Source organism: Pseudomonas sp. 3A(2025) (assembly GCF_054589175.1).
The window spans coordinates 779,594-824,275 of the sequence record NZ_BAAILM010000113.1; the positions used below are offsets into that span (position 1 = coordinate 779,594).

Sequence of the window (44,682 nt, forward strand, 5' to 3'; positions counted from 1 at the left end):
GTTTGAGCAAGCGCAGGCTGTCGATGTGCGGACGCGGGTCGACCATCAGCCCGCTGTAGCGCCGGGCAAACTGGTATTCCCAAGGCAGATAACGGTGCCCCTCGGACGGCAGCACACAGGCCAGCCCGCCAAAACCATGCTCGGCGCGTACTGCAGCGCACAGGTAGCGAATCCAGTCATCGTAGGTACGCAGCCCGTCGGGCTCGCTCAGGTATGACAAAGGCAACACCATTTTCAGGCAGGACAGGTCGTCCTCGGCCTGCGCGCGGGTCGTGGCCATGACGAACAGACTGCATTCGGCCACTTGCTCGGCGCCGCTGCTGGACAATGACCACAGCAGCGGCCGGTCCTGCGCCATTTCACGCACCCGTCGGCGACAAGCGGCGAAACCGGAAGCACTGAGTGTGCGTCGGTGTTGAAAAAACTGGCATTCAAGCCCGGATTTGAACGCTTGATAAAAGCGGATGAAACAGGCCTCAAGACGCTCGCGCACCGCTGGTGTATGGCCGTTCTTGAAATACAGCGTAGTGATCAGCCCCAAGCGGACGATGGGCAGGCCGCGAGCATTATTGATAGCCATAGACTGTGCCTGATGCATCAGCCTTGCCAGTGAACGCTCCGATTCCGGTGTTGCTTGCCACATGTCTGCCGTCCTGCCTGCACTGTCGAGGGCCGAAGAGTGCAGACAGATGCGCAGGCGGGCAATATGGCTAGAGAAGTTTAGGAAATGAGCTACACGTATCTGGAAATGTCTGACTTTCGGTCTGTCAGACGCGACATTTTCCTACTTTCAATCGCGATAAATACACCGTGGTGGCGCATCATTTCGGACATGGCACTAAAATCGCTAATGCTCTTCATGACGCCATGCGCAGCGCCGGGCTGAGTTTCAACATATCCAGGCACGTGTCGATCAGTGGCTCGGCCTGCTCGTGCAGGCAAAAACTGTCCGGCACCAGCAACCACTGCCCAAGAATGCCATCGATGTAGGCATGCATACACACCGAGGCTCGGGAGATGTCCAGCGTGGCCGGCAATTGTCCCTTGCGCACGGCATTGCTTAATGCAAGGCCGATCCGTTCGTTACAAAACAGGGTATTGGCCCGTCGTTGACGGCGAAAATCGCACATTTCATCAGTGAACTCGCATTTGTGAAAAAGGATCTCATTGATGCGTCGGGTTTTCGGGTCCTTGGAAACTTGATGAAACAAATGAATGAGCAGTTTTTTTATGCAGCCCAAAGGGTCGACTTCGGCCTCGTTGTGGCTGGCCAGGGACATTTCTTCAAGGGGCTCATGCAGGCTGTCGAGCATCGCCTGCACCAGCTCGGCCTTGTTGGTGAAGTGCCAATAAATGGCACCCCGGGTCACGCCTGCAAGCGTCGCGATGTCGGCGAGCGTGGTCCGCGCGACGCCGCGCTCATAGAACGCCTGCTCGGCAGCTTCCAGAATCTGGCTACGGGTGGCTTGAGCTTCCTCTTTGGTGCGACGAACCATGGCAGTAAAACCTCAATAAAAATGCTCCAGCCTGTCTGCTTCGGGCATGGAGTCGTGATCGGGCGAGCGCTTTTTTGCGCCGTCCCGATCCGCTGTCTGCGGCCTTTGGCCCCATAGCGCGCTGTTTACAAACAGCCGTGAATGTAAGTATATTAGTTAGCATGCTACGCATCTAGCAACAAAGTTTTTACAAATCTCTAAATTCTTGAGCAATCAAGGCTTCCGACCCCGAGGATCTTCATGCAATTCAAGCCAGCTGTTCCCGTTCTGGTCACTGCCATCGCCCTGGCAACACTGCTCAGCGGTTGTAGCAAGAAGGAAGAAGCGGCTCCGCCCGCTCAGACTCCTCAGGTCGGCGTGGTGACCCTCAAAGCCCAGCCTTATACCCTGACCACCGAACTCCCGGGCCGGACCACCGCCTTCCGGGTTGCCGAGGTCAGGCCACAGGTCGACGGCATCATTCTCAAGCGCCTGTTCACCGAAGGCGGCGACGTCAAGGCCGGTCAGCAGCTCTACCAGATCGACCCCGCGCTGTACGAGGCCACTGCCAACAGTGCCAAGGCCACGCTGCAATCGGCCAAGTCGCTGGCTGACCGCTACAAGCAGCTGGTCAGCGAGCAAGCCGTCAGCCGCCAGGAATACGACCAGGCCCTGGCCACCAGCCTTGAAGCTCAAGCCGCATTGCAGACCGCGCAGATCAACCTGCGCTACACCAAGGTGCTGGCGCCGATTTCCGGACGTATCGGTCGCTCGGTGGTGACGGAAGGCGCGCTGGTCACCAGCGGCCAGACCAGCGCCCTGGCCACCATCCAGCAGCTCGACCCGATCTATGTCGACGTGGTGCAGTCCTCGGCCGAGATGCTCAAGCTGCGTGCCGACCTTGAAAGCGGCAAATTGCAGAAAACCGGCGACAACAGCGCCAAGGTCAAGCTGACCCTGGAAGACAACAGCGCCTATCCGCAAGAAGGCACGCTGGAGTTTTCCGAAGTCACCGTCGACCAGACCAGCGGCTCGGTCACCCTGCGCGCCGTGTTCCCCAACCCCGAGCATCGTTTGCTGCCAGGCATGTTCGTGCATGCGCAACTGCAGTCGGGTGTGAACGCCAAGGCGATCCTGGCCCCGCAACAAGGCGTGACCCGTGACCAGAAAGGCACCCCGACTGCGCTGGTGGTCACTGCCGACAACAAGGTCGAGCAGCGCACGCTGGTGGCCGACCGTACCGTGGGCGACAAGTGGCTGGTCGAAAAAGGCCTGAACGATGGCGATCGCATCATCACCGAAGGCCTGCAATACGTAAAACCGGGCGCTGAAGTCAAAGCCAGCGAAGCGAGCAACGTCAAAGGCGCCAACCCGGCACCTGCTGCGGCCACCAATAAAGCCGCCGGCAGCCAAGGGGAGTAACCCATGTCGAAATTTTTTATTGACCGTCCCATCTTCGCCTGGGTAATTGCCCTGGTGATCATGCTGGTCGGCGGCTTGTCGATTCTCAAGCTGCCGATCAACCAGTACCCGAGCATCGCCCCGCCGGCCATCGACATCCAGGTAAGCTACCCGGGCGCCTCGGCGCAGACCGTGCAAGACACCGTGGTTCAGGTCATCGAGCAACAGCTCAACGGTATCGACCGCTTGCGTTATGTCGGCTCGGAAAGTAACTCTGACGGCAGCATGACCATCACCGTGACCTTCGAGCAGGGTACCAACCCTGATACCGCGCAGGTTCAGGTGCAGAACAAGCTCAACCTGGCCACCCCGCTGCTGCCCCAAGAAGTGCAGCAGCAAGGTATCCGCGTGACCAAGGCGGTGAAAAACTTCCTGATGGTGATCGGCCTGGTGTCTGCAGACGGCAGCCTGACCAAGGAAGACCTGGCCAACTACATCGTCTCCAACATGCAGGACCCGATCTCGCGGACCTCGGGTGTGGGTGACTTTCAGGTATTCGGTGCCCAGTACGCGATGCGCATCTGGCTCGACCCGGCCAAGCTGAACAACTTTCAGCTGACACCGGGCGACGTGAAAACCGCCATCACCGCACAGAACGTCCAGGTTGCCAGCGGCCAGCTCGGCGGCCTGCCGGCTATCAGCGGCCAGCAACTCAACGCCACGATCATCGGCAAGACCCGCCTGCAGACCGCCGAGCAGTTCGAAAACATCCTGCTCAAGGTCAACACCGACGGCTCGCAAGTGCGCATCAAGGATGTCGCCACGGTCGGTCTGGGCGCGCAGAACTACAGCGTCGACTCGCAGTTCAACGGTAAGCCGGCCTCGGGCCTGGCGATCAAGCTCGCCCCCGGCGCCAACGCACTGGACACCGCCAAGGCCATCCGCGCGACGGTCGCCTCGCTGGAGCCATTCTTCCCGCCAGGCATGGAAGTGGTGTTCCCGTATGACACCACGCCAGTGGTCAGCGAATCGATTTCCGGTGTGGTCCACACCCTGATCGAAGCGGTCGTGCTGGTGTTCCTGGTCATGTACCTGTTCTTGCAGAACTTCCGCGCCACGGTGATCACCACCCTGACAGTGCCGGTGGTATTGCTCGGCACCTTCGGTATCCTGGCGGCCTTCGGTTTTACCATCAACACCCTGACCATGTTCGGTATGGTTCTGGCCATCGGCTTGCTGGTGGACGACGCCATCGTGGTGGTCGAAAACGTCGAACGGGTGATGATCGAAGACAAGCTTTCACCGCGTGACGCGACCATCCGCTCCATGAGCCAGATTCAGGGCGCGCTGGTCGGTATCGCCCTGGTGCTTTCGGCGGTACTGCTGCCCATGGCGTTCTTCGGCGGCTCGACCGGGGTCATCTACAAGCAGTTCTCGATCACTATTGTGTCGGCCATGGCCCTCTCGGTGGTGGTGGCACTGATCTTCACCCCGGCGCTGTGCGCCACGATGCTCAAGCCTATCGACCACTCGCATGACCTGGAGAAACGCGGCTTCTTCGGCTGGTTCAACCGCACCTTCGACCGTGGCGTACACGGTTACGAGCGCGGCGTGAACGGCATGCTCAAGCACAAATGGCCGGCTTACCTGGCGTATGTGCTGATCTGCGTGGGCATGGTGTGGATGTTCAACCGCATCCCGGCGGCCTTCCTGCCAGAAGAAGACCAGGGCGTCATGTTCGTCCAGGTCCAGACCCCGGCAGGATCGACGTCCGAACGCACCCAACAGGTGCTGGACACCATGCGCGAGCACCTGCTGAGCAAAGAGTCCGGTTCGGTGAAGTCGGTGTTTACCGTCAACGGCTTCAACTTTGCCGGTCGCGGCCAAAGTTCGGCGATCGCCTTCGTGCTGCTCAAGCCCTGGGATGAACGCGGCGCCGAAGACAGCGTATTCGAGCTGGCCAAGCGCGCTCAGGGCTATTTCTTCAGCCTGCGCGATGCAATGGTCTTTGCCGTCGTGCCGCCTTCGGTACTGGAACTGGGTAACGCCACCGGTTTCGACGTTTACCTGCAAGACCAGGGTGGCGTCGGCCACGAAAAACTCCTGCAGGCACGCAACCAGATGCTGGGTGCAGCGGCGCAAAGCAAGATCCTCGCTGGCGTGCGCCCCAACGGCCTGAACGATGAGCCGCAATACCAGTTGATCATCGACGACGAACACGCCAGCGCGCTGGGTGTGACCTTGTCGGACATCAACGACACCCTGTCGATTGCGCTGGGTGGCAGCTACGTCAACGACTTCATCGATCGTGGCCGGGTCAAGAAGGTTTACCTGCAAGGCGATGCCGGTGCACGGATGAACCCTGAAGACCTGAAAAAGTGGTACGTGCGCAACAACCAGGGGCAAATGGTGCCATTGTCGGCCTTCGCCACCGGCGAGTGGGTCTTCGGTGCACCGAAGCTGACGCGCTATAACGGTGTACCGGCCATGGAAATCCTCGGTACTCCGGCACCGGGTTACAGCACCGGCCAGGCCATGGCCGAGATCGAACGTCTGGCCAAGGACCTGCCGGCGGGTATCGGTATTTCCTGGACCGGCCTGTCGTACGAAGAACGCCTGTCGGGCTCGCAAGCACCTGCACTGTACGCACTGTCGCTGCTGGTGGTGTTCCTCTGCCTGGCGGCCCTGTATGAAAGCTGGTCGATCCCGATCGCGGTCATGCTGGTGGTGCCACTGGGGGTTATCGGTGCCTTGATGGCGACCAGCCTGCGCGGCCTGTCCAACGACGTGTTCTTCCAGGTCGGCTTGCTGGTGACAGTAGGTCTGGCGGCGAAGAACGCCATTCTGATCGTCGAGTTCGCCAAAGAGCTGCACGAACAGGGCAAGGGACTGGTCGAGGCTACGGTCGAAGCATGCCGGATGCGTCTGCGTCCGATCATCATGACCTCGATGGCGTTCATCCTCGGCGTCGTGCCGCTGGTGATTTCCACCGGTGCCGGCTCCGGCAGCCAACATTCGATTGGTACTGGCGTAATCGGCGGTATGATTACCGCCGTCGTTCTGGCGATCTTCTGGGTGCCGCTGTTCTTCGTCTCGATCTCCGGGCTGTTCAAGGGCAAACAGAAAAACATTAAACACCACGAGGCTGGCCAATGAGCAAGTCACTGATTTCCCTGGCTGTCACTGCGTTCATTCTGAGTGGCTGCTCCCTGATACCCGAGTATCAGCAACCGGCCTCCCCGGTGGCTGCGCAGTACCCGCAAGGTCCGGCCTACGAGCCGGCCCAGGCGGCCAATGTGGCGGCGGCCGAGCAAGGCTGGCGGCAGTTTTTCCGCGATCCTGCGCTGCAAAAGCTGATCGAGACCGCGCTGGTCAACAACCGCGACCTGCGCGTGGCGGCGTTGAACATCGACGCCTACCGCGCCCAGTACCGCATCCAGCGCGCCGACCTGTTCCCGGCGGTTTCGGCCACCGGCAGCGGCAGCCGCCAGCGCATGCCGGCCGACATGTCGACCACCGGCCAGAGTAATATCAGCAGCAGCTATTCAGCAACACTGGGCATCAGTGCCTATGAGCTGGACCTGTTCGGCCGGGTGCGCAGCCTCAGCGAGCAGGCCCTGGAAAACTACTTCGCCACCGAAGAAGCCCGTCGCAGCACGCAGATCAGCCTGGTGGCCAGCGTGGCCAATGCCTACCTGACCTTGCAGGCTGACAAAGAGCTGCTCAAGCTGACCCAGGATACCCTCAAGACCTACGACGAAAGCCTGCGCCTGACCAGCCGCAGCAACGAAGTCGGTGTAGCCTCGGCACTCGACCTGAGCCAGGCACGTACCTCGGTCGAAAGCGCCAAGGCACGGCTGGCCCAGTACCAGCGCCTGGTGGCTCAGGATCAGAACAACCTGACCCTGCTGCTGGGCACCGGCCTGCCAGCCGGCTTGCCTGAAGCGCAGCCATTGAGCGCAGACCTGTTCAGCGAAATGCCGGCCGGCATGCCGTCCGACCTGTTGCAGCGTCGCCCGGACATCCTCCAGGCCGAACACAGCCTCAAGGCGGCCAACGCCAATATCGGCGCGGCACGTGCGGCCTTCTTCCCCAGCATCAGCCTGACCGCCAATGCCGGCACCATCAGTCCTGACCTGTCGGGGCTGTTCAAGGGGGGGTCTGGCACTTGGTTGTTCCAGCCGAGCATCAACCTGCCGATCTTCAACGCCGGCAGCCTGCGTGCCAGCCTGGACTACTCCAAAATCCAGAAGGAAATCAGCGTCGCCAACTACGAGAAGGCGATTCAGACCGCCTTCCAGGAAGTGTCCGACGGCCTGGCCGCACGCAAGACCTACGACGAACAGTTGCAGGCGCAGCGTGACTTCGTGACCGCCAACCAGGATTACTACCGCCTGGCCGAGCGTCGCTACCGGATCGGCATCGACAGCAACCTGACCTTCCTCGACGCCCAGCGCTCGCTGTTCAGTGCCCAACAGACACTGATCACCGACCGCCTGGCGCAGCTCACCAGCGAGGTCAACCTGTACAAGTCGCTCGGTGGCGGCTGGTACGAGAACAGCGCGCAGAACCAACCTATCGCCAAGGAAAAACCTTCGGTGCAGTTGTTCTGATAATGCTGACATGAAAAACAACAAACCCGCCTGATGGCGGGTTTGTTGTTTTTGGGTGGACGGGCTTGTGGTGACGGTCTGAGAGAGAGGTTCCGGCCCGGAAAGGGTCGGAACCCATCTCACAGACCACAACCACCAGTCATTCCAACACACCCCACCCAGAAAACCATCAAAACCATCAATGATCGTGATGCAGATAAGCAGGCTCTTTAGGCAAGCGCAGGCTGAACAGGAAAGCCACGGCCATCATCACCGTCACATACCAGTAGAAGCTGTTTTCCATCCCCACGTTCTTCAGGTTCAGCGCCACATACTCGGCCGACCCACCAAACATCGCGTTGGCCACCGCATACGCCAGCCCGACGCCAAGCGCCCGCACCTGCGGCGGGAACATCTCGGCTTTTACCAGCCCGCTGATCGAGGTGTAGAAGCTGACAATCGCCAGCGCCAGGGTGATCAACGCAAAGGCTATGAACGGACTGGTCACGGTCTTCAGTGCCATCAGGATCGGGAAGGTGCACAGCGTGCCCAGCGCGCCGAACCAGAGCATCGAATTACGGCGCCCGATACGGTCGGCCAGCATGCCGAACAACGGCTGCATGCACATGTACACAAACAGCGCGCCGGTCATGATGTAGCTGGCGGTCTTGGGCTGCATGCCACCGGTGTTGACCAGGTACTTCTGCATGTAGGTGGTGAAGGTGTAGAAAATCAGCGAACCGCCAGCGGTGTAACCCAGCACAGTGATAAAGGCTGCTTTATGGTGTTTGAACAAGGCCGCGACGCTGCCGGCGTCCTTGTCCTTGCGGCTTTCGGCAGTGGTGGTTTCATTCAGGCTGCGACGCAGAAACAGGGCGATGACCGCCGCGCAGGCGCCGACCACGAACGGGATACGCCAGCCGTAATCACGCAGTTCTTCAGTGCTGAGAAACTGCTGCAGGATGACCACGGTCAGCACTGCCAGCAACTGGCCGCCGATCAGGGTCACGTACTGGAACGAGGCGAAGAAGCCGCGCTGACCGCGCAACGCCACTTCGCTCATGTAGGTGGCGGTGGTGCCGTATTCGCCGCCCACCGACAAGCCCTGCACCAGACGCGCCACCAACAGCAGCGCCGGTGCCCAGGCGCCAATGCTGGCGTAGGTCGGCAGACAGGCGATGACCAGCGAGCCTGCGCACATCATGCTGACCGAAATCAGCATCGAGCTTTTGCGCCCATGCTTGTCGGCCACCCGGCCAAACAGCCAGCCGCCGATGGGGCGCATCAGAAAGCCTGCGGCAAACACGCCAGCGGTATTGAGCAGCTGTACGGTGGGATCATCGGAGGGGAAGAATGCAGGCGCAAAGTAGATCGCGCAGAAGGCGTAGATGTAGAAGTCGAACCATTCGACAAGGTTGCCTGACGAGGCCCCTACGATCGCGAAGATGCGCTTGCGGCGCTCTTCTCCGGTGTAGTGCGGCTGCGTGGTCGTTGCCATGTGTCTTTCTCCCCATCCTGGTGTGGTATTGGCGCAATTGCTGGGTTCAGGATACCCCTTATTACGAAACAATTGGTCACAACTGGCGGGATTAAAGTTCCACATACCGAGCCTGGGCAGCGACGCCAAAGGCTGGAAAAAAAGACGCAGGCCGAAGCCTGCGAAGAGGAGGTAAAGACTTTACAGATGTACAGGTTGATCCGTTATACGCGCTCGATGGCCAGTGCCAGGCCTTGGCCGACGCCGACGCACATGGTCGCGAGGCCTTTGCGGCCGTCGGTTTTTTCCAGCTGATGCAGTGCTGTCAGTACCAACCGGGCGCCGCTCATGCCCAGCGGGTGACCCAGGGCAATGGCGCCGCCGTTAGGGTTGACCTGTGGCGCGTCGTCGGCCAGACCCAGCTCGCGCAGAACCGCCAGGCCCTGGCTGGCGAAGGCTTCGTTGAGTTCGATCACGTCGAAATCGGCAACGGCAACACCCAGGCGCTCGACCAGTTTGCGCACAGCAGGCACCGGACCAATGCCCATGACACGTGGCTCGACACCGGCGCTGGCCATGCCGAGAATCCGTGCGCGGGGCGTCAGGCCGTGCTTTTTGACCGCTTCTGCCGAAGCGAGGATCAGCGCGGCGGCACCGTCGTTGACACCCGAGGCATTGCCGGCGGTCACGGTCTTGTCCGGGCCGTTGACCGGCTTGAGCTTGCTCAGGGTTTCCAGGCTGGTGTCGGCACGCGGGTGCTCGTCCTTGTCGACGATGGTTTCACCCTTCTTGTGTGCTACACGTACCGGCACGATTTCTTCGGCGAAAAAGCCCGCGGCCTGGGCCGCCGCCGTGCGCTGTTGGCTGCGCAGGGCGAAAGCGTCCTGGTCGGCGCGCGAAACCTTGTAATCGTCGGCCACGTTGTCGGCGGTTTCCGGCATCGCATCGACGCCGTACTGGGCTTTCATCAACGGGTTGATGAAGCGCCAGCCGATGGTGGTGTCTTCCAGCTTCATGTTGCGCGAGAACGCCGCATCGGCCTTGCCCATCACGAACGGTGCACGCGACATCGACTCGACGCCGCCGGCAATGGCCAGCTCCATCTCGCCCGAGGCAATGGCGCGGAAGGCCGTGCCGATGGCGTCCATGCCCGAAGCGCACAGGCGGTTCAGGGTCACACCCGGAATGCTCGCCGGCAAACCGGCCAGCAGCGCAGCCATGCGCGCCACGTTACGATTGTCTTCGCCGGCCTGGTTGGCGCAGCCGAAGAACACTTCGTCGACATCGCTCCAGTTGACCGAAGGGTTGCGCTCGATCAATGCCTTGAGCGGCACGGCCGCCAGGTCGTCGGCGCGCACGATGGACAAACCACCGCCAAAGCGGCCGATGGGGGTGCGGATCGCGTCGCAGATAAAGACGTCACGCATCATGCTTCTCCTGGCGTCTGGCCGTGGGCGGCTGCAGTGCGCGCTTCCAGGTCACGCAGGGCAGTCAGTTCGACGTCGGTCGGGTCGGCCGAGAAGGTCACGTTTTCGGCAAAGCGGACCGGCCAGCCGGTGGCAGCGATCACTTGCTCGCGGGTCACGCCTGGGTGCAGGGTGGTGACCACGAACTCGTTGCTGCCCTCTTCCGGTTCCATGATGCACAGGTCAGTGATGATGCCGACCGGGCCTGCGCCTGGCAGACCCAGACGCTTGCGCGAGTCGCCGCCTTCGCCATGGCCGACCGAGGTGATGAAGTCCAGGCGGTCGACGAACGAACGTGGCGACTGCTTGAGAATGATCAGCACCGATTTGGCGGAACCGGCGATTTCCGGCGCACCACCGGCACCCGGCAAGCGCACTTTCGGATTGTGGTAGTCGCCGACCACGGTGGTGTTGATGTTGCCGAAGCGGTCGACCTGCGCCGCACCGAGGAAGCCCAGGTCGACACGGCCGCCTTGCAGCCAGTAGCGGAAGATTTCGCTGGTCGACACCACGGTATCAGCGGTTTCGGCCAGTTCACCGTCGCCGATCGACAGCGGCAACACAGTCGGCTTGGCACCGATCGGGCCCGATTCGTAGATCAGCACGACGTCTGGCGAAGAGGTCAGGCGCGCCAGGTTGGCGGCCTTGGACGGCAGGCCGATGCCCACGAAGCAGACGGTGCCGTTATTCAGACGACGCGCGGCGGCAATGGTCATCATTTCACTGGTGGTGTACGTCATTACTTTGCCTCCGCAGCGCTGGCCAGCTTGTTCTTGAATTCACTGAAATCGGCGGTGTCCTGAATGTACTCTTTGATCCAGGCCTGGAAACCTTCGCGGTCGCGGGCAATCGGGTCCCAGTCCTGATAGAAACGGTTGTCACGTTCGTAGTAGCCATGGGCATACGAAGGGTGGGCGCCGCCCGGCACCAGGCAAACGGCGCTCAGCGCCCAGGTTGGCAATACGCAGGAGTTCATTGGCGCTTGCAGGTCGTCGACGATCTCTTCGACGGTGACGATGCAGCGCTTGGCCGCCAGGGCCGCTTCTTTCTGCGAACCGAGAATGCCCCAGATCAGCACGTTGCCTTTACGGTCGGCCTTCTGCGCGTGAATCACAGTCACATCAGGGCGTACCGATGGCACGGCCGCCAGCACTTCGCCGGTGAACGGGCAGGTAACGGTCTTGATCAGCGGGTTGACCTTGGGCAGGTCGGAGCCGGCGTAGGCACGCAGCACGGCGAACGGCAGGCCCGAGGCACCGGCAACGTAGGCGTTGGCGAGGTCGGCATGGCTGTGTTCTTCCAGCTCCAGGGGGCGCGGCCATTTCTTTTCAACGGCATCGCGCAGACGGTGCAGAGAACCGACGCCAGGGTTACCGCCCCAGGAAAAGATCAGGCGCTTGACGCAACCGGCGCCGATCAACTGGTCGTAAATCAGGTCCGGGGTCATGCGCACCAGGGTCAAGTCGCGCTTGCCCTGACGGATGATTTCATGGCCGGCGGCCGAGGGGATCAAATGCGTGAAACCTTCCAGCGCGACGGTATCGCCGTCGTTGACCAGTTGTTTCACCGCATCACGTAAAGACATGATTTCAGCCATGAGGTGCTCCCGAACCCAACGTCACGTTCAATGATCGGCGCAATGAATCAGCGCCGCGATGAACATGAGGTTATGCGCGAGCCGGGCAGCAAACAATCCGATAATCGATTATTCGTTCGATAATCGAACAGGATTGAAAGCGGTTCTCAGGTGAAAATCTGCGCGCTCAATTCACGGCTGGCTTCGAGCATGATCGGCAGAAAACGCTGCTCCAGTTCATGGCGCGCTACCCGCGCTGCGCTGGTGCTGACGTTCAGTGCGGCCAGTACCTGGCCAGACGCGTCATACACCGGTACCGCTATCGAACGCAGGCCTTGTTCCAGCTCCTGGTCGACGATGCACCAGCCTTGTTGACGCACCTGCTGCAAGCAGTCGAACAAGGCCTCACGGGTACGCAGGGTACGGCTGGTCTTGGGCTGCATATCGACGTGATCAAGGTATTCGCGCAGGGTCACATCGTCCAGTGCCGCCAGCAGGATACGCCCCATGGACGTGCAATAGGCCGGCAAGCGGCCACCCACCGAGAGGTCGACGGAGATCAATCGCTGAGTGGTCGCAGACCGGGCGATATAAAGGATGTCTTCGCCCTCCAGCGTTGCCATGTTGCACGCTTCATGAAGCTGATCGCTCATGCGGTCCAGATAAGGCTGGGAAGACATCGCCAGCGGCGTGGACGACAGATAGGCGTGGCCCAGGGTCAGTACCTTGGGCAGCAACGAATAGGTACGACCGTCTGTCGTCGCGTAGCCGAGTTTGATCAACGTGTGCAGGCAACGACGTACGGCAGCCCGCGGGATTTCGGTGCGATGGCTGATCTGGGCGATGGTCAGGTGGCGCTTGCGTTCTTGAAAGGCATGAATGACGGCAAGCCCGCGCGCCAGTGAGGTCATGAAATCCGGGTCGCCGGTCAGCGCCTGAATGCGCTTGGCCGGTGAGGCGACGATGGGCGGAGCCAGCGAGACAAAAGAATTACGCAGTTCTTCATTCATGACCACACCCTCAGCATTATCCTTGCAGACCTTGTATTTCAAAGGTTCGGGCCTTTATGCAACATAATGGAGGTGGCCCACATGTGCGATTATCGAACAAGTGGCCGATAATCGCAATTGACCCCTGACAAATATACTTATACCTTTACCCCTGCCATGAAGTGGCTTCTTGGAAATCCTGGTCAGGTACCCACTGAGAAGTCCAAGGCAACGGCCTTGTCCACGAAGCAAGGCCGTTTTTATTGCTGCCTCCCCTTCTGTTTTGTTACCAGATGAATGTGCGCCCGCCGCTGAAAGTTCCCGATCAATTGCCGTAACGCAAAACAATCGACATTGTGCGTCCCCCGTAGTTGACGTCCCGGTGCTTCTTGGAGATAGTAGCTCTCACTTGGCTGCTTATACCTTGCGTCGTGATTGTGCTCTTCGTGCCATCCCGGGCCGATCGCCATTTTTCGATGCGTCACGCAATGCCCTGTTGCGTTAACCTCGATGCAAGGTTCGGCCAATGTCCGCAATGTCCAGCATTGCGTCTTGCTCATACGAATGTCGCTACGACAGCTGTTTTTTTCTGGTGCCCGTAGCCGCGAGCCACCACAAGCGTCGAGCATTGCCCTCGAAGTACTGGATTGCCTGCATGGCCCGACCGTTGTGTCTGTCCTGCCCTCCGGTGCAGTGAGCGAATGCTCGCACTTGCAGTGCCTGGCGTTAACACCGGAACTCATTGGACATGATCAGGTAACACCCGTGACTAAAGATGAACTGCGCGCGGAACTTGAGCGCCACGAACAACGCTACAAGGAAGTTTACGGTGGCGAAGTGACCACCTATGCCGCTCAGCCTGAGCCGGAACGCAAACCCTGGCGCAAACGCGCCACGGTTCAGGACCAGGCGTTCAAGCAAGAGCTGCAACGCATGGAAAAAGAACTCAAAGAAGACGAGTGACCGTCGGCTCGACAGAGCGACAACCGCCCTTTTACTTCGTGTCTTGCCCTTTTCGGGGCGGTTGCGTCGTGCCCGCAAGCTGCTGATTATCGATACCGATCAGCGGCCGATATATGGAAGTGTATTTTTTCTGTCATAATCCCGCCCCCTTCAGAACGGGTCAGAAAATCTACATGATCGATTTATTCAGCGGGCTTGATGCATGGGTGCTTGTGAGCCTGTTGCTCGCCCTGGCATTCGTCCTATCGTTCGAGTTCATCAACGGCTTTCATGACACTGCCAACGCGGTGGCGACGGTCATCTATACCAAAGCCATGCCACCACACCTGGCAGTGTTCGCCTCCGGGGTGTTCAACTTCCTCGGCGTCCTGCTGGGCGGTGTCGGCGTGGCCTATGCAATCGTCCACCTGTTGCCGGTCGAACTGCTGATCAACGTCAACACCGGCCACGGGCTGGCCATGGTGTTCTCGCTGCTGACCGCGGCCATTGCCTGGAACCTGGGCACCTGGTACTTCGGTATTCCGGCCTCCAGCTCCCATACCCTGATCGGCTCGATCCTGGGTGTCGGCCTTGCCAATGCCTTGATCAATGGCATTCCGGTCAGTGACGGCGTGAACTGGCAGAAGGCAATCGATATCGGCGCCTCGCTGGTGTTCTCGCCACTGGCCGGCTTTCTCGTTGCGGGTCTGTTGTTGCTCGCGCTGAAAAAATGGCGCCCGCTGTCGAAGATGCACAAGACTCCCGAACAGCGCCGCACGCTGGACGACAAGAAGCACCCACCGTTCTGGAACCGTCTGGTGCTGGTCATTTCGGCCATGGCGGTCAGCTTCGTGCATGGCTCCAACGATGGCCAGAAAGGCATCGGCCTGATCATGCTGGTGCTGATCGGCATCGTGCCGTCGCAGTTCGTCCTCGACCTGAACAGCACCACCTATCAGATCGAACGTACCCGCGATGCCACCTTGCACCTGAGTCAGTTCTACCAGCGCAACCACGCCACGCTAGGCGAATACCTGGCCATGGGCAAGGTTGCGCAAACCGACCTGCCGTCGACCGCAGCGTGTGATGTCAAGCAGACCATGCCGACCATCGATGCCCTGCTGACCAAGCTGCAAGGCGTGACCGACTACACCGCGCTGAACGCCGAAGACCGCATTGAAGTGCGCCGCTACCTGCTGTGCCTGGACGACACGGCGCGCAAGGTCGGCAAGCTGCCTGATCTGGCCGCCCGTGAAAAATCCGACCTGAACAAGCTGCGCAAGGACTTGACCGCCACCACCGAGTACGCACCGTTCTGGGTGATTCTGGCAGTCGCACTGGCGCTGGGTATCGGCACCATGGTTGGCTGGAAACGTGTCGTGCTGACCATCGGCGAGAAGATCGGCCGTCAAGGCATGACCTATGCGCAAGGCATGTCGGCGCAGATCACCACCGCCACCGCCATCGGTCTGGCCAACGTGTTCAGCCTGCCGGTGTCGACCACGCACATCCTGTCGTCGGGCGTAGCCGGTACCATGGTCGCCAACCGTAGCGGTCTGCAAGGCGGCACGGTACGCACCATCCTGCTGGCCTGGGTCTTGACCCTGCCGGCTACGGTCTCGCTGTCTGCCGGCCTGTTCTGGCTGGCGTCCATGGCGCTGTCCTGATCAGCTCTGGTTCGACCTGAAAAGCCCCCGTGCCCCGCAAGGCCGGGGGCTTTTTCGTGTCAACGCCTTTTGCTGCCCAGCAACGACCCCATCAACCCACGCACCAGTTGCCGTCCAAGCTGCCCGGCGGCCTGACGCATGACGCTTTTCATGGCCTGCCCGGCCAGCCCGCCAAAAAAATCACCGGCCTTGTCACTGGGACTTGCGTCCTGCGGCGCCGTCATTTTGCGTGTGGCCAGTATTTCGTAAGCGGACTCTCGATCAACAGGTTTGTCATAGCGACCCGCAAGCGGCGAGCCCGCTATCAACGCACTGCGCTCAACCTCGCTCAACGGCCCGATGCGCGATTGCGGCGGGGCGATCAGCACGCGCTGGACCATCGCCGGCGTGCCCTTGTCTTGCAGCGTGCCGACCAGTGCTTCACCGGTGCCCAGTTCGGTCAATACGGCGCGTGCGTCGAAAGCAGGATTGGGCCTGAAGCCCTCGGCGACGGCTCGCAGCGACTTCTGTTCACGGGCCGTAAAGGCGCGCAGGCCATGCTGAATGCGCAGCCCCAGCTGGGCCAGCACCTCATCGGGTAAATCACTCGGCGACTGGGTAACGAAGAACACCCCCACACCTTTGGAGCGGATCAGCCGCACGACCTGCTCAAGCCGCTCCTGCAAGGCCTTGGGCGTATCGGCAAACAGCAAATGCGCTTCATCGAAGAACAACGCCAATAGCGGTTTATCGGTATCGCCGCGCTCAGGCAACTGCTCGAACAACTCCGCCAGCAGCCAGAGCAGAAACGTGGCGTAGACCTTGGGCGCCTCGTGCACCAGTCGGCTGGCGTCGAGCAAATGAATACGCCCGCGCCCGTCGCTGGCCGGTTGCAGAATGTCCTGTAATTGCAGGGCCGGCTCACCGAACAAGGCTTCGGCACCCTGCTGTTCCAGCACCGCCAGACGCCGCTGCAAGGCCTGGCTGGAAGCGCTGGTCATCAACGCTGCGTCCTCGCCCAGCAGTGCCGGGTTATCGCGCAAATGCACCAGCAAGGCCTTGAGGTCTTTGAGATCGAGCAGCAACAAGCCTTCACGGTCGGCCACTTTAAACGCTGCATATAGGGCAGCCTGCTGGCTGTCGGTCAGCGCCAGCAAGTTACCCAGCAGCAACGGGCCCATTTCACTCAATGTGGTACGCAATGGATGACCGGATTTGCCATCAATGTCCCACAAGGTCACCGGATAAGCCTGAGGTCGATGCACCAGCCAGGGCATTCCGGCCAGCCGTTCGACAATCTTGTCCGACACACTCCCCGTCGCCCCCAGACCACAGAGGTCACCCTTGATGTCAGCGGCAAACACCGCCACCCCGGCCTCACTGAACGCCTCGGCCAGCCGCTGCAAGGTGACCGTTTTGCCGGTGCCGGTCGCACCCGCAACCAGACCATGACGGTTGGCCAGGCGCAGCGCCTGGACCACCGGTTGAGCGCCTGGGTCGGCACCCAGAACGATTGCTTGAGAATCCGGCATTGACTCAATCCTCTTGGCAGGATCGTTCAGTGTCCTCTCAAAACGACCACCATGACCTTCCACCCGGCGGACGGTCGCAGTCCGGCTTGAACAACTATTCTGTCAGTGGTCATACCCCAGGCGCACCACAGGAGCTGCCTTGTGCATATTGCCGACATGACCATGTTCTACGCCCCGGCCAGCGGCGGCGTGCGCACCTACCTGGATGCCAAGCACCGCCGCCTGCTGCGTTATCCGGGTGTGCGTCACAGCCTGCTGATTCCCGGTGCGCGCAGTTGTCATGAGGATGGTGTGTATCACGTGCCGGCACCGCCGCTGCCCTTCGGTAATGGCTACCGCTTTCCATGGCGGGTCAGCCCCTGGCGGGCGACCCTGCAAAGCCTCAAGCCGGACCTTATCGAGGTCGGCGACCCTTACCTCACTGCCTGGGCCGCACTGGACGCACGTCGCCAGCTCGATGTACCGGTCATCGGTTTCTATCACTCCGACCTGCCCTTGCTGATCAGCAATCGCATGGGCCACTGGCTAGGCAGCAGCGCCCAGGCGTATATCAGCAAGCTGTATGGCCACTTCGACCGGGTGCTGGCCCCCAGCCAGACGATGGCCGACAAGTTGCTGGCAATGGGCGTCGGGCAGGTGTACGTGCAACCGCTGGGTGTCGACTTGCAGATGTTTCATCCGCAGCTTCGCGACCCGCGCCTCAGGCAGACGCTGGGGCTGGGCCCCGAAACCCGGTTACTGATCTTTGCCGGGCGTGGCTCCAGAGAAAAGAATCTTCCCGTGCTGCTGCATTGCATGCAGCGCCTTGGGCCACGTTATCACCTGCTGCTGGTCGGTTCGCACATGCCGACCCGGGTGCCAGACAACGTGTCGGTGATCGACCGTTTCTGCGCCCCCGGCGAGGTCGCGCGCCTGCTGGCCAGTGCCGATGCTCTGCTGCATGCCGGCGACCAGGAAACCTTTGGCCTGATCGTGCTCGAAGCCATGGCCTGTGGCATTGCCGTGGTAGCGGTCGATGCCGGGGCATTCAGCGAGATCATCCCTTGCACCTGCGGCATCCTGTGCGCGGCCAATCAGCCACAAGCCATGGCCTGTGCCGTGCATGAGCTGTTCAGTGGCGATGTACAAGCCATCGGCCGGGCCGCAAGGCGTCATGTTGAACATCGCTACAACTGGGACAACGTGGTCGCAGGACTATTGGGCCATTACCGCGCCGTGCTGGGATGCCAACTACCGGCCATGGCCCATGGTTAAGCCTGCAAACCCTGCGGTGCTGCTGGTTTTACATGATGTGGCACCGTGTAACTGGCGAGCCTATGCAGACTTTGTGGCCGCCGTCGATGCGCTCGGGCAGATCCCCATCACCTGGTTGGTGGTGCCGGACTTTCACAAGCGTCACCCGCTGGACAGCGACCCGGACTTGCTTGACCTGCTCTATCTGCGCCTGAGCCGAGGCGATGAGCTGGTGCTGCACGGTTATTACCATTGCGACGACGCGCCCGCCCCGCGCCAGGCGAACGACTACATCATGCGCCGGCTGTATACCCACGAAGGCGAGTTTTACGGCCTTTCAGAGCGACAGGCGTTGATGCGTCTGGATGCAGGCATCGAGGTGTTCAGACGCCATGGCTGGCCCTTGTACGGATTTGTCGCCCCGGCCTGGCTGATGAGCGCCGGCACGCGTCAGGCACTGGCGCAAAGGCCGCTGCACTACACCAGCGACCGGCGTGGCCTTTACCGGCTGCCCGATTTTCAACGATTTGCAGCGCCAGGACTGGTCTGGAGCGCACGCAGCCCGCTGCGCCGAGGCGCTTCATGGCTGCTCAGTCATTACCAGGAACGACAATGGCAGCAGGCGCCGGTGATTCGCCTGGGCTTGCACCCGGTAGACATGCGCCACGCGCTGGCACGCCATTACTGGCTGGCCGTCTTGCAACGCTTGCTCGATGAGGGACGTCAGCCGCTGACCAAGCATGACTGGCTCGCCACTCAGGGCTGTTCTTCGGGGGTATCGGTGTCCGGGGAATGAGTCTGACGCCACAGCTCGGCAGCACCGGTAAATTCAGTGCCGTCTTCGGGGCTCAGGGCATCGGGGTCGTAACGGCTCAGGCAGCCCTCGCCAATCACCGGCGGGGCAGTTGAAGTGGCTTTGTCGCGTGGGTCGCTCATGGCCGGCACTGCACAGGGAAGAAGCGGCCAACCGTACCCCGGACGAGTGCGGTTGGCCAGAGCCGATCAGTCGAAGACGACGGTCTTGTTGTCGTGCACCATTACCCGGTCTTCCAGGTGGGCACGCAGGCCGCGGGCCAGCACCAGCTTCTCGACATCGCGCCCCAGGCGCACGGTGGTTTCGATGCTGTCGCGATGGCTGATGCGCGCCACGTCCTGCTCGATGATCGGACCGGCATCGAGCTCTTCGGTCACATAGTGACAAGTGGCACCGATCAGCTTCACGCCACGCAGCGCAGCCTGGTGGTAAGGCTTGGCGCCCACGAACGACGGCAGGAAGCTGTGGTGGATGTTGATGACGCGATGAGCATATTCCTGACACAACTGCGGCGGCAGAATTTGCATGTAACGCGCCAGCACCACGACATCCGCACGATACTCGCCGACCAGACGCGACACTTCGGCAAACGCGGGCTGCTTGTCTTTAGGATCGACCGGTACATGGTAGTAAGGGATGTTGTGCCACTCGACCATACTGCGCAGGTCCTGGTGATTGGAAATCACGCAGGCGATTTCGCAGTCCAGTTCTTCACTGTGCCAGCGGTGCAGCAAGTCGGCCAGGCAGTGGGACTCGCGGCTGGCCATCAATACCACGCGCTTTTTCTGGCCGGAGTCGGTAATGCGCCAGTCCATCGAAAATTCTTCGGCGATTGGCGCAAACGCTTCGCGAAAACCATCGAGATCGAAAGGCAGCGTGTCAGCACGAATTTCGTGGCGCATGAAAAACCAGCCACTGAGATTGTCAGAATGATGACTCGACTCTGTAATCCAGCCGTTGTAGGACGCCAGAAAGTTACTGACCTTGGCAACGATGCCGACCCGATCCGGGCAAGCGGTCACCAGGCGAAAAGTGCGCATGGGTAAAACTCCAGAACTCCATAAAGGCGGCCATTCTAGCCGCTGCGCTGCAAAACTGCAGTATTGCTGTCATGCCGGTGCGGCACCGGGTTATGGCACAACGCCTCCCCCTTTAGGATTGCATCTTGCCAGTATGCTTTGCGCAAAGAAATTTTCGCAAAAAGTCTTACACTCAAGACGGAATTTTCGTGCAATAAATTCCGACATAACGCTTTTTTCAGCCCGCCCTTAAACAGTGCTCTATCGTCGTCATAGAGCAGACTAAGAACGATTGGGTTGACCGATATGACGTTTTTTATGATCCCATTCATGGCCATGGATGGCGACATTCCGTACAGCCGGGACCCACATATTCAGGCGCGACAAAGGCACCCGGCTAGTTCTGCGATGCTGTACGGCAGCTGTATATCTACGAAGCATTTCAAATAAAACCTATTAAATGTTTACTTGCTCAAACCGCCTGACTATTATTGCCGCACTGTCTCCCTGCAACCCTTCGCACAATAGGTATGCCTCATGTCACTGATCATCGAATACCGCGCCACGGAAGAAGCTATCAAAGAGCTGCAGGCGCGTTTGAAAAATCTGTCCCAAGATGACAAATTGCAAGCCGAGCTGGAATTCGAAGGCAAACTGCGCGCCCTGATGGGCGAGTACCAGAAGTCGCTGCGCGACATCATTGCCCTGCTCGATCCAGACGCCAAGATCAACAAGGCTCCACGCGGCGGCGTCGTAAAAACGACCGCCACCAAGCGTGCTCGCAAGGTCAAGCAATACAAGAACCCGCATAACGGTGAAGTCATCGAAACCAAAGGTGGCAACCACAAAACCCTGAAAGAGTGGAAAGCTCGCTGGGGCGGCGACGAAGTTGAAAGCTGGGCAACCCTGCTGGGCTGATCACTGCGCCTGCAACCCGCTAAAACGCCAGCTTGCTGGCGTTTTTTATTTGTATGAACTTGTACGAAAATTCGCGTCTTGTTACTGGCCAGATAACAGCCGCCAGGCGCGCCAAACGCCTGACAGCATAAGCACGCTACAACCCCAACGTGCCACGTAATTGCTGTACATACTCCTGCCACTCGTTCAATACCTTGTGCTGCGCAGGACTGGCACTTGGCGACAACTCGAGCCACGCGCTGGTAAAACTTTGCAAAGTATTCGGAGCCCCGTATTCGGGATGGCTCAAACGTGCCCGGCAGAAATCCAGCCAGCGCTGTTGTTCTTCGGCACTCAAGGTGCCGTAAAAATTACGCGCCCGGTAGCGAAACAATAACTCAGGCAAGCGCAAGTCATCGAAAGGCCACACGGGCTGCGCCAATTGCTCAGGCTCGGCCATGCGTACTTGCTCGCACAATCGACGGTCACGATCGCCAATAAAACCGTCATACAACTGCTGCTCGGGATCTTCATGCCCGCTGAAGTCCTCCTTGGCATACACCGCCTGCACACGCGCCTGCCAAAGTTTCTGGCTGTGCTGCAATGACACTGCACGCTCGTGCAAGAGCGTCATATCCAGTTGCAAACGTTGTTGATCTTGTTCGCGCAGAACATTCATCGGGGCCAGCACCGGGCAGCGGTTTATATGAACAAGTTTGAGCGGCACCGGCCGTTCGCCCTCGGCCAGGTCTTCGCGCCGGGTATATAAACGCTGACGCAGCGTCTCGGCGTCTTCCTCAAGCAACGGTGCAGTGTCCAGGTGCAGGTCACAGACAATCAGCGCATTGCGGTTTTGCGGGTGCCATGCCAATGGCAGTACCACCCCCAGATAATGCCGGGCGGCCGAGAAGCGGCCGGAGATATGCACCAGCGGCTGTAACAGCGTGATCTGCTCCTGCACCTTGCGCTTGTTACGCAGGTTGAACAGGTAATCATAAAGTCGGGGCTGGCGATCACGTATCAAACGCGCCAGCGCAATGGTGGCGCGCACATCGGACAACGCATCGTGGGCCTGACCATGCTCAAGGCCGTTGGCAGCCGTCAGGCGTTCAAGTTTGAGGCTGACGCGCCCCTCTTCTTCCGGCCAGACAATACCCTCGGGGCGCAGCGCATAGGCGGCGCGCACCACATCGATCAAATCCCAACGGCTGTTGCCACCCTGCCACTCGCGGCCATAGGGATCATAAAAATTGCGGTACAGGCTGTAGCGGGTGACTTCGTCGTCGAAACGCAGGGTGTTGTAACCGGCTCCGCACGTGCCCGGTGCCGCCAGTTGCGCATGCACCTGCGCCATGAAATCGGCTTCGCTCAACCCCTTTTCGGCCAGCCGCGACGGGGTAATGCCGGTAATCATGCACGCTGCCGGATGAGGCAGGATGTCATCACCGGGTTGGCAGTAAAGGTTGACGGGGGTATTGATCTCGTTGAGTTCTGCGTCGGTGCGGATACCGGCCATCTGCAACGGGCGGTCGCAGCGCGGGTTGATACCGGTCGTTTCGTAGTCGTACCAAAAGATGCTTGAGGTCACGGGCAGTTCCTGAACTAAGTACCCCTGAAGTGTAGAACCTGCCGACTGCAAATAGCCAATGACCGAGCGGCAACGTCGCTTGCGCTGCACGGCCTGCAACCCCTAGCATCCAGATTCGTTCTCAAGTGCCCCGATCATGCTTGCAGCTTCGCCAAGGCCGGCCCCACCACTGGATACCAGACTCAGGATCGAGACGCCCGAGGGCATCGACCTGATCCTGCGTCCGGCCGGCCTGGTTGTACGCACACTGGCCTTCAGCATTGACCTGGGCGTACGCGGCCTGCTGTTGCTCGGCATCTACCTGTTGTTTTCGCTGCTCGATCAACTGGGTGTGGGCCTGACCGCCATTGCCCTGTTTTTGCTCAACTGGTGGTACGCGGTGTTGTTCGAGGTGCTCAACCAGGGCCGGACGCCTGGTAAACAGATCATGGGCCTGCGAGTGGTGCATGATGACGGCACGCCCGTCGGCTGGGCGTCATCGCTGATTCGCAATCTGCTGCGGGTGGTCGACATGCTGCCCTTCGGCTATGCCCTTGGCGCGATCACCTGCCTGAATCATGGGCACTTCAAGCGAATGGGCGATCTGGCGGCCGGCACGCTGGTGATCTACCGCGACCGCCCCTGGCAGCGTCCCGTCCTGCCCGAAGCGCCGCCCTTGATCGCGCCCTTCGTCCTGACGCTTGAAGAGCAACGCGCCATTATCGAACTGGCCGAGCGTCAAGGCCAATTGTCCAGCGCCCGCACTCATGAACTGGCCGCCTGCCTGGCCGAGCCCCTTGGCGTCCATCCCGATCAGGCTGCGGCCCACCTCAACGGCATCGCGCGTGCTCTGGTGGGGCCTGCATGAAACAGTCCCTGTTCGAATCACGCCACCAGGCCGACTGGAACGGTTTTGCCGAACAGTTGAACCGGCTGGAGCGCAACACCCGCAACGCTCAGTCGCGTAAACATGACACCTTCAGCCGTGACTACCGGCGTATCTGCCAACACCTGGCACTGGCCCAGGCACGTGGTTACAGCACGTTTCTGGTCGACTCGTTGCAACAACTGGCAATGCGCGGCCATCAACAGCTGTATCGCCACCAGGGCACACGGGCCACGCAATTGCTGGTGTTCGTACTGGCCGGCTTTCCACGGCGGGTACGGGCCGAGTGGCGCTTCGTGGCGCTGTCGACCCTGCTGCTGTTTGCCAGCCTGCTGGGCATGGGCCTGCTGGTCTATCATGTGCCCGAACTGGTCTACAGTATCGCCAGCCCCGAGCAAGTGCGCGACCTGCAAGTCATGTACGACCCCGGTGTCAGCCGTATCGGCAGACCCGAAGAACGCTCCTCCAGCGAAGACTGGGTGATGTTCGGCCACTACATCATGAACAACATCGGCATCGCCTTTCAGACCTACGCCACCGGCTTGCTGCTGGGCCTGGGCAGCCTGTTCTTTCTGATTTACAACGGCCTGTTGATTGGCGCATTTGCAGGCCACCTGACCGAGATCGGCTACGGCCAGACCTTCTGGACCTTTGTCATCGGCCATGGCGCCTTCGAGCTGACCGGCATCGCACTCGCCGGGGCGGCTGGCCTGAAACTGGGCTGGGCGCTGCTGGCACCGGGCAGAATGCCCCGCAGCCATGCATTACGCGAGGCGGCGCGGCACAGTGTGCAATTGATGGGCGGGGTCATTGTCATGCTGCTGATCGCCGCCTTTATCGAGGCCTACTGGTCCTCCATGGCCTGGCCCGCTGCGTGGATCAAATACCTGGTGGGCGGCCTTTTATGGACTCTGGTAGCCGCCTGGCTACTGCTGGCAGGGCGTACCCGACATGCACCTGACTGAAGCCAGCATCGCCCTGCGCCCCCGCCCCGCCTGGGAGGCACTGGACCTGGGCATCCTGCTGGCCCGCGAACATCGCAGCCTGCTGATGACGTCATGGGCACTGATCACCCTGCCGTTGCTGGCGCTGCTCAGTCTGCTGCTGTGGGATTATCCCGGCGTAGTCCTGCTGCTGTTCTGGTGGCTGAAGCCGCTTTATGAGCGCTTGCCGTTGCTGATTCTGTCGCGTGCCGTGTTTGGCGCGACACCGACATTGAAACAAGCGCTCAAGGCCTGGCCTTCGACCCTCAGGTCACAATGGCTGCCCAGCCTGTTAGCGCGACGCTTGAGCCTGGTGCGCAGCTTTACCTTGCCGGTGCAGCAACTTGAAGGGCTGAGCGGTGCCGAACGCGCCCAGCGCCTGGGCGTACTCTGCCAGGCCGACATGCGCGCTGCACGCTGCCTGACCCTGACAGGCATGCACCTTGAGATGGTCCTGTCTATCGGCCTGATCATGCTGCTGTACCTGCTTGTACCCCGCCAGCTTGAGCACGACCTGGATTGGCTCGGCCTGCTGCAAGGCTCGCAACAGATGCGCTGGGTCGACCACTTGCTCAACCTGCTGTATGCCCTGGTGCTGATCGTCTGGGAGCCGCTGTATGTAGCCTGCGGCTTCACGCTATACCTCAACCGGCGTACCCGCCTGGAAGCCTGGGATATCGAGCTGGTGTTCCGGCGTTTGCGTCAGCGCCTGGCCAATACTGCCGCCAGCCTGTTGCTGGGCACGACCCTGATGCTGGCCTGCCTGCCGTCATCGAGCTGGGCTGCCAGTGTCGATCATGAAGCGGGGCCTGACAGCCCGCGCCTGACCCACCAGCCACTCGACAGCCAGCAATCGCGCCAGGCCATCGAGCAGGTGCTCGACAAACCGCCCTTCAAGAACCCTCAAAGCGTCTCGGGCTGGCGCCTTGCTGAAGATGATCCACCCACCGAAGCGTCCGGCAAGCAATCGGCTGCACCCGACTGGCTGAACCGGCTGCTCGAAGGCGCCAGTCTGATCGCCCGCCTGATCGAAGTTTTACTGTGGGGCCTGGCCATTAGCCTGTTGGTACTGTTGGTCTGGCGCTACCGCCAGTGGCTGCAACTGTTCGTTACGCCGCTGCGCAAACGCAAACCCGTAGCCTGTGCAGCGCCGCAGCAGTTATTCGGCCTGGAGGTGAGCGCCGAAAGCCTGCCCGACGATGTCGCCACCAGCGTGCAGACGTTATGGGCCAGCCAGCCGCGTGAAGCGCTGGGCCTGTTGTATCGGGCGCTGCTCAGCCGGTTGATCAGCAATTATCAGTTACCGCTGAGCCCTGCCGACACCGAAGGGCAGGTGCTTGAGCGCATTGCCCGACTCAACCTTGCGGCACTGAGCACATTCAGCGAGGAACTGACCGGCCACTGGCAAAACCTCGCCTACGGCCATCGATTACCGGCAGCGGATGTTCAGCAACGACTGTGCGAAGGCTGGCGGCAGTTGTTCGACAGCGAGGCACGCGCATGAAGCTGCGCTATCGTGTGCTGTGGAGTGTGCTGATCGCCATGGTCGCCGGGCTTGGCGCGCTGGTGATCGCACAGCTGGAGCCCTATGAAGAAATGGTCGATCAAGGCCCGTCGCCCGAAGTCCGGCGCAACCCCATGCTGGCCGCCGAACACTTTCTGCGCGAACGCACAATCGCTGTGCAAGCGGCCAAGATCTGGAGCGACCTGCCTGATACGCGCCAGCAACGCCAGACCCTTTTACTGCTGGGAAAACGCACGCACATGCGCCCGGCCGAGGTCGAAAAACTGCTTGCCTGGACCCGCGCCGGCGGCCATCTAGTGCTGGTCGCCGAACAGACCTGGAACGAACAGACCCAGCGCAGCGGCGACCTGCTACTCGACCGCCTGCAGATCCGCCGCCTGCTGACCCGCGACCTGCCCGAAATCGAACATGAACAGCCGGCGATTCCTCTGGCCGCACCTCGACCGCCAGCCCAACGCTGGCCGGAACTGACCCGCCTGTACCTGGAAAACGAAACAGCGCCCGCCTACCTGAGTTTTGACCCGGCCTTTCACCTTGAAGACCCCGAGGACCACGCCCGCTACTGGGCCAACAGCGCCAACGCCACACACATGCTGCAACTGGTAGAGGGCGAGGGGCTGGTGACGATTCTCACCGATAGCCAGTTGTGGCAAAACAACGCCATTGGCCGTCACGACAACGCCTGGCTGCTGTGGTACCTGACCCAGGACAGCCACGTCACGCTGATCACCGATACCGATCACGACAACCTGCTGACCCTGCTGCTGCGCCATTTCCCGCAGGCGCTGGTGGCGCTGGCCGTACTGCTGGCGCTGGGCCTGTGGCGGGTCGCGCTGCGTGAAGGTCCCGTGCAATCGCCGGCACCGCTGGCACGCCGGCAACTGGCCGAACACCTGCGCGCCAGTGCCGGCTTTCTACTCCGCCGGCGCGGCCATCAGGCGCTGTTGAAACACCTGCAACAGGATATTCTGCGCCGTGCGCGCCTGCGTCATCCGGGCTTTGAATCGCTGAGCGTCGCCGAACAATGGCAGTTTCTGGCCCGCCTGACCCGGCAACCCACCAGCGCCATCGGCGAAGCCCTGCACCCGCCCTCGGCACAACGCCTGTCCAGCGCCGAATTCACCCGCCAGGTCGCCCACCTGCAAACAATCAGGAATGCCTTGTGATTCTGTATCAGGATTATGAGCGATGCTGCGAGCCACCTTCGCAAATGAAAAACTCGCGCATGAATGCGCAGTTTCTGTATCGTAAAACCCTTATAAACACTGGAAAAAAAGACAATTCGCGCCTAAAGTCACCTCATGCAATATAGCTTTGTGCCGGAGGATAAGGTATGAAACTTGAAGATCGCATGAGCCGCTCAATCAAGCAGCGCACAGGCGTGATTATCTTACGCTCGGACTTTACCAAAATGGGCAGTGACTCCCAGGTCGGACGCGTGCTGGCTCGCTTTGTGGAAGAAGGAATGCTTATTCGCGTGAGCAAGGGAGCATTCGCCAAGACTCGCATCAACAAGTTCACCGGCAAGCCAACACCAGCGGGAACGCTGGAAATGATTGCAGCGGAGCTTTTTCGCAAGCTCAAGATTTCCGTGGAGCCGAGTTCGCTCGTGTCGGAATACAACAGCGGCAGGTCGACCCAGATCCCCATGGGAACCACTGTCAATACCGGGCGGCGACGTATTTCACGGAAAGTGACTGTAGGTGATAGCACTTTAACTTATGAAAAAAATTCCAGACGATCTGAGGGTTGACATCGAAGATGCCGCAACAGCAGGGTTCCTGGGAAATCTACCTGCGGTCGTCGTCGAGAAAGACCAGCACATCACCGATGCATTGCGCATTTTGGCCAACATTCAGGTCACCCACACTGCACAGCAAAAGGATCGCCGCAAAGGCGATCTCATACCAGCGTCGGTCAATGTAGCCACACGACTGATTTTTGCTGGCGGCACCTGCCTTTCGAAAGCGCATGGCCTTATTGAGCGGATGTCCGAAGACATTGACATCAAGGTCATAGTGGAGGAAGTGCCAGAAGGTTACGTTTTGCAAAAAGGCAATCGAGGGCGCTTAAAGGATTTGCACCACGAAGTGGAGCGCTGCCTGACAGAAATGGGCTTTGAGTACGTAGTTCATGACGACAAAGAAAATCCGGTCTTGCGAGACAGCCGACGCTATTACTGCCTGATGGTTTCGTACGTCGCACATTTTCAGGACGTGTCCGGCATGCTTCGGCCCCAGCTCAAGCTTGAGCTGATTCACCGTCCGCCATTGTTGCCAGGTGAAAAGCGCGCAATGGGATATATGCTTGACCAGTTTGTCCCTCGCCATCAACCCTGCCGCTTTTCCATGACGTGTATCACGGTGGCAGAGACGCTGGCTGAAAAGGTTCTCTCACTGCTGAGGCGCTGTGCCTGGAACTGGGATGGGCATCAACGCGGAGAATTTGATACCGCTTTGGTTCGCCACATCTACGATGTCTGGCGTATCGCACAGAGCCAGCCTGATGCCATGGAGCACGCCTGCCAGATTTTCGCCGCGCTGGTGCACAAGGACAGGGAGGAATTCAAGGGACAGCATCCGGAATTTGACCAGGCTCCATACACGGTGCTTCGCCAAACTCTGGTCTCTGCCGCGACCCACGAAGGGCTGAAAGCAAACTTTGAACAGCGCCTGAAGCCGCTGCTGTACAGCGCGGAAAAACCAGATTTTAAAAGCTGTTATGCCTCTTTCGCTGCTGTCGCAGAGCAGCTATTGAATTACACACCTGAACATGATGACCAGATCCGCAGAGCAGTATTACTGGCAGCTGAAAGCATGCCCTCTGACCCGGATTAAACAACCATTTAACAGTGAGCAGGGCTGCGAAAATAATGAACGAGTACAACGACCCGCTGCTCCCTGGCGAAGCCCCCGCCCTCATCGATGAGGCCGCCGGCAACAATCAGTCCCGCCAGCGCCAGCGTGCCAGCCAGTTGGCTCAGGCCTTGCGCCAGGAACTGCAAAAGGCCGTGATTGGCCAGACAGCGGTCATCGACGATGTGCTGACTGCGCTGATCGGCGCCGGCCATGTATTGATCGAAGGCGTGCCGGGGCTGGGCAAGACCTTGCTGGTCCGTGCGCTGGCGCGCTGTTTTGGCGGTGAGTTTGCGCGCATTCAGTTCACCCCTGACCTGATGCCCAGCGATGTCACCGGGCATGCGGTTTACGATCAGCAGACGGAACAGTTCAGGTTGCGCAAGGGCCCGTTGTTCACCCATCTGTTGCTGGCCGACGAGATCAACCGTGCACCGGCCAAGACTCAGGCTGCGTTGCTTGAAGCCATGCAGGAGCGCCAGGTCACGCTCGAAGGCCGGACGTTGCCCATAGCTCAGCCGTTCATGGTGCTGGCCACGCAAAACCCGATCGAGCAGGAAGGCACTTATCCGCTGCCGGAGGCCGAGCTGGATCGCTTCATGCTCAAGCTGCACATGGATTACCCGGCGGCCCATGAAGAATTGCTCATGGTCCGCCAGGTCACCCGCTCGACCCGCACCGACATGCTCGATGTGCAGCCGTTGCGGGTGGTCATGCAGCCGCGTGAGGTTCAGGCACTGCAACGCATCGCCAGTGAGCTGCCGGTTGACGAACAGGTTCTGGAATACGCCGTGCGCCTGGCCCGTGCGACCCGCACCTGGCCCGGGCTGACCCTGGGCGCTGGCCCGCGCGCTTCGATTGCGCTGGTACGTGGCGCACGGGCGCGGGCGTTGTTGCGCGGCGGTGAATTCGTCACCCCCGACGACATTCGCCACTGTGCGCTGGCAGTCCTGCGCCATCGAGTGCGCCTGACGCCGGAGCTGGACATCGAAGGCTTGTCCGTGGATCAGGTGCTCAGGCAAATGTTCGATCAGGTTCCGGCGCCGCGCCTGTGAAACAGCGCTTGCGCCCTTCAACAGCACTGCTGGGCTGGACCGCCTTGCTGGCGGCCTTTGCGTTGTTATTGGGCATTCTCGATGCGTTGGCCGTTGAGGTCCCGGCGCAGGCTGTCACGTTGTTCTGGAGCGCTTTGCTGGCCCTGTTCGGGCTGAGTCTGGTCGATGCCCTCCGGGTCATACACCTGCCTTCGCCGCGCCTGCAACGAGATCTGCCCGCCAGTATGGCGCTAGGCCGCTGGAGCGAGGTGCACCTGAGTCTTGAACATGACACGCCACAACCGCTGCGTTTACGGGTGTTCGACCATCCGCCCGAGGAACTGGCCTTCGAACATCTGCCGCAAAGCCTGACCTTGCCCGCCGCCAGCCAGGCCCGACTGAGCTATCGCCTACGTGCCTTGCAACGTGGGCGCATGGTATTGGAGCGTTGTGAAGTGGTTCTGTGCAGCCCTTTGCGTCTCTGGGAAACCAGGCGTTATCTGGCATTGCGCGACACGGTATGCGTTTACCCGGACTTTGCCCGCTTGCACGACGGGCAACTGCAGGGGGTCGACAACTGGCTGAGCCGCATCGGCGTACGTCAGCGCCAGCGGCGCGGGCCGGGCCTGGAGTTTCATCAGTTGCGCGAATTTCGCGAGGGCGACAGTCTGCGTCAGATCGACTGGAAAGCCACCGCTCGGCATCGCACCCCGATTGCCCGGGAATACCAGGACGAACGTGACCAGCAGATCGTGTTTTTGCTCGATTGTGGCCGGCACATGCGCAGCCAGGACGATGAACTGGCGCATTTCGACCACGCTCTCAATGCCTGCCTGTTGCTCAGCCATATCGCCTTGCGTCAGGGCGACGCCGTGGGGCTGTCGACCTTTGCCAGCGAGCAGAACCGCTATTTGCCAGCGGACAAGGGCAGCCGGCAACTGAATCGGCTGCTCAACACGGTGTTCGACCTGCACAGCACGCAAAAACCGGCCGACTACAGCGCAGCCGTGCAGCACTTGATGGCCAGACAGAAACGTCGCGCGCTGGTGGTGCTGGTCACCAACCTGCGTGATGAAGACGATGAGCAATTATTGAGCGCCGTCCGCCAGCTCGGTCAGTGGCATCGGGTGCTGGTCGCCAGCCTGCGTGAAGGCGTGCTGGACCGTCTGCGCCAGACACCGGTAGAACGCCATGATCAGGCGCTGGATTATTGTGGTGCGATTGAGTTTTGCAAGGATCGCAACAGCCTGCATGAACGCCTGGCAGCGCTTGGGATCGCGGTTATCGATGCACGCCCGGACGAACTGGGGGCACAACTGATAAGCCGTTATTTAAGCTGGAAGAAAGCCGGCACCTTATAAAAGGGCCGGCCCGGTATTCGACTCACCCGCTCGTATCAAGCCGAAGCTTCGAGGGGATAAAAACTGAAGTAATGTTGCAGGCTGAGCATCAGATCAAGGTATTCGGACGGTGCTTCCTGCACATGAAAACCGGAATCATAACAGCCTGGTGTTTCGTCCTCGTGGCACCACTGACACGTTGCGCTGACATCTATAGCGCGAAATCCGTCATTGCCATAAGGCACTTTCAGGCGCAGGTCGAAACGCCCGCCAACCAGCATGGGCAGATCGCTGATCAGCATCAGTCCGTCTTCGGACACATTGCCCAGGCATCCCATGGGCCGGTCGGTGTACCGATTGAAGACCTGGAGGTAATACTGCAACTGGTGTCGTTCTATTCTTCTTTCCATAAGCCTGGCAGCCCCTTCAATGACTACGGGAGGTCGTCACGCCAACGTCCGTGGAAGCACTGCAAACGTGTACCTGCCCGCTGCACGAAAATCCCTGGATACAGAGCTTTTCAGCCCTTTCATTCCGTTAACACTCAGACTAGCGCACTATTTGCGAAGATCCACCCGATAACAGTACCAATCATCCAATCGGGTGTAACTAACGTGAAGCAGGGTACGTCGTGGCGGGCTCACGTGGCGGGTAGTGACCCAGTTGCGCCAGCGTATCAAGTCGGGCGCGGGCGCGGTACGCATATTCATGGCCCGGAAACTGATTAATGATGAATTGATAGGTCTGTGCTGCATCGACATACAGGTGCTGTCTTTCCAGGCACTGGCCACGCAGCATCGACACCTCAGGCTGTATATAGCGCCGCGAGCGGCTTTGCCGGTCGACCCGCGACAGCAGCAGCATGACACTGTCGCAATCGCCACGCTCGTAGGCGCCATAGGCGTCGTCGAGATTGGAATTCATTGCCCAACGGGTGCAACCACTGGCAGCGGCCAGCAATACGACAAGCATCACGATACGCATGGGTCAAAATCTCCTGTTCTGAGCCACCTATCGGCCGCAATGAAGAATTCTTCAGCGCCAACCGTCAGACGATTGCCCTGTCTAATCGGTGACAGGTAGTGCAAAGGAACAATGACTACAGGTCCAGACAGGAGTAGCCTTTCGCTGCGCTTCAATCTAGGAGTTTGTGCATGACCGTTCGCCGCACCAAAATCGTCGCCACACTGGGCCCTGCCAGTAACTCACCGGAAGTCATCGAGCAACTGATCCTGTCGGGTCTTGATGTTGCCCGCCTCAACTTCTCCCACGGCACCCCGGACGAGCACAAGGCTCGCGCCGTGCTGATCCGCGAGATTGCCGCTAAACACGGCCGCTTCGTTGCCCTGCTGGGCGACCTGCAAGGGCCAAAAATCCGTATTGCCAAATTTACCAACAAGCGTATCGAGCTCAAGGTCGGTGACAAGTTCACTTTCTCCACCGCTCATCCGCTGACCGATGGCAATCAGGAAATCGTGGGCATCGACTATCCCGATCTGGTCAAGGATTGCGGCGTAGGCGATGTGTTGCTGCTCGACGATGGCCGTGTGGTCATGGAGGTCGATACCCAGACCGCCGATGCGTTGCACTGCACCGTCGTGGTCGGCGGCCCGCTGTCTGACCACAAGGGTATCAACCGTCGCGGTGGCGGCCTTACTGCACCGGCGCTGACCGAGAAAGACAAGCGCGACATCAAGCTGGCTGCCGAGATGGACCTGGACTACCTGGCCGTCTCCTTCCCGCGCGATGCGGCCGACATGGAATACGCTCGCCAGTTGCGCGACGAGTCGGGCGGTACCGCCTGGCTGGTGGCCAAGATCGAACGCGCCGAAGCCGTCGCCAACGATGAAGTGCTCGATGCCCTGATCCGCGCCAGCGATGCGGTCATGGTCGCTCGTGGTGACCTTGGCGTCGAAATCGGCGATGCCGAACTGGTCGGCGTGCAGAAGAAAATCATTGCTCACGCGCGCACCCACAACAAGGCAGTGATCGTCGCCACGCAAATGATGGAGTCGATGATCACCAGCCCCATGCCGACCCGCGCCGAAGTGTCCGACGTGGCCAATGCCGTGCTCGACTACACCGACGCGGTGATGCTCTCGGCCGAAAGCGCCGCCGGCTCCTACCCGGTCGAAGCCGTGCAGGCCATGGCGCGCATCTGCCTGGGTGCCGAACGTCACCCGACGGGCAAGAGCTCGAAACATCGTATCGGTGAAAACTTCACCCGTTGCGACGAAAGCATTGCGCTGGCGGCCATGTACACCGCCAACCACTTCCCCGGCGTAAAGGCGATCATCGCCCTGACCGAAAGTGGCTACACCCCGTTGATCATGTCGCGCATTCGTTCTTCGGTGCCGATCTATGCCTTCTCTCCGCACCGTGGCACCCAGGCCCGTGCCGCCATGTTCCGTGGCGTCTACACCGTGCCGTTCGATCCGGCGGCGCTGCCACCGGGCCAGGTCAGCCAGTCTGCCGTGGACGAACTGCTCAAGCGCGGACTGGTCGAGCAAGGCGACTGGGTCATCCTGACCAAGGGCGACAGCTACCACACCATCGGTGGCACCAACGGCATGAAGATCCTGCACGTCGGCGACCCGCTGGTTTAAGACGACACACGCAACACCCAAAAGCCCCGGACGCTCACGCGCCGGGGCTTTTTTGTTTGCCCACGAACACATCCGCGAGCAACTGGTTACGTGGCAAGCCGGACAGATACAGGCGTTTGGCAAAGACCTCGACACTGCCCGGACTGCCACAGGCCAGCGCCATGGCCTTGCGCGACAGCAGGCGCAATTCATCCAGTGCAGGATTCAACTCATCAGCAGTGATCAGCCGAACCTGCACCTGTGGATATTCCTGCACCAGGCGCTGCAAGTCCTCGGCCAGATAATGCCCGGTACGGTCGTGCGCCAGATGCAGCAGGCGAATCGTGCCTTGATGCCCTTGGCGCAAGGCTTCGCGCAATACGCCCCATAGCGGTCCCAGCCCGGTACCGGCCGCCAGCAACAGCAAGGGCCGGTCCTGCCAGTCGGCATCGTAGTGCAAGGCGCCGCCGCTCAGCTCGCCCAGGCGCAGGCTGTCGCCGGGGCTCAACTGGCGGGCGGCATCGCAGAACGCGCCCCGCTGGCGGCAATCGAGATGAAATTCAAGCCAGGGATCTTCACCCGGCAGGCTGGCCAGCGAGTATGGCCGGGCAATGTCACGGGCGATCCACAGCACCTGATGCTGACCGGCGCGGTAACGCAGCGGTCGTTGTGGCACAAGGCGCAAGCGCAACACGTCAGGGCTGAGCCAGTCGCAGCTGTGTACCTGGGCCGGCAAGCCATCTTCAAGCGGGTCGAAGACTTCCACGGTCAGGTCGTCGACGACCCGGCACTGGCACGCCAGGCGCCAGCCCTCGCGGCGCTTGTCGGCCGCCAGCGCCTCGGGCAACAGGTCTTGCGGCTCACCCTTGATGCAACGCACCAGACACGCATGGCAGCTGCCGGCACGGCAACTGTAGGGAATAGCGATACCGGCGGCATGCAAGGCATCGAGAAGATTACTGGCAACCTCTACGGGCCACTGCCTTGCACCGATTCGCAACTGGGGCATGGTTAACTTCCTGGGCCGCCTGTAGAAAATAACCGCGATTGTACAGTCAGGCCTTCCGGGCAGGTTATACTGCCGCGCCTTTTTGCGCCCGCTACGGCTAGCCTGTGTGTACCGATAGCGTAATCAATGTTCCCGTCCAGATAGAGGAGCGCGCCGCATGACCGTGATCAAGCAAGACGACCTGATTCAGAGCGTTGCCGACGCCCTGCAATTCATTTCCTACTACCATCCCGTGGATTTCATCCAGGCGATGCACGAAGCCTATCTGCGTGAAGAATCACCTGCCGCACGTGATTCCATCGCCCAGATCCTGATCAACTCGCGCATGTGCGCCACCGGCCACCGGCCGATCTGCCAGGACACCGGCATCGTTACCGTCTTCGTGCGCGTCGGTATGGACGTGCGCTGGGATGGCGCGACCCTGAGCCTGGACGACATGATCAACGAAGGCGTGCGCCGCGCCTACAACCTGCCGGAAAACGTCCTGCGCGCCTCGATCCTGGCCGACCCGGCCGGTGCCCGCAAGAACACCAAGGACAACACCCCGGCCGTCATCCACTACTCCATCGTGCCGGGTAACACCGTCGAAGTGGACGTCGCAGCCAAAGGCGGCGGCTCGGAAAACAAGTCGAAGATGGCGATGCTCAACCCGTCCGACTCGATCGTCGACTGGGTCCTGAAAACCGTACCGACCATGGGCGCTGGCTGGTGCCCGCCTGGCATGCTGGGCATCGGTATCGGCGGCACCGCCGAGAAGGCAGCGGTCATGGCCAAGGAAGTGTTGATGGAGTCCATCGACATTCACGAGCTCAAGGCCCGTGGTCCGCAGAACCGCATCGAAGAGATCCGCCTGGAGCTGTTCGACAAAGTCAACCAGTTGGGCATCGGTGCTCAGGGTCTGGGCGGTCTGACCACCGTGCTCGACGTCAAGATCATGGATTACCCGACCCACGCCGCGTCCCTGCCGGTGTGCATGATCCCCAACTGCGCCGCCACCCGTCACGCCCACTTCGTGCTCGACGGTTCCGGCCCTGCCGAGCTTGAAGCGCCGTCGCTGGACGCCTACCCGGAAATCGTCTGGGAAGCCGGTCCGTCGGCCCGCCGCGTCAACCTCGACACCCTGACGCCTGAAGAAGTGCAAAGCTGGAAGCCGGGCGAAACCGTCCTGCTCAACGGCAAGATGCTCACCGGCCGCGACGCGGCGCACAAGCGCATGGTCGAAATGCTCAACAAGGGCGAAACCTTGCCGGTGGACCTCAAGGGTCGCTTCATCTACTACGTCGGCCCGGTCGATCCGGTGCGCGAAGAAGTGGTTGGCCCGGCTGGCCCGACTACCGCGACGCGGATGGACAAGTTCACCCGGCAGATCCTCGATCAGACCGGCCTGCTGGGCATGATCGGCAAGTCCGAGCGCGGCCCGACCGCCATCGACGCGATCAAGGACTACAAGGCCGTGTACCTGATGGCCGTCGGCGGCGCCGCCTACCTGGTGGCTCAGGCGATTCGCAAATCGAAAGTCGTGGCCTTCGCCGAACTGGGCATGGAAGCGATCTACGAGTTCGAGGTCAAGGACATGCCGGTCACCGTCGCGGTGGACAGCAAAGGTGAGTCGGTCCACATCACCGGTCCTGCGATCTGGCAGAAGAAAATCAGCGACAGCCTGGCGGTAGAAGTGCAGTAAGCGCTTAGCCTCGTCAGACAAAGCCCGGCCCGCAATGGCCGGGCTTTTTTGTAGCCGCCAGCCATGACGACCATTGGGCCGGAACTGTCATAACTGTCAGTAGACGCCTGCCCTGCCGACTCGCACACTGGCCCCGTAGTCGTAGAAAATGTCAGGGACGACAAGTCCTTCTCCCTTGGGGCCAGGCCCGTCAGGATGTCGGGCGTGACCGGGTAACAGGATAGTGCTGGCAACACTGGTGGTGTTGCCACCGTGAACGATCAGGTCGTTGTATCGGGCCTGTATTGATCGGTGAACGGTTGGCCATCGGCAATGCCGAGAGGGAGAAGGCCACACCATTTCAGCAATCGGCGTCAGCCGCGCCGATCCAGCAGATTGACCACCAGCCGGTCCAGCCATCCCCATATCCGTTGCTTGATCCGGCGCCACAGCGGGCGGGCCTTCCAGTCGGCCAGGGTGATCGCCTTGCTGCGGGCAAAGTCAGTGTCGAAGCTGGCGACCACCTGGGCCGTCAGTGCGGGATCGATCGCCTCCAGATTGGCCTCCAGATTAAAGCGCAGGTTCCAGTGATCGAAGTTGCACGAGCCGATGCTGGTCCAGTCGTCGATCAGCACCATTTTCAGGTGCAAGAAACACGGCTGGTACTCGAAAATCTTGACGCCGGCGCGCAGCAGGCGCGGGTAATAGCGATGCCCGGCATAACGCACCGACGGATGATCGGTGCGCGGCCCGGTGAGCAACAGGCGCACATCCACACCACGCAAGGCCGCCTTGCGCAATGAACGACGCACTCGCCAGGTAGGTAAAAAGTACGGCGTTGCCAGCCAGATGCGCCGCTGGCCGCTGTTCAAGGCGCGCACCAGCGATTGCAGGATGTCGCGGTGCTGGCGCGAGTCGGCATAGGCCACGCGCCCCAGCCCCTGACCGGAGACCGGTACTTTAGGCAGGTGGGTCAGGCCGAAATTTTCCGCCGGTCGCCAGGCCGTGGGCTTTTCATTGGCATGAAACTGCCGGTCGAACAGTGCCTGCCAGTCGACCACCATGTCGCCGGTGATTTCGACCATCACTTCATGCCACTGGCTGACCGGCTTGTCAGGCTCCCAGAATTCATCGGTCACCCCGGTGCCGCCGACCACCGCCAGGCGCTTGTCGACCAGCAACAGTTTGCGGTGATCGCGGTACAGGTTGCGAAAGCCGCGACGCAAGCCGATCGGGTTATAAAAACGCAGAATCACCCCGGCATCGACCAGCCGCTGACGCAGGCGCGAATCGAATGCCTGAGCGCCATAGCCATCGAACAGGCAACGCACGATCACCTTGCGCTGCGCGGCCTCGACCAGCGCCTTGACCACCGCCTCTGCACAATGGCCAGCCTCGACCAGATACAGTTCCAGATCGACCTGCTGTTCAGCCTTGTCGATGGCGGCCAGCATGCGCGGGAAAAAGCTCGGGCCGTCGATCAACAGTTCAAAGCGGTTGCCGTTACGCCACGGAAAAATCGCCCCGGCCATATTCAGTACGCCGCAACGATCGATACAGCGTGATCGGCGTGCAACTGACGAATGAAATTGAACATGCAGACTCCGGGGCATGATGGGACAACCTGTGGCTGTCAGACCGCTGCCAATCAACCCGGTTCGCTGCCCGTAGTCAAGGCGTCTGCAATAATCGGCAGCCCTGCCGCTCGCCCAGCCACATGGCCCGGTTGCTGCGGCCCATGCCGCTGGCGGTCACGGTACGAGTGGCTTCATCGTCGCTCAGGGTGCCGGGCACGTATTGCTTGACGTAACCACGGCAATACTCGGCCGGATTGCCCGTGACATAGCGGCACGAGCAATATTCCTTGGCGGTGTAGGCGCTGATGATGTCGGGGAAGGCCTGCAAGGCGACCCGCTGCTGCCACAGCCACACCACCAGCGCCGCCATGAACAGCAACAACAGACTGACCAGCGGGTGGCGACGAATAAAGCCTTTGCGTCCGTTCATGGCTGCACCTGCGTGCCGAAGGCGGCCAGTGCCAGTTGCAGCAACCGGTCGTGGCTGTAGCTACCATCGCGGTCGTCACCGTAGCGCACGATCAGCAGGTTTGCGCTCGGAATGACATACAGCGCCTGCCCCCAATGCCCAAGTGCGGCGAAGGTGTCGGCCGGCGCCTGCGGCCAGGGCCCCGGAGCACCGGTCGAGGTGCGGTTGAGCCACCAGTGACCGCCAATGGCATCGTTGCCGGCGTCGCTATTGCGTCCGGCAAAGGGCGTAAGCACAAAATCGATCCAGGCTTGCGGTAATAACTGTGCGTCTCCCCAGCGCCCGGAACGCTGCATCAACAGGCCGATACGCGCAAGATCGCGGGCGTTCATGTACAGGTACGAAGAGCCGACGAAAGTGCCGCTGGCATCGGTCTCCCAGACCGCGCTGCGAATGCCCAGCGGCTCGAACAACGCGTGCCAGGGATAGCCATCATAAGCCTGCGCGCCGACCATGCCTTCAAGAGCTGCCGCCAGTACATTGCTGTCGCCGCTGGAATAGCGCCAGGCCGTGCCCGGCGCCCAGGCTTTAGTGTGACTGGCAGTAAAGCGCGCCATGTCCTGCCGGCCACGGGTGTACAGCATGGCCACCACCGAAGAATTGAGCGGCGCGTATTCATAGCCCTCCTGCCAGTCCAGTCCGGAAGACCAGTGCAGCAAGTCCTCGACAGTAACCTGAGGGTGCGCCTTGAAGGGCGGATAAAAGCTCGCCACCGGGTCCTGCAACCTGAAACGTCCCTCACCGAAGGCCACACCCAACACCGTGGCCAATACGCTTTTACTGATCGACCAGGTCAAGTGCGGCGTCTCGGCCGTGGTCACCCCGGCATAACGCTCGTAAACGATTTGCCCGTCGCGTACCACCAGCAACGCATCGCTGCGTACGCCCTCACGGCTGGCCTCGTCACGCGGTGCAAAGGCGTAAGCCTCCAGCGCCTGCACGGCGCTGCTGGCGGTCACAGGGGCAACCGCCCATTGCGGCTGCGGCCAGTTTTCGGCCTGGCTGGCACCCGCGCAGAAGCTGACTAGTAGCAACAGAACCAGACGCTGGATCATCGAAGGTTTTCCGGCAAGACGGTGAGGCAACGCTACCAGTCATAAATGACAAATGGTCAACACCTGTGAAACCCCTCGTAACACAACCATCACCAAAGCTTCATGGGCATGACACGGCGCCTCCCTAGCCTGCATCTACAGCAAAGCGCTTGGACACATCAGTCGATCAGCCCTACAGGCTGGCTCCCGGAGAGTTCGCATGACCCAGATCGCTCGCATTCGTGATACCCGCTCCGAACGTCGTCTTCAGGCCGAACGCCTGACCGGACCGCGCGCCCTCCAGGAAGCTCAGGCCCTGCGCTTCAGCGTCTTCAGCCAGGAATTCAATGCGCGCCTCAAGGGTGCCGAACTGGGCCTGGACATCGATGACTACGATGTCCACTGCATGCACATCGGCGTGCGCGATCTGAGCACGGGCCGGCTGGTTGCCACCACGCGCCTGCTTGACCATAAAGCGGCCGATACACTGGGCAGTTTTTACAGCGAAGAAGAATTCAACCTTCACGGCCTGCGCCATCTGCAAGGCCCGATCCTGGAACTGGGCCGCACGTGCGTCGACCCGGCCTACCGCAACGGCGGCACCATTGCCGTGCTCTGGAGCGAGCTGGCCGAAGTGCTCAACGAAGGCCGCTACAGCTACCTGATGGGCTGCGCCAGCATTCCGATGCAGGACGGCGGCGTGCAGGCCCACGCCATCATGCAGCGCCTGCGCGAACGCTATCTGTGCAACGAACACCTGCGCGCCGAACCCAAGACCCCGCTGCCCAGCCTCGACGTACCCGGCAACGTGATCTGCGAAATGCCGCCGCTGCTCAAGGCCTACATGCGCCTGGGTGCCAAGGTCTGTGGCGAGCCGTGCTGGGACCAGGAATTTCAGGTCGCCGATGTGTTCATCCTGCTCAAGCGCGACGAACTGTGCCCGCGTTACGCCCGCCACTTCAAGGCCGCCGTGTGATGAGTCGCGTGCGCAGCCTGGCGCGGGTGACCCGAGTACTGCTGGTGATTGCCGCAGGCTTACTGATGGCCAGTGTAGTTGCAACGCTGGAGCGTCTGAAACTGGGTGGTTCGATGGCCTTGCGCCAACGCTGCAGCCGCTGGTTCATGGCGCGTCTGAGCAATGCCCTGCCGTTTCGCGTGACCGTGATTGGCGAGTTGCCGCGCCAGCCGATGCTGTGGGTGTGCAACCACGTATCGTGGACCGATATCCCGCTGCTGGGCCGGCTGGCGCCGCTGTCGTTTCTGTCCAAGGCCGAAGTGCGCACCTGGCCGATTGCCGGCTGGCTGGCGCTCAAGGCCGGTACCCTGTTTATCCGTCGCGGCGCCGGTGACAGCCGTCTGGTGCAACGCCAGATGAGCCAGCATCTGCAACAGGGCAGCCCGTTGCTGATCTTCCCCGAAGGCACGACCACGGACGGTCGCAGCTTGCGTACCTTCCACGGTCGCCTGTTGTCGAGCGCCATCGAGGCCGATGTCGATCTGCAACCGGTAGCCATTCAATACCTGCGCAATGGCCAGCCGGACACCCTCGCGCCATTCATTGGCGATGACGATTTGCTGTCGCATATTCGCCGGTTGTTTGCCCATGAACAGGGTGAGGTGCGTGTTCACCTGCTCAAGCCGATTGCCAGCGCAGGGCAAGAACGTGCAGCGCTGGCCTGGCAGGCTCAGCAGGCGGTTCAAGAGGCGCTATTCGGCGTAGTGCCGGTCAAAACGGCTCCAGTCGAGGCACCGTCCTCGGCCAGGGCGGCCTGAGCGAACGCCTGCAACACCGGGTAAAACGCATCGAAGTCGGCACTAAAGGGCTCGTACAGGTCAGGCAATTGCTGCATGGCCTCGAACAGCCCCGCCGGGCGCGTCAGGCGTCGGGCGATGCCCTGCAAAGCCATCTCGACCACCTCATAGTCCCGATACGAACCCAACCAGTCTTGCGCGGCCATGCGCGGCGCGATCAGCGCCAGACGCTCTGGCAGCTCGGGCTCGGCCGCCAGCACGCGGTAGACCTTACCGGTGAAGTCTGCCAACGGCACAGCTGCGTAACGCTGCCAGTCGCGAGCCAGGCAGTGGTCGAAAAACACATCCAGGACGATCCCGGCATAGCGCCGCTGCTCAGGCGCAAAGCGTTGTAGCGCGGTGCGGGTCAAGGGGTGTTGATCGGTAAACACGTCAATGCGTCGGTGCAGACGGATAGCCGCCTCCAGTTCAGGCGCAAAACGCCCTGCCAGCGGCCCTTTGACGAAATCGCCGTACAGGCTGCCGAGCAATTGGGCAGGCCGCTGGCCGCCAAGATGAAGGTGTGCGAGATAGTTCATGGTCCAAGCCTACGCTGCAAGCCACGGTAACGGCCACTACATCGTTATAACCCGATATATCGATTTATTTAGTGCTCAGTCGTTCTTGATATTTGTATATCGCGAAATATCGATATAAGGTTCGCTTTATCGCGATATACCGCTACAGCCCCTTGAGAACGACATGCCTATCGACCTCGACGAAATCATCAAAGCCCTCGCCCATCCGGTTCGCCGTGAAATTCTGCTGTGGCTCAAAGACCCGCACACCTGCTTTCCAGGCCAGGAACACTCGCTGGAACACGGCGTGTGCGCCGGCCAGATCGATCAGCGTGCCGGGCTTTCGCAATCCACGGTGTCCGCCCACCTCGCCACCTTGCAACGCGCAGGGTTAATCACCAGCAAGAAAGTCGGCCAGTGGCATTTCTTCAAACGCAATGAAGAAACCCTGCAGGCCTTCGTTAAAGCCTTGGTGAACGAACTCGACACCCCGCGCTGACCCACTTTCATTCAGGACAAGCCCGTGCCTTTACCTCTATTGATCCTGGCGCTGAGCGCCTTTGCTATCGGCACTACGGAATTTGTGATCATGGGCCTGCTGCCCGAAGTCGCCGCCGATCTGGGCGTGAGCATTCCCGGTGCCGGCTGGCTTGTGACTGGCTATGCCCTGGGGGTGGCCATCGGCGCACCCTTCATGGCGCTGGCCACCTCGCGCTTGCCGCGCAAGGCGGCACTGGTCAGCCTGATGGGTATTTTTGTCGTCGGTAACCTGCTGTGCGCGGTGGCCGCCGATTACAACCTGTTGATGTTCGCCCGGGTCGTCACTGCACTGTGCCACGGTGCGTTCTTCGGCATCGGCTCGGTGGTCGCCGCCAGTCTGGTCCCGGCCAATCGCCGCGCTTCGGCCGTCGCACTGATGTTCACCGGCCTGACCCTGGCCAATGTGCTCGGCGTGCCACTGGGCACCGCCCTGGGCCAGCAGGCCGGCTGGCGCTCGACCTTCTGGGTCGTGACCGTGATCGGCATCATCGCGTTTATCGGGCTGCTGCGCTTTCTGCCAACCCGGCGTGATGAAGAAAAACTCGACATGCGCGCCGAACTGGCTGCCCTCAAGGGTGCCGGTATCTGGCTATCGCTGAGCATGACCGCATTGTTTTCTGCCTCGATGTTCGCGCTGTTCACCTATGTGGCGCCGCTGCTGGGCGAAGTGACCGGTGTGTCGCCCAGCGGCGTGACCTGGACCCTGCTGCTGATCGGCCTGGGCCTGACCCTCGGTAACGTGCTGGGCGGGCGCATGGCCGACAAGCGTGTGTCGACCACCCTGATCGGCGTGTTCATCAGCATGGCCGTGGTCTCCAGCGCCCTGAGCTGGACCAGCACCATGCTCATCCCTGCCGAGATCACCCTGTTCCTCTGGGCCGTCGCCGCCTTTGCCGCCGTCCCTGCGCTGCAGATCAATGTGGTGGGCTTCGGCAAGGCCGCGCCCAACCTGGTCTCGACCCTGAACATCGGCGCTTTCAACGTCGGTAATGCGCTGGGCGCCTGGGTCGGCGGTAGCGTCATCGACCACGGCCTGGGGCTTACTCGTGTACCGCTGGCCGCCGCCGTGCTGGCGATCCTTGCCCTGCTGGTGACCCTTATTACCTTCCGCCAGAGCGCCAATCCCGATCTGGCTCCTGTGACTCATTGAGGGGATTTTTGCATGACCACACTCTTCGACCCGATCACCGTGGGCGACCTGCACCTGCCCAACCGCATCATCATGGCACCACTGACCCGCTGCCGCGCAGGCGAAGGCCGGGTCCCCAACGCCATCATGGCCGAGTACTACGTACAGCGTGCCTCGGCGGGCCTGATCATCAGTGAAGCCACTTCGATCACGCCAATGGGCGTGGGTTATCCTGACACGCCGGGGATCTGGTCCAACGATCAGGTGCGCGGCTGGAGCAATGTCACCAAGGCGGTGCATGGCGCCGGTGGGCGAATCGTGGTGCAGCTCTGGCACGTAGGACGTATCTCGCACCCGTCGTACCTGAATGGCGAGGCACCGGTGGCGCCCAGCGCGGTAAAACCTGCAGGTCATGTCAGCCTGGTGCGTCCGCAGGCCGATTACCCGACACCCCGCGCGCTGGAGCTGGCCGAGATCGAGGATGTTGTCGATGCGTACCGGGTGGCCGCTGAAAATGCCAAGGCCGCCGGTTTCGACGGCGTGGAAATCCACGCGGCAAACGGTTATCTGCTCGATCAGTTCTTGCAGAGCAGCACCAACCTGCGCACCGACGTGTATGGCGGCTCGCTGGAAAATCGTGCGCGTCTGTTGCTGGAAGTGACCGATGCCGTCATCGACATCTGGGGCGCTGGCCGCGTGGGTGTACACCTGTCGCCACGCGCCGACTCCCACGACATGGGCGATGCCAACCTGGCCGAAACCTTCGGCTATGTGGCGACCGAACTGGGCAAGCGCAACATCGCCTTTATCTGCGCCCGCGAACGCGATGCCGCCGACAGCCTTGGCCCGCAGTTGAAAAAGCTGTTTGGTGGCGTGTACATCGCCAACGAGAAATTCACCAAGGCCGGCGCCAATCAATGGCTGCAAAGCGGCAAGGCCGACGCCGTGGCGTTTGGTGTGCCGTTCATTGCCAACCCGGACCTGCCCGAGCGTCTGGCGCAGGATGCGCCGCTGAACCAGGCCAATCCTGAAACCTTCTACGGCAATAGCCCGGTTGGCTACATCGATTACCCACGGCTGTAATCGACGCGGCCAAACCCTGGTTTTCCAGGGTTTGGCCG

The 44,682-nt window shown here is 60.9% G+C and carries 41 protein-coding genes (1 of these 41 running past the window's edge); 23 read left to right on the top strand and 18 right to left on the bottom strand.

What is annotated here, in order from left to right:
- Positions 1-580 carry the 5' portion of a DUF3396 domain-containing protein gene (locus tag ACYP2A_RS30210; protein ID WP_459749584.1) on the bottom strand. Its footprint begins 491 nt before the window's first position, so 580 of the gene's 1,071 nt are visible here — the first part of the coding sequence; it begins with the start codon at positions 578-580; the stop codon falls past the left edge of the window.
- 277 nt (positions 581-857) lie between these two features.
- Complete coding sequence (locus tag ACYP2A_RS30215; protein ID WP_459749585.1) at positions 858-1,496, bottom strand: TetR family transcriptional regulator; 639 nt, start codon at positions 1,494-1,496, stop codon at positions 858-860.
- Positions 1,497-1,736: 240 nt separating this feature from the next.
- Between ACYP2A_RS30215 and ACYP2A_RS30220 the strand changes: the two genes are divergently transcribed.
- The 3 genes from ACYP2A_RS30220 to ACYP2A_RS30230 are packed head-to-tail and all read left to right on the top strand — an operon-like array spanning position 1,737 to position 7,489.
- On the top strand, positions 1,737-2,897 hold the full coding sequence (locus ACYP2A_RS30220; RefSeq protein WP_459749586.1) for an efflux RND transporter periplasmic adaptor subunit: 1,161 nt from the start codon (positions 1,737-1,739) through the stop codon (positions 2,895-2,897).
- A 3-nt stretch (positions 2,898-2,900) separates the two neighbouring features.
- Complete coding sequence (locus tag ACYP2A_RS30225; protein WP_459749587.1) at positions 2,901-6,032, top strand: efflux RND transporter permease subunit; 3,132 nt, start codon at positions 2,901-2,903, stop codon at positions 6,030-6,032.
- Entirely contained in the window at positions 6,029-7,489 is a 1,461-nt protein-coding gene (locus ACYP2A_RS30230; RefSeq protein WP_459749588.1) for an AdeC/AdeK/OprM family multidrug efflux complex outer membrane factor, read from the top strand. The genes ACYP2A_RS30225 and ACYP2A_RS30230 overlap by 4 nt, the downstream gene beginning before the upstream one ends.
- A gap of 178 nt (positions 7,490-7,667) precedes the next feature.
- On the opposite strand, the gene ACYP2A_RS30235 is transcribed toward ACYP2A_RS30230, so the two are convergent.
- The 5 genes from ACYP2A_RS30235 to pcaR form a co-directional block, all read right to left on the bottom strand.
- A complete protein-coding gene (locus ACYP2A_RS30235) occupies positions 7,668-8,966 on the bottom strand; it encodes an MFS family transporter (RefSeq protein WP_459749589.1) in 1,299 nt (432 codons plus the stop codon).
- Positions 8,967-9,169: 203 nt separating this feature from the next.
- Positions 9,170-10,375, bottom strand: a complete 1,206-nt coding sequence (gene pcaF / locus ACYP2A_RS30240; protein ID WP_459749590.1) for a 3-oxoadipyl-CoA thiolase — start codon at positions 10,373-10,375, stop codon at positions 9,170-9,172.
- Positions 10,372-11,151 carry a CoA-transferase subunit beta gene (locus ACYP2A_RS30245; RefSeq protein ID WP_459749591.1) on the bottom strand — a complete coding sequence of 260 codons (780 nt, stop codon included), beginning with the start codon at positions 11,149-11,151 and terminating at the stop codon, positions 10,372-10,374. The genes pcaF and ACYP2A_RS30245 overlap by 4 nt, the downstream gene beginning before the upstream one ends.
- Positions 11,151-12,008: a CoA transferase subunit A gene (locus ACYP2A_RS30250; protein ID WP_459749592.1), complete on the bottom strand. Its 858-nt coding sequence runs from the start codon at positions 12,006-12,008 to the stop codon at positions 11,151-11,153. The genes ACYP2A_RS30245 and ACYP2A_RS30250 overlap by 1 nt, the downstream gene beginning before the upstream one ends.
- Positions 12,009-12,154: 146 nt before the next feature.
- Positions 12,155-12,997, bottom strand: a complete 843-nt coding sequence (pcaR, locus tag ACYP2A_RS30255) for a pca regulon transcriptional regulator PcaR (RefSeq protein WP_459749593.1) — start codon at positions 12,995-12,997, stop codon at positions 12,155-12,157.
- 744 nt (positions 12,998-13,741) lie between these two features.
- Here pcaR and ACYP2A_RS30260 point away from each other — a divergent pair.
- Both ACYP2A_RS30260 and ACYP2A_RS30265 read left to right on the top strand, forming a co-directional pair.
- On the top strand, positions 13,742-13,939 hold the full coding sequence (locus ACYP2A_RS30260; protein WP_459749594.1) for a hypothetical protein: 198 nt from the start codon (positions 13,742-13,744) through the stop codon (positions 13,937-13,939).
- 173 nt (positions 13,940-14,112) lie between these two features.
- The gene (locus ACYP2A_RS30265; protein WP_459749595.1) at positions 14,113-15,585 is read left to right on the top strand and encodes an inorganic phosphate transporter; all 1,473 of its coding nucleotides are present in this window, start codon (positions 14,113-14,115) and stop codon (positions 15,583-15,585) included.
- Positions 15,586-15,644: 59 nt separating this feature from the next.
- Here the strand turns inward: ACYP2A_RS30265 and ACYP2A_RS30270 are convergent, their stop codons facing one another.
- Positions 15,645-17,096: a helicase HerA-like domain-containing protein gene (locus tag ACYP2A_RS30270; RefSeq protein ID WP_459749596.1), complete on the bottom strand. Its 1,452-nt coding sequence runs from the start codon at positions 17,094-17,096 to the stop codon at positions 15,645-15,647.
- A 141-nt stretch (positions 17,097-17,237) separates the two neighbouring features.
- On the opposite strand from ACYP2A_RS30270, the gene ACYP2A_RS30275 reads away from it, so the two are divergent.
- Together ACYP2A_RS30275 and ACYP2A_RS30280 are read left to right on the top strand one after the other, a co-directional pair.
- Complete coding sequence (locus ACYP2A_RS30275) at positions 17,238-18,350, top strand: glycosyltransferase family 4 protein (RefSeq protein WP_459749597.1); 1,113 nt, start codon at positions 17,238-17,240, stop codon at positions 18,348-18,350.
- A complete protein-coding gene (locus ACYP2A_RS30280; protein ID WP_459749598.1) occupies positions 18,343-19,125 on the top strand; it encodes a DUF2334 domain-containing protein in 783 nt (260 codons plus the stop codon). The genes ACYP2A_RS30275 and ACYP2A_RS30280 overlap by 8 nt, the downstream gene beginning before the upstream one ends.
- Here the strand turns inward: ACYP2A_RS30280 and ACYP2A_RS30285 are convergent.
- Positions 19,086-19,265 (bottom strand): hypothetical protein, encoded by a 180-nt coding sequence (locus ACYP2A_RS30285; protein WP_459749599.1) that lies wholly within the window; start codon positions 19,263-19,265, stop codon positions 19,086-19,088. The genes ACYP2A_RS30280 and ACYP2A_RS30285 overlap by 40 nt on opposite strands.
- Positions 19,266-19,331: 66 nt before the next feature.
- A complete protein-coding gene (purU, locus tag ACYP2A_RS30290; protein WP_459749600.1) occupies positions 19,332-20,183 on the bottom strand; it encodes a formyltetrahydrofolate deformylase in 852 nt (283 codons plus the stop codon).
- Between the two features lie 516 nt (positions 20,184-20,699).
- Here purU and mvaT point away from each other — a divergent pair.
- Positions 20,700-21,080 (top strand): histone-like nucleoid-structuring protein MvaT, encoded by a 381-nt coding sequence (gene mvaT / locus ACYP2A_RS30295; RefSeq protein ID WP_459749601.1) that lies wholly within the window; start codon positions 20,700-20,702, stop codon positions 21,078-21,080.
- Positions 21,081-21,216: 136 nt separating this feature from the next.
- On the opposite strand, the gene sbcB is transcribed toward mvaT, so the two are convergent.
- The gene (sbcB, locus tag ACYP2A_RS30300; protein WP_459749846.1) at positions 21,217-22,653 is read right to left on the bottom strand and encodes an exodeoxyribonuclease I; all 1,437 of its coding nucleotides are present in this window, start codon (positions 22,651-22,653) and stop codon (positions 21,217-21,219) included.
- A gap of 130 nt (positions 22,654-22,783) precedes the next feature.
- Between sbcB and ACYP2A_RS30305 the strand changes: the two genes are divergently transcribed.
- The 8 genes from ACYP2A_RS30305 (at position 22,784) to ACYP2A_RS30340 (ending at position 31,270) form a co-directional block, all read left to right on the top strand.
- Positions 22,784-23,494 (top strand): RDD family protein, encoded by a 711-nt coding sequence (locus tag ACYP2A_RS30305; protein ID WP_459749602.1) that lies wholly within the window; start codon positions 22,784-22,786, stop codon positions 23,492-23,494.
- Positions 23,491-24,477, top strand: coding sequence for a stage II sporulation protein M (locus ACYP2A_RS30310; protein WP_459749603.1), 987 nt, complete (start codon positions 23,491-23,493; stop codon positions 24,475-24,477). The genes ACYP2A_RS30305 and ACYP2A_RS30310 overlap by 4 nt, the downstream gene beginning before the upstream one ends.
- On the top strand, positions 24,464-25,999 hold the full coding sequence (locus tag ACYP2A_RS30315; RefSeq protein WP_459749604.1) for a DUF4129 domain-containing protein: 1,536 nt from the start codon (positions 24,464-24,466) through the stop codon (positions 25,997-25,999). The genes ACYP2A_RS30310 and ACYP2A_RS30315 overlap by 14 nt, the downstream gene beginning before the upstream one ends.
- Positions 25,996-27,186, top strand: a complete 1,191-nt coding sequence (locus ACYP2A_RS30320; RefSeq protein ID WP_459749605.1) for a DUF4350 domain-containing protein — start codon at positions 25,996-25,998, stop codon at positions 27,184-27,186. Before ACYP2A_RS30315 ends, ACYP2A_RS30320 begins: the two co-directional genes overlap by 4 nt.
- A gap of 167 nt (positions 27,187-27,353) precedes the next feature.
- Positions 27,354-27,773, top strand: a complete 420-nt coding sequence (locus tag ACYP2A_RS30325; protein ID WP_459749606.1) for a DUF6088 family protein — start codon at positions 27,354-27,356, stop codon at positions 27,771-27,773.
- Positions 27,742-28,857, top strand: a complete 1,116-nt coding sequence (locus tag ACYP2A_RS30330) for a nucleotidyl transferase AbiEii/AbiGii toxin family protein (protein WP_459749607.1) — start codon at positions 27,742-27,744, stop codon at positions 28,855-28,857. The genes ACYP2A_RS30325 and ACYP2A_RS30330 overlap by 32 nt, the downstream gene beginning before the upstream one ends.
- Positions 28,858-28,892: 35 nt before the next feature.
- On the top strand, positions 28,893-29,930 hold the full coding sequence (locus tag ACYP2A_RS30335) for an AAA family ATPase (protein ID WP_459749608.1): 1,038 nt from the start codon (positions 28,893-28,895) through the stop codon (positions 29,928-29,930).
- An 8-nt stretch (positions 29,931-29,938) separates the two neighbouring features.
- A complete protein-coding gene (locus ACYP2A_RS30340; RefSeq protein WP_459749847.1) occupies positions 29,939-31,270 on the top strand; it encodes a DUF58 domain-containing protein in 1,332 nt (443 codons plus the stop codon).
- 35 nt (positions 31,271-31,305) lie between these two features.
- Here ACYP2A_RS30340 and ACYP2A_RS30345 read toward each other — a convergent pair whose 3' ends face one another.
- Both ACYP2A_RS30345 and ACYP2A_RS30350 read right to left on the bottom strand, forming a co-directional pair.
- Positions 31,306-31,659, bottom strand: a complete 354-nt coding sequence (locus ACYP2A_RS30345) for a PilZ domain-containing protein (RefSeq protein ID WP_459749609.1) — start codon at positions 31,657-31,659, stop codon at positions 31,306-31,308.
- Positions 31,660-31,858: 199 nt separating this feature from the next.
- On the bottom strand, positions 31,859-32,233 hold the full coding sequence (locus tag ACYP2A_RS30350; RefSeq protein WP_459749610.1) for a tetratricopeptide repeat protein: 375 nt from the start codon (positions 32,231-32,233) through the stop codon (positions 31,859-31,861).
- A gap of 170 nt (positions 32,234-32,403) precedes the next feature.
- Here ACYP2A_RS30350 and pyk point away from each other — a divergent pair, with 170 nt between their 5' ends.
- Positions 32,404-33,855: a pyruvate kinase gene (gene pyk, locus ACYP2A_RS30355; protein ID WP_459749611.1), complete on the top strand. Its 1,452-nt coding sequence runs from the start codon at positions 32,404-32,406 to the stop codon at positions 33,853-33,855.
- A gap of 34 nt (positions 33,856-33,889) precedes the next feature.
- Here the strand turns inward: pyk and ACYP2A_RS30360 are convergent, their stop codons facing one another.
- On the bottom strand, positions 33,890-34,843 hold the full coding sequence (locus ACYP2A_RS30360; protein WP_459749612.1) for an iron-sulfur-binding ferredoxin reductase: 954 nt from the start codon (positions 34,841-34,843) through the stop codon (positions 33,890-33,892).
- Between the two features lie 157 nt (positions 34,844-35,000).
- On the opposite strand from ACYP2A_RS30360, the gene ACYP2A_RS30365 reads away from it, so the two are divergent.
- Positions 35,001-36,524 (top strand): fumarate hydratase, encoded by a 1,524-nt coding sequence (locus ACYP2A_RS30365; protein WP_459749613.1) that lies wholly within the window; start codon positions 35,001-35,003, stop codon positions 36,522-36,524.
- Between the two features lie 353 nt (positions 36,525-36,877).
- On the opposite strand, the gene ACYP2A_RS30370 is transcribed toward ACYP2A_RS30365, so the two are convergent.
- The 3 genes from ACYP2A_RS30370 to ACYP2A_RS30380 all read right to left on the bottom strand — a co-directional run bounded on the left by ACYP2A_RS30370 (position 36,878) and on the right by ACYP2A_RS30380 (position 39,604).
- Positions 36,878-38,035, bottom strand: a complete 1,158-nt coding sequence (locus ACYP2A_RS30370) for a phospholipase D-like domain-containing protein (RefSeq protein WP_459749614.1) — start codon at positions 38,033-38,035, stop codon at positions 36,878-36,880.
- 139 nt (positions 38,036-38,174) lie between these two features.
- A complete protein-coding gene (locus ACYP2A_RS30375; RefSeq protein ID WP_459749615.1) occupies positions 38,175-38,510 on the bottom strand; it encodes an amidase in 336 nt (111 codons plus the stop codon).
- Positions 38,507-39,604 (bottom strand): serine hydrolase domain-containing protein, encoded by a 1,098-nt coding sequence (locus ACYP2A_RS30380; RefSeq protein ID WP_459749616.1) that lies wholly within the window; start codon positions 39,602-39,604, stop codon positions 38,507-38,509. The genes ACYP2A_RS30375 and ACYP2A_RS30380 overlap by 4 nt, the downstream gene beginning before the upstream one ends.
- Positions 39,605-39,803: 199 nt before the next feature.
- On the opposite strand from ACYP2A_RS30380, the gene olsB reads away from it, so the two are divergent.
- The gene (olsB, locus tag ACYP2A_RS30385) at positions 39,804-40,559 is read left to right on the top strand and encodes an L-ornithine N(alpha)-acyltransferase (protein WP_459749617.1); all 756 of its coding nucleotides are present in this window, start codon (positions 39,804-39,806) and stop codon (positions 40,557-40,559) included.
- On the top strand, positions 40,559-41,356 hold the full coding sequence (locus tag ACYP2A_RS30390; RefSeq protein ID WP_459749618.1) for a 1-acyl-sn-glycerol-3-phosphate acyltransferase: 798 nt from the start codon (positions 40,559-40,561) through the stop codon (positions 41,354-41,356). The genes olsB and ACYP2A_RS30390 overlap by 1 nt, the downstream gene beginning before the upstream one ends.
- On the opposite strand, the gene ACYP2A_RS30395 is transcribed toward ACYP2A_RS30390, so the two are convergent.
- A complete protein-coding gene (locus ACYP2A_RS30395) occupies positions 41,281-41,913 on the bottom strand; it encodes an acyl carrier protein phosphodiesterase (RefSeq protein ID WP_459749619.1) in 633 nt (210 codons plus the stop codon). The genes ACYP2A_RS30390 and ACYP2A_RS30395 overlap by 76 nt on opposite strands.
- 163 nt (positions 41,914-42,076) lie before the next feature.
- Here ACYP2A_RS30395 and ACYP2A_RS30400 point away from each other — a divergent pair, with 163 nt between their 5' ends.
- From ACYP2A_RS30400 to ACYP2A_RS30410, 3 genes are read left to right on the top strand one after another with little or no spacing between them, the layout of a single operon-like run.
- Positions 42,077-42,391 carry an ArsR/SmtB family transcription factor gene (locus ACYP2A_RS30400; protein WP_459749620.1) on the top strand — a complete coding sequence of 105 codons (315 nt, stop codon included), beginning with the start codon at positions 42,077-42,079 and terminating at the stop codon, positions 42,389-42,391.
- 24 nt (positions 42,392-42,415) lie between these two features.
- A complete protein-coding gene (locus tag ACYP2A_RS30405; protein WP_459749621.1) occupies positions 42,416-43,582 on the top strand; it encodes an MFS transporter in 1,167 nt (388 codons plus the stop codon).
- A gap of 12 nt (positions 43,583-43,594) precedes the next feature.
- A complete protein-coding gene (locus ACYP2A_RS30410) occupies positions 43,595-44,644 on the top strand; it encodes an alkene reductase (protein WP_459749622.1) in 1,050 nt (349 codons plus the stop codon).
- Positions 44,645-44,682: the final 38 nt, after the last annotated feature.

What these genes read in the sequence shown, in the direction of transcription:
- ACYP2A_RS30215 (WP_459749585.1), bottom strand. Translation starts at nt 1,496, where the DNA reads ATGGTTCGTCGCACCAAAGAGGAAGCTCAAGCCACCCGTAGCCAGATT.
- ACYP2A_RS30220 (WP_459749586.1), top strand. Translation starts at nt 1,737, where the DNA reads ATGCAATTCAAGCCAGCTGTTCCCGTTCTGGTCACTGCCATCGCCCTG.
- ACYP2A_RS30225 (WP_459749587.1), top strand. Translation starts at nt 2,901, where the DNA reads ATGTCGAAATTTTTTATTGACCGTCCCATCTTCGCCTGGGTAATTGCC.
- ACYP2A_RS30230 (WP_459749588.1), top strand. Translation starts at nt 6,029, where the DNA reads ATGAGCAAGTCACTGATTTCCCTGGCTGTCACTGCGTTCATTCTGAGT.
- ACYP2A_RS30235 (WP_459749589.1), bottom strand. Translation starts at nt 8,966, where the DNA reads ATGGCAACGACCACGCAGCCGCACTACACCGGAGAAGAGCGCCGCAAG.
- pcaF (WP_459749590.1), bottom strand. Translation starts at nt 10,375, where the DNA reads ATGATGCGTGACGTCTTTATCTGCGACGCGATCCGCACCCCCATCGGC.
- ACYP2A_RS30245 (WP_459749591.1), bottom strand. Translation starts at nt 11,151, where the DNA reads ATGACGTACACCACCAGTGAAATGATGACCATTGCCGCCGCGCGTCGT.
- ACYP2A_RS30250 (WP_459749592.1), bottom strand. Translation starts at nt 12,008, where the DNA reads ATGGCTGAAATCATGTCTTTACGTGATGCGGTGAAACAACTGGTCAAC.
- pcaR (WP_459749593.1), bottom strand. Translation starts at nt 12,997, where the DNA reads ATGAATGAAGAACTGCGTAATTCTTTTGTCTCGCTGGCTCCGCCCATC.
- ACYP2A_RS30265 (WP_459749595.1), top strand. Translation starts at nt 14,113, where the DNA reads ATGATCGATTTATTCAGCGGGCTTGATGCATGGGTGCTTGTGAGCCTG.
- ACYP2A_RS30270 (WP_459749596.1), bottom strand. Translation starts at nt 17,096, where the DNA reads ATGCCGGATTCTCAAGCAATCGTTCTGGGTGCCGACCCAGGCGCTCAA.
- ACYP2A_RS30280 (WP_459749598.1), top strand. Translation starts at nt 18,343, where the DNA reads ATGGTTAAGCCTGCAAACCCTGCGGTGCTGCTGGTTTTACATGATGTG.
- ACYP2A_RS30285 (WP_459749599.1), bottom strand. Translation starts at nt 19,265, where the DNA reads ATGAGCGACCCACGCGACAAAGCCACTTCAACTGCCCCGCCGGTGATT.
- purU (WP_459749600.1), bottom strand. Translation starts at nt 20,183, where the DNA reads ATGCGCACTTTTCGCCTGGTGACCGCTTGCCCGGATCGGGTCGGCATC.
- mvaT (WP_459749601.1), top strand. Translation starts at nt 20,700, where the DNA reads ATGTCACTGATCATCGAATACCGCGCCACGGAAGAAGCTATCAAAGAG.
- ACYP2A_RS30305 (WP_459749602.1), top strand. Translation starts at nt 22,784, where the DNA reads ATGCTTGCAGCTTCGCCAAGGCCGGCCCCACCACTGGATACCAGACTC.
- ACYP2A_RS30310 (WP_459749603.1), top strand. Translation starts at nt 23,491, where the DNA reads ATGAAACAGTCCCTGTTCGAATCACGCCACCAGGCCGACTGGAACGGT.
- ACYP2A_RS30315 (WP_459749604.1), top strand. Translation starts at nt 24,464, where the DNA reads ATGCACCTGACTGAAGCCAGCATCGCCCTGCGCCCCCGCCCCGCCTGG.
- ACYP2A_RS30320 (WP_459749605.1), top strand. Translation starts at nt 25,996, where the DNA reads ATGAAGCTGCGCTATCGTGTGCTGTGGAGTGTGCTGATCGCCATGGTC.
- ACYP2A_RS30325 (WP_459749606.1), top strand. Translation starts at nt 27,354, where the DNA reads ATGAAACTTGAAGATCGCATGAGCCGCTCAATCAAGCAGCGCACAGGC.
- ACYP2A_RS30330 (WP_459749607.1), top strand. Translation starts at nt 27,742, where the DNA reads ATGAAAAAAATTCCAGACGATCTGAGGGTTGACATCGAAGATGCCGCA.
- ACYP2A_RS30335 (WP_459749608.1), top strand. Translation starts at nt 28,893, where the DNA reads ATGAACGAGTACAACGACCCGCTGCTCCCTGGCGAAGCCCCCGCCCTC.
- ACYP2A_RS30345 (WP_459749609.1), bottom strand. Translation starts at nt 31,659, where the DNA reads ATGGAAAGAAGAATAGAACGACACCAGTTGCAGTATTACCTCCAGGTC.
- ACYP2A_RS30350 (WP_459749610.1), bottom strand. Translation starts at nt 32,233, where the DNA reads ATGCGTATCGTGATGCTTGTCGTATTGCTGGCCGCTGCCAGTGGTTGC.
- pyk (WP_459749611.1), top strand. Translation starts at nt 32,404, where the DNA reads ATGACCGTTCGCCGCACCAAAATCGTCGCCACACTGGGCCCTGCCAGT.
- ACYP2A_RS30360 (WP_459749612.1), bottom strand. Translation starts at nt 34,843, where the DNA reads ATGCCCCAGTTGCGAATCGGTGCAAGGCAGTGGCCCGTAGAGGTTGCC.
- ACYP2A_RS30365 (WP_459749613.1), top strand. Translation starts at nt 35,001, where the DNA reads ATGACCGTGATCAAGCAAGACGACCTGATTCAGAGCGTTGCCGACGCC.
- ACYP2A_RS30370 (WP_459749614.1), bottom strand. Translation starts at nt 38,035, where the DNA reads ATGGCCGGGGCGATTTTTCCGTGGCGTAACGGCAACCGCTTTGAACTG.
- ACYP2A_RS30375 (WP_459749615.1), bottom strand. Translation starts at nt 38,510, where the DNA reads ATGAACGGACGCAAAGGCTTTATTCGTCGCCACCCGCTGGTCAGTCTG.
- ACYP2A_RS30380 (WP_459749616.1), bottom strand. Translation starts at nt 39,604, where the DNA reads ATGATCCAGCGTCTGGTTCTGTTGCTACTAGTCAGCTTCTGCGCGGGT.
- olsB (WP_459749617.1), top strand. Translation starts at nt 39,804, where the DNA reads ATGACCCAGATCGCTCGCATTCGTGATACCCGCTCCGAACGTCGTCTT.
- ACYP2A_RS30390 (WP_459749618.1), top strand. Translation starts at nt 40,559, where the DNA reads ATGAGTCGCGTGCGCAGCCTGGCGCGGGTGACCCGAGTACTGCTGGTG.
- ACYP2A_RS30395 (WP_459749619.1), bottom strand. Translation starts at nt 41,913, where the DNA reads ATGAACTATCTCGCACACCTTCATCTTGGCGGCCAGCGGCCTGCCCAA.
- ACYP2A_RS30400 (WP_459749620.1), top strand. Translation starts at nt 42,077, where the DNA reads ATGCCTATCGACCTCGACGAAATCATCAAAGCCCTCGCCCATCCGGTT.
- ACYP2A_RS30410 (WP_459749622.1), top strand. Translation starts at nt 43,595, where the DNA reads ATGACCACACTCTTCGACCCGATCACCGTGGGCGACCTGCACCTGCCC.